The 57,125-nt window shown below is 60.5% G+C and carries 54 protein-coding genes (2 of these 54 cut by a window edge); 10 read left to right on the forward strand and 44 right to left on the reverse strand.

The window, feature by feature from the left end; all coding sequences use genetic code 11:
* The 5 genes from ACESSC_RS04035 to agaF all read right to left on the reverse strand — a co-directional run.
* Positions 1-322, reverse strand: partial view of a PTS system mannose/fructose/sorbose family transporter subunit IID gene (locus ACESSC_RS04035; RefSeq protein WP_055251210.1) — the beginning only. It extends 761 nt beyond the left edge of the window; the window shows 322 of its 1,083 coding nt (coding positions 1-322); the start codon lies at positions 320-322; its stop codon lies off the left edge, out of view.
* Entirely contained in the window at positions 312-1,112 is an 801-nt protein-coding gene (locus ACESSC_RS04040; protein WP_022094610.1) for a PTS mannose/fructose/sorbose/N-acetylgalactosamine transporter subunit IIC, read from the reverse strand. The genes ACESSC_RS04035 and ACESSC_RS04040 overlap by 11 nt, the downstream gene beginning before the upstream one ends.
* Before the next feature lie 90 nt (positions 1,113-1,202).
* Positions 1,203-1,685, reverse strand: coding sequence for a PTS N-acetylgalactosamine transporter subunit IIB (gene agaV, locus ACESSC_RS04045; protein ID WP_117716286.1), 483 nt, complete (start codon positions 1,683-1,685; stop codon positions 1,203-1,205).
* A gap of 36 nt (positions 1,686-1,721) precedes the next feature.
* A complete protein-coding gene (yajC, locus tag ACESSC_RS04050; RefSeq protein ID WP_022094612.1) occupies positions 1,722-2,003 on the reverse strand; it encodes a preprotein translocase subunit YajC in 282 nt (93 codons plus the stop codon).
* Positions 2,003-2,446 (reverse strand): PTS galactosamine/N-acetylgalactosamine transporter subunit IIA, encoded by a 444-nt coding sequence (gene agaF / locus ACESSC_RS04055; protein ID WP_373161325.1) that lies wholly within the window; start codon positions 2,444-2,446, stop codon positions 2,003-2,005. The genes yajC and agaF overlap by 1 nt, the downstream gene beginning before the upstream one ends.
* Before the next feature lie 1,015 nt (positions 2,447-3,461).
* Between agaF and ACESSC_RS04060 the strand changes: the two genes are divergently transcribed.
* Both ACESSC_RS04060 and ACESSC_RS04065 read left to right on the forward strand, forming a co-directional pair.
* The gene (locus ACESSC_RS04060) at positions 3,462-3,788 is read left to right on the forward strand and encodes a hypothetical protein (protein WP_373161327.1); all 327 of its coding nucleotides are present in this window, start codon (positions 3,462-3,464) and stop codon (positions 3,786-3,788) included.
* Between the two features lie 9 nt (positions 3,789-3,797).
* A complete protein-coding gene (locus tag ACESSC_RS04065; protein ID WP_118334250.1) occupies positions 3,798-4,034 on the forward strand; it encodes a helix-turn-helix domain-containing protein in 237 nt (78 codons plus the stop codon).
* Positions 4,035-4,144: 110 nt separating this feature from the next.
* On the opposite strand, the gene ACESSC_RS04070 is transcribed toward ACESSC_RS04065, so the two are convergent.
* The 13 genes from ACESSC_RS04070 to tmk all read right to left on the reverse strand — a co-directional run bounded on the left by ACESSC_RS04070 (position 4,145) and on the right by tmk (position 17,999).
* Entirely contained in the window at positions 4,145-5,230 is a 1,086-nt protein-coding gene (locus tag ACESSC_RS04070) for a hypothetical protein (protein ID WP_373161328.1), read from the reverse strand.
* 126 nt (positions 5,231-5,356) lie between these two features.
* Positions 5,357-6,442 (reverse strand): isocitrate/isopropylmalate dehydrogenase family protein, encoded by a 1,086-nt coding sequence (locus tag ACESSC_RS04075; RefSeq protein WP_373161330.1) that lies wholly within the window; start codon positions 6,440-6,442, stop codon positions 5,357-5,359.
* A 6-nt stretch (positions 6,443-6,448) separates the two neighbouring features.
* A complete protein-coding gene (locus ACESSC_RS04080; RefSeq protein ID WP_117564743.1) occupies positions 6,449-7,147 on the reverse strand; it encodes a HEAT repeat domain-containing protein in 699 nt (232 codons plus the stop codon).
* Between the two features lie 15 nt (positions 7,148-7,162).
* Positions 7,163-7,591, reverse strand: a complete 429-nt coding sequence (locus ACESSC_RS04085) for a hypothetical protein (protein WP_373161331.1) — start codon at positions 7,589-7,591, stop codon at positions 7,163-7,165.
* Positions 7,592-7,596: 5 nt separating this feature from the next.
* Positions 7,597-8,676: an NAD(P)-dependent oxidoreductase gene (locus tag ACESSC_RS04090; protein WP_373161333.1), complete on the reverse strand. Its 1,080-nt coding sequence runs from the start codon at positions 8,674-8,676 to the stop codon at positions 7,597-7,599.
* Between the two features lie 97 nt (positions 8,677-8,773).
* A complete protein-coding gene (locus ACESSC_RS04095; RefSeq protein ID WP_161159265.1) occupies positions 8,774-9,727 on the reverse strand; it encodes a DegV family protein in 954 nt (317 codons plus the stop codon).
* Positions 9,728-9,806: 79 nt separating this feature from the next.
* Positions 9,807-10,391 (reverse strand): ribosome hibernation-promoting factor, HPF/YfiA family, encoded by a 585-nt coding sequence (gene hpf / locus ACESSC_RS04100; protein ID WP_373161335.1) that lies wholly within the window; start codon positions 10,389-10,391, stop codon positions 9,807-9,809.
* Between the two features lie 317 nt (positions 10,392-10,708).
* The gene (locus ACESSC_RS04105; protein ID WP_373161498.1) at positions 10,709-11,734 is read right to left on the reverse strand and encodes a substrate-binding periplasmic protein; all 1,026 of its coding nucleotides are present in this window, start codon (positions 11,732-11,734) and stop codon (positions 10,709-10,711) included.
* A 732-nt stretch (positions 11,735-12,466) separates the two neighbouring features.
* Entirely contained in the window at positions 12,467-13,576 is a 1,110-nt protein-coding gene (locus ACESSC_RS04110) for a hypothetical protein (RefSeq protein WP_373161336.1), read from the reverse strand.
* 10 nt (positions 13,577-13,586) lie between these two features.
* Positions 13,587-14,393: a ComF family protein gene (locus tag ACESSC_RS04115; protein WP_373161338.1), complete on the reverse strand. Its 807-nt coding sequence runs from the start codon at positions 14,391-14,393 to the stop codon at positions 13,587-13,589.
* A 102-nt stretch (positions 14,394-14,495) separates the two neighbouring features.
* A complete protein-coding gene (locus tag ACESSC_RS04120; RefSeq protein ID WP_117840123.1) occupies positions 14,496-16,196 on the reverse strand; it encodes a PSP1 domain-containing protein in 1,701 nt (566 codons plus the stop codon).
* Entirely contained in the window at positions 16,187-17,314 is a 1,128-nt protein-coding gene (locus tag ACESSC_RS04125; RefSeq protein WP_117629903.1) for a DNA polymerase III subunit, read from the reverse strand. Before ACESSC_RS04125 ends, ACESSC_RS04120 begins: the two co-directional genes overlap by 10 nt.
* A gap of 1 nt (position 17,315) precedes the next feature.
* Positions 17,316-17,999 (reverse strand): dTMP kinase, encoded by a 684-nt coding sequence (gene tmk / locus ACESSC_RS04130; RefSeq protein WP_349107371.1) that lies wholly within the window; start codon positions 17,997-17,999, stop codon positions 17,316-17,318.
* 296 nt (positions 18,000-18,295) lie between these two features.
* Between tmk and ACESSC_RS04135 the strand changes: the two genes are divergently transcribed.
* Positions 18,296-19,276: a zinc-ribbon domain-containing protein gene (locus tag ACESSC_RS04135; RefSeq protein ID WP_373161339.1), complete on the forward strand. Its 981-nt coding sequence runs from the start codon at positions 18,296-18,298 to the stop codon at positions 19,274-19,276.
* 142 nt (positions 19,277-19,418) lie between these two features.
* On the opposite strand, the gene ACESSC_RS04140 is transcribed toward ACESSC_RS04135, so the two are convergent.
* From ACESSC_RS04140 to ACESSC_RS04170, 7 genes are all read right to left on the reverse strand, one after another.
* Positions 19,419-22,010: a DNA topoisomerase I gene (locus ACESSC_RS04140; protein WP_373161340.1), complete on the reverse strand. Its 2,592-nt coding sequence runs from the start codon at positions 22,008-22,010 to the stop codon at positions 19,419-19,421.
* 54 nt (positions 22,011-22,064) lie between these two features.
* The gene (hypB, locus tag ACESSC_RS04145; RefSeq protein ID WP_373161342.1) at positions 22,065-22,748 is read right to left on the reverse strand and encodes a hydrogenase nickel incorporation protein HypB; all 684 of its coding nucleotides are present in this window, start codon (positions 22,746-22,748) and stop codon (positions 22,065-22,067) included.
* Positions 22,749-22,803: 55 nt separating this feature from the next.
* Positions 22,804-23,160, reverse strand: a complete 357-nt coding sequence (gene hypA, locus ACESSC_RS04150; protein WP_117565013.1) for a hydrogenase maturation nickel metallochaperone HypA — start codon at positions 23,158-23,160, stop codon at positions 22,804-22,806.
* 6 nt (positions 23,161-23,166) lie between these two features.
* A complete protein-coding gene (gene tatC, locus ACESSC_RS04155; protein ID WP_055285525.1) occupies positions 23,167-23,958 on the reverse strand; it encodes a twin-arginine translocase subunit TatC in 792 nt (263 codons plus the stop codon).
* Positions 23,958-24,551 (reverse strand): twin-arginine translocase TatA/TatE family subunit, encoded by a 594-nt coding sequence (locus ACESSC_RS04160; protein ID WP_373161343.1) that lies wholly within the window; start codon positions 24,549-24,551, stop codon positions 23,958-23,960. The genes tatC and ACESSC_RS04160 overlap by 1 nt, the downstream gene beginning before the upstream one ends.
* Positions 24,552-24,703: 152 nt before the next feature.
* Positions 24,704-25,018: an STAS domain-containing protein gene (locus ACESSC_RS04165; RefSeq protein ID WP_035137695.1), complete on the reverse strand. Its 315-nt coding sequence runs from the start codon at positions 25,016-25,018 to the stop codon at positions 24,704-24,706.
* A 66-nt stretch (positions 25,019-25,084) separates the two neighbouring features.
* Complete coding sequence (locus ACESSC_RS04170; protein ID WP_373161345.1) at positions 25,085-26,389, reverse strand: aspartate aminotransferase type Ic; 1,305 nt, start codon at positions 26,387-26,389, stop codon at positions 25,085-25,087.
* A gap of 149 nt (positions 26,390-26,538) precedes the next feature.
* On the opposite strand from ACESSC_RS04170, the gene ACESSC_RS04175 reads away from it, so the two are divergent.
* A complete protein-coding gene (locus ACESSC_RS04175) occupies positions 26,539-26,793 on the forward strand; it encodes a hypothetical protein (protein WP_373161346.1) in 255 nt (84 codons plus the stop codon).
* Between the two features lie 144 nt (positions 26,794-26,937).
* On the opposite strand, the gene nhaA is transcribed toward ACESSC_RS04175, so the two are convergent.
* From nhaA to ACESSC_RS04210, 7 genes are all read right to left on the reverse strand, one after another.
* A complete protein-coding gene (gene nhaA / locus ACESSC_RS04180) occupies positions 26,938-28,296 on the reverse strand; it encodes a Na+/H+ antiporter NhaA (protein WP_373161347.1) in 1,359 nt (452 codons plus the stop codon).
* A gap of 267 nt (positions 28,297-28,563) precedes the next feature.
* Positions 28,564-29,487 carry a manganese-dependent inorganic pyrophosphatase gene (locus tag ACESSC_RS04185; RefSeq protein WP_006235927.1) on the reverse strand — a complete coding sequence of 308 codons (924 nt, stop codon included), beginning with the start codon at positions 29,485-29,487 and terminating at the stop codon, positions 28,564-28,566.
* A 166-nt stretch (positions 29,488-29,653) separates the two neighbouring features.
* Complete coding sequence (locus tag ACESSC_RS04190; RefSeq protein ID WP_233539868.1) at positions 29,654-30,607, reverse strand: ROK family protein; 954 nt, start codon at positions 30,605-30,607, stop codon at positions 29,654-29,656.
* A gap of 239 nt (positions 30,608-30,846) precedes the next feature.
* Positions 30,847-31,179: a PTS sugar transporter subunit IIA gene (locus tag ACESSC_RS04195; RefSeq protein WP_199570242.1), complete on the reverse strand. Its 333-nt coding sequence runs from the start codon at positions 31,177-31,179 to the stop codon at positions 30,847-30,849.
* Between the two features lie 9 nt (positions 31,180-31,188).
* Entirely contained in the window at positions 31,189-31,491 is a 303-nt protein-coding gene (locus tag ACESSC_RS04200) for a PTS sugar transporter subunit IIB (RefSeq protein WP_117735519.1), read from the reverse strand.
* 155 nt (positions 31,492-31,646) lie between these two features.
* The gene (locus ACESSC_RS04205; RefSeq protein ID WP_117799799.1) at positions 31,647-32,999 is read right to left on the reverse strand and encodes a PTS sugar transporter subunit IIC; all 1,353 of its coding nucleotides are present in this window, start codon (positions 32,997-32,999) and stop codon (positions 31,647-31,649) included.
* A 120-nt stretch (positions 33,000-33,119) separates the two neighbouring features.
* Positions 33,120-34,520: a glycoside hydrolase family 1 protein gene (locus tag ACESSC_RS04210; protein WP_373161351.1), complete on the reverse strand. Its 1,401-nt coding sequence runs from the start codon at positions 34,518-34,520 to the stop codon at positions 33,120-33,122.
* Positions 34,521-34,822: 302 nt separating this feature from the next.
* On the opposite strand from ACESSC_RS04210, the gene ACESSC_RS04215 reads away from it, so the two are divergent.
* Entirely contained in the window at positions 34,823-35,542 is a 720-nt protein-coding gene (locus ACESSC_RS04215; RefSeq protein WP_373161352.1) for a GntR family transcriptional regulator, read from the forward strand.
* 73 nt (positions 35,543-35,615) lie between these two features.
* Positions 35,616-36,548, forward strand: a complete 933-nt coding sequence (locus ACESSC_RS04220) for a type I phosphomannose isomerase catalytic subunit (protein ID WP_373161353.1) — start codon at positions 35,616-35,618, stop codon at positions 36,546-36,548.
* A 238-nt stretch (positions 36,549-36,786) separates the two neighbouring features.
* Here ACESSC_RS04220 and ACESSC_RS04225 read toward each other — a convergent pair whose 3' ends face one another.
* The 4 genes from ACESSC_RS04225 to ACESSC_RS04240 form a co-directional block, all read right to left on the reverse strand.
* Positions 36,787-37,554 (reverse strand): hypothetical protein, encoded by a 768-nt coding sequence (locus ACESSC_RS04225; RefSeq protein ID WP_117799803.1) that lies wholly within the window; start codon positions 37,552-37,554, stop codon positions 36,787-36,789.
* On the reverse strand, positions 37,542-38,480 hold the full coding sequence (locus tag ACESSC_RS04230) for a hypothetical protein (protein WP_117799804.1): 939 nt from the start codon (positions 38,478-38,480) through the stop codon (positions 37,542-37,544). The genes ACESSC_RS04225 and ACESSC_RS04230 overlap by 13 nt, the downstream gene beginning before the upstream one ends.
* A 551-nt stretch (positions 38,481-39,031) precedes the next feature.
* Positions 39,032-41,932, reverse strand: a complete 2,901-nt coding sequence (locus tag ACESSC_RS04235; protein ID WP_373161355.1) for an ATP-dependent helicase — start codon at positions 41,930-41,932, stop codon at positions 39,032-39,034.
* A gap of 227 nt (positions 41,933-42,159) precedes the next feature.
* A complete protein-coding gene (locus ACESSC_RS04240) occupies positions 42,160-43,140 on the reverse strand; it encodes an undecaprenyl-diphosphate phosphatase (RefSeq protein WP_117766421.1) in 981 nt (326 codons plus the stop codon).
* Positions 43,141-43,389: 249 nt separating this feature from the next.
* Between ACESSC_RS04240 and ACESSC_RS04245 the strand changes: the two genes are divergently transcribed.
* Positions 43,390-43,827 carry a universal stress protein gene (locus ACESSC_RS04245; protein ID WP_117583590.1) on the forward strand — a complete coding sequence of 146 codons (438 nt, stop codon included), beginning with the start codon at positions 43,390-43,392 and terminating at the stop codon, positions 43,825-43,827.
* Between the two features lie 312 nt (positions 43,828-44,139).
* Here the strand turns inward: ACESSC_RS04245 and ACESSC_RS04250 are convergent, their stop codons facing one another.
* The 4 genes from ACESSC_RS04250 to ACESSC_RS04265 all read right to left on the reverse strand — a co-directional run bounded on the left by ACESSC_RS04250 (position 44,140) and on the right by ACESSC_RS04265 (position 48,221).
* Entirely contained in the window at positions 44,140-45,183 is a 1,044-nt protein-coding gene (locus ACESSC_RS04250) for a sensor histidine kinase (RefSeq protein WP_373161357.1), read from the reverse strand.
* Positions 45,184-45,192: 9 nt separating this feature from the next.
* Complete coding sequence (locus tag ACESSC_RS04255) at positions 45,193-45,864, reverse strand: response regulator transcription factor (RefSeq protein ID WP_373161358.1); 672 nt, start codon at positions 45,862-45,864, stop codon at positions 45,193-45,195.
* 170 nt (positions 45,865-46,034) lie between these two features.
* Positions 46,035-47,165 (reverse strand): aminotransferase, encoded by a 1,131-nt coding sequence (locus ACESSC_RS04260; RefSeq protein ID WP_373161359.1) that lies wholly within the window; start codon positions 47,163-47,165, stop codon positions 46,035-46,037.
* A 24-nt stretch (positions 47,166-47,189) separates the two neighbouring features.
* A complete protein-coding gene (locus tag ACESSC_RS04265; RefSeq protein ID WP_373161361.1) occupies positions 47,190-48,221 on the reverse strand; it encodes an ornithine cyclodeaminase family protein in 1,032 nt (343 codons plus the stop codon).
* Positions 48,222-48,438: 217 nt separating this feature from the next.
* Between ACESSC_RS04265 and ACESSC_RS04270 the strand changes: the two genes are divergently transcribed.
* Positions 48,439-49,620: a PucR family transcriptional regulator gene (locus ACESSC_RS04270; protein WP_373161362.1), complete on the forward strand. Its 1,182-nt coding sequence runs from the start codon at positions 48,439-48,441 to the stop codon at positions 49,618-49,620.
* Positions 49,621-49,638: 18 nt separating this feature from the next.
* Here the strand turns inward: ACESSC_RS04270 and ACESSC_RS04275 are convergent, their stop codons facing one another.
* Together ACESSC_RS04275 and purH are read right to left on the reverse strand one after the other, a co-directional pair.
* Entirely contained in the window at positions 49,639-50,349 is a 711-nt protein-coding gene (locus ACESSC_RS04275) for a hypothetical protein (protein ID WP_373161365.1), read from the reverse strand.
* A 247-nt stretch (positions 50,350-50,596) separates the two neighbouring features.
* A complete protein-coding gene (purH, locus tag ACESSC_RS04280) occupies positions 50,597-52,204 on the reverse strand; it encodes a bifunctional phosphoribosylaminoimidazolecarboxamide formyltransferase/IMP cyclohydrolase (protein ID WP_373161368.1) in 1,608 nt (535 codons plus the stop codon).
* 277 nt (positions 52,205-52,481) lie between these two features.
* Between purH and ACESSC_RS04285 the strand changes: the two genes are divergently transcribed.
* Positions 52,482-53,123 carry a GNAT family N-acetyltransferase gene (locus ACESSC_RS04285; RefSeq protein WP_316370015.1) on the forward strand — a complete coding sequence of 214 codons (642 nt, stop codon included), beginning with the start codon at positions 52,482-52,484 and terminating at the stop codon, positions 53,121-53,123.
* Positions 53,124-53,534: 411 nt separating this feature from the next.
* Here the strand turns inward: ACESSC_RS04285 and ACESSC_RS04290 are convergent, their stop codons facing one another.
* Positions 53,535-55,481: a DUF2207 domain-containing protein gene (locus ACESSC_RS04290; protein ID WP_195404405.1), complete on the reverse strand. Its 1,947-nt coding sequence runs from the start codon at positions 55,479-55,481 to the stop codon at positions 53,535-53,537.
* Positions 55,482-55,990: 509 nt separating this feature from the next.
* Here ACESSC_RS04290 and gluQRS point away from each other — a divergent pair.
* A complete protein-coding gene (gluQRS, locus tag ACESSC_RS04295; protein WP_316370017.1) occupies positions 55,991-57,010 on the forward strand; it encodes a tRNA glutamyl-Q(34) synthetase GluQRS in 1,020 nt (339 codons plus the stop codon).
* A gap of 15 nt (positions 57,011-57,025) precedes the next feature.
* On the opposite strand, the gene ACESSC_RS04300 is transcribed toward gluQRS, so the two are convergent.
* On the reverse strand, positions 57,026-57,125 hold the 3' end of the coding sequence (locus ACESSC_RS04300; protein WP_373161371.1) for a metallophosphoesterase. The gene runs 626 nt beyond the window's last position; the window shows 100 of its 726 coding nt (coding positions 627-726); the start codon falls outside the window, past its right edge; its stop codon occupies positions 57,026-57,028.

Below are 57,125 nucleotides of genomic sequence, written 5' to 3' on the forward strand. Positions count from 1 at the left end.
CGCGGATCGTGGGGATGTCAACCTTGTTCTGCTCGAGCGAAAGCACGATGCCCATAACAAAGGTGACAAGGAACGGGTGGGTGTTGAAGAACTCCAGGTTGTGGCTCATGGAAGCCGCGAGGTCGTTCTTGTTGGTGTGGATCTTCTCCAGACCGGGGATGATGGAGTAAAGCCAGCCAGCGGCCTGCATGCGCTCGTAGTTGAACGATGCCTGCAGGAAGCAGGAGCGCCAAGCCATCTTGTTGAGGGTCTTCTGGTCGAGCTGCGGAGCAGGAGTGAGATCCTCGTAGTGCTCCGGGATCACATACTCATTAGATGCCATCTTCGAAGTCACCTCCGTCAGAAACAGCTGCACCCTTCAGCTCGGTCTGCTGCTGGAAGTCCCAGAAAGCGATGCCGAAGCCGATGAGAGCGAGGATGAGCAGAGCAGGGGTTGCCAGCGAATCGTTGGCAACGGTGATGAGCGCGAGGCCAAAGCCCATGAGGAAGAAGCCCCACATATCGCGGTTCATCATAACCTTGAGCAGGACGGCGAAGCCGACGAAGCGCATCATGCCGCCTGCAGCGGAGAGACCGGTCTGCAGCCAAGTCGGGATGGCAGAAGCGATGGTCTGACCGATGGTAGCGCCAGCGATGAAGAACAGGGTGACGACGACAGCGAAGATCAGGCCGAGCAGAGCCATGGCGAAGTAGTTCAGGCGCTCGATGCCCTTGGTGTCCGCGTTGTGAGCCATGTTATCGGCCGTGGACATAAGCGGGGACATAAGCGTGAAGACCAGGGTAACGCCAAGCTGGCCAAGCAGAGCGAACGGAATGGCGAGGCCGACTGCCGCGTTGGGCTCGAGGCCCGTGGCGATAGCGAGAATGGCTGCCATGATGCCGCCGATGACGGCGTTAGGCGGCTGAGCGCCTCCGATCGGCATGTTGCCGATCGTCATGAGCTGATAGGTACCACCCACGAGAAGACCGGTGTTGAGGTCGCCAAGGATAAGACCGATGACGGCGCCGGTGACGATGGGCTGATAGAGAGACTCGAGGAAGTCAAACTGGTCGATTGCCGCGATGAACGTGACGACGAAGACCAGAGCGATCTGGATGATCGAGTATTCCATCTTGCTCCTCCTTTCAAAATGTATGTACGCACTTTGGATTTCACGTACAGAACGTCAGGGTTTCACTCCTGACAACGTGGATCACGAGGATTACGAGAAGAGCTTGCTCGTGTCCTCAACAGGCGTGCTCGGAACGCGCCTGATCTCCAACTCCACCCCCAATTCCTGCAGCTCTTTAAACGCAGCGACATCCTCGTCGTTAACTGCGACGGAGGTGGCGACTTGGCGCTTTCCTTCCGACATGTGCATGTTGCCGATGTTTACCTTCTTTATAGGCACACCGCCCTTGACGAGCGTAAGCACGTCTTCCGGTGTTTCGGCCACGATGAAGATCTTCTGGCGCGGGCTCGCCTTGCCAATGACGTCGATGGTCTTCTGCAGAGAGAAGAAACGCGTAGCGACGCCGGCGGGAGCGGCCATCTTCATGAGGTTCTGGCGCATGGTGTTGGTCGCCACGTCGTCGTTGGCGACGAGGATGAGGTTGGAGCCCAGGGTGGAGTTCCACTGGGTGGCAACCTGACCATGAACCAGTCGGTTATCGATGCGGGTAAGAAGAATGTTGGGTTCTGCCATGTTGATCAGCTTCCTTTCGTTATTTGCTGACGACAGTTACTTGATCTCCTGAATCGCGTAACGCGAAACATCTACGACGGCTCCGGATCGGACTTTGATCTGGACCTTCTCGCCTTCGATGCCTTTGACGGTTCCGTAGATACCGCCGGCGAAAAGAACCTCCTGACCCGGCTTGAGCTCGGTGTGCAGCTCCTTGAAGTACTTTTGCTTCTTCTTCATGTTGATTTGCGACCAGATGGTGTAAATCAAGCCCATGATGACAAGCAGGCCTAAAAGGGCGACCGAGGAGCTCAGGACGTTGGCTCCGAAATCGGCCATTAGATGCCGTCCTCGTCGCCGAAGATATCCTCTTCGTCGGAGCCGGCAACGGATGCGACCGTCTGGGCGGTGATGCCCGTCTGGCCAACGGTCACGGCCTGCTCGCCAAGCTCGGCGAGCGTGGCGTTGCCGCGGAGGAACAGAAGCTCAATAACCATGGGAAGGTTGGTGCCGGTCAGAACCTCGACGTTGTCGACATCCTGGGCAATCATCATCGCCTGGTTGAACGGGGTGCCACCAAGCAGGTCGGTAAAGACGAGCACGCCATCGCACTCCTCGCACATGGCGGTAATAGCGGCGCGGAGATCCTCACCGTAGGAAGCAGCCTGGTCGCCCTCAAAAGGAACGACGGTAAAAGCGGGCTGGTCGCCAGCAACCATAGCGATAGCGCTTGCGAGGCCGGGTGCGAACTGTCCATGACCGGTAAGAATAAAGCCAACCATTCAAATTTCCCTTCCGAAGGTGTGTACGATCTGAGTCCGATGATTTTCAGAAGCCAGCGGGCGCTCGCCCTTAAAGCTTCTTAGAAAGCGTACTTTGAAGACCAGTGGTTTCTAAACTGGTAGTAACCACGTGACGTGTTGTTGTCACTATATCACCCCAGAAGAGGTCGCTTTCCTTGATTCATACGGTAAAACGTTTTTGCACCGCTCACGGTGATAAATCGACCGTTTACCGGTCGTTAACACTTCTACCTGCGGTTTTGAAACCGTTTCGAAATGCTTTGGCAAAAGATCGGATCTTTTCCTGTGTCTAAACAACGCAGGGCGGCTAAAAATAGCGTGAAGAAAAATTGCAGGTCATTGTGAAGATATGTGAATTGGTCTTTTTGACTTAATACCAGTTAGAACCAGTTTTGAGATTATCGGTGAACGGTAGTTTTCGACCGTTCACCGATTACTTGCAATCGTTTGCAGTTGTTTTCCCAGATGAATTAGGGAAGCGCGATGGAGCGCTTGCGCGATCACGGGAAGTTTTGGGCATTTGTCCTCATCCCCCGAACGCCAAACTCCGGCATCCAAAATGAGCTAATAGCTCACGCTAATCGTTTTCAATCATTACTTACTCAGTATACGTAATTATTTATCGTTTATCGTTAATTTTGATATGATACAAGTATCATCCAAAACGCCGATTGGAGGGGTTATGGTCCACCGAAACGCATCTATATCGAATGAAACCATCAGCCGCGAACAGACGATAGCCAAACTGAGGAAGCTCGCTCGCATCTGCAAATGGGCCACAATCTGCATTACCACAGCGCTCGCTCTGGGACTCCTCGCAGTCATTGCGATTGACCTTCTACTTATATTGCCCGGCCTCTCCCAAGGGTCGTGCCTCCAATCCGTAGAACTTCAAGCCGGCGAAGGGCCGTGCCTGGCTATTGTCGGTACCGATGCGCAGGCCCCACTTATGCTCGTCGCACACGATGGCCACACTGCCATAGGGAGCCTCTTGATGACATGCCTCGCGCTTACCATCGCGATAAGCGTGCGCAGGCTTTTCTTCAACATTGAAAAGGAAGGCAGGCCCTTTGACCTTGAATGTAACCAGACACTTCGTCGAGTAGGACATTTATTCCTTATCGGCGGCGTTGCCGTGAGGCTTCTTGGTGCCGTAATCACGGGAATGATACTCTTAGGATTTGGCGGCAGCTTTACGGATGCGTTCGCCGGCCAGTTATTCGAGCCCTCCATGCTCTTTGCAGGCCTGATTATTAGCCTGATTGCCAGCGTCTTCCAGTACGGGTGTATCCTGCAAAAACAAGATGACGAGTTGCTCTAGGGGGAATCCATGATTATTCTGCGGCTTGACCGCATGCTCGCCGAACGCAAGATCTCATCCAAAGAGCTTGCGGAACGCGTGGGCATCTCCCAGGTCAATATGTCACGCATTAAGACAGGCAAGGTTTCTGCCATACGTTTTTCAACTCTTGACGCGATATGCCGGGCACTCGACTGCCAACCGGGCGATGTTCTGGAATACATACCTGACGATGAAGCCGATAGCCTCTTTGGGCTTAAAGATTGATGGAAATTATTAAGCCTTCAGTAACTCCGACGCAAAAAGCCCGCTAGAACGGACGTTCTAGCGGGCTCAATCAGATATTTCGACTTCGCGCTCGAAAGCTCAGGCAATCTTTACGCAAACAGGCCGTAGATGCTGATGTTGGCCTTGGCGTAGAGGCCGTTAGCATACTCGGTCCACTTGGAGCTGGCGCTCGAAGCCTGCGAGGAGTACTGCTGATAGGCGGTGTAATAGGCGGTCATGGCCTGCTTATAGGTAGCGCTATCGGCAGTAAAGGCATCGTCGGCAAAGGCCTTAGCGTAGGTGCCATCGGCGTCCTTCCAGGTGCCCTTCTCGCTATCCCACTCGTCGCCGGCAAGGTTGATGATGTAGTCGGCGTAGTCCTTACTCGCGGTCTCCTCGTTGCCGTCAGAAGGCTCGGTCGGGGCGGTCGGCATGCTTGCGGAGCTATCGCCCACCTTCTTCTTGTAGAGCTTCTGCAGCGTCGCGGACTGGCGGACGATCTGCTTGGCCTGGTCCTTGGACACGCCATACTGCGTGGCCATGGTTTTGTAGTCGGAGGTGCCGATAGAGTCCTCGGCGTACTGCTTCATCTCCTTGGAAGAGACGATAATGCCCTCGTCCTCGGCAGCATCGAGCAGGATCTTGTTGCGCACGTAGGACAGGATGACATCGGCAGAAGGAGCGGTGTAGTTGCCATCACTATCCTTGACGGTATCAAGGCTGTACTGGCTCTCGATGGCCTCGCGCGCAGTGATGTCGCTCTTCTTGCCGTTATAGCTATAGCTTGCCACGGTCGAATCGAGTTGATCCTCGGTCAGGGTCGACGAACCGACGCCCTTGCCGCCAAAGCCGCCATTGCCAATAAAGAAGCCGACCACGGCAGCGATCACGACTGCGACCACAAAGGCGGCAATCATCGTCTTCTTGTGCTTGAATGCATGATCGTCCGCGTCGGAGTCGTCGTCCTCGTCCTGCTCCTCGGGCATGAGGTTCTCGTCGGCGGCGTCCGCGGCGATCTTTGCCTCCAGGCGAGCATCCTCCTCCTCGGCCGTCGTGCCAGCAGCAATGTGCTCGGCAGACGTACCGGCGACCAGGTCGATCTTCTCGTCCTCATCACCGTCGGGGCCTTCGCCGCGCTCGATGATCTGGATACCGTCGATCTCGTCCTTCTCGTCCTTCTTTTGAATCAGACCCATATCAGTTACTCCTTGTTAGGAAACATAGTCCTCAATAGAATACGCCCGACGAGACGCCGGGCGTATTGATTCTTAGGTTATACGCAAACACTTAAGTACTATTTAGGCGTTTGCAGCGTGCGTACCTTAGGCCAGGTGCGCGATAACGGCATCGGCAAAGGCCTGCGTGCCCACGGCCCCCTCGACGGAGCCGGTCTGAGCACGACGCACGTCACCGGTAACCTGCTCGCCCTCGTCAAGCGTGGCGGAGACGGCAGCACGAATGCGGTTGGCGGCGTCGTTCTCGCCCAGGTGATCGAGCATCATCGCAGCAGAGAGAATCTCGGCCGTGGGGTTGGCGATATCCTGACCGGCGATATCGGGCGCGGAGCCGTGCGTTGCCTCGAAGATGGCGCAGTCGGCACCGATGTTGGAGCCGGGTGCCATGCCCAGACCGCCCACCAGGCCGGCGCACAGGTCGCTCACGATGTCGCCGTACAGGTTGGGCAGCACCAGGACATCGAAATCATTGGGGTTTTGGACCAGGCCCATGCAGGTGGCGTCGACGATCTTGTCGTTGAACTCGATATCGGGATAGCTGGCGGCCACCTTGCGCGCCACGCGCAGGAACAGGCCGTCGGTCGCCTTCATAATGTTGGCCTTGTGCACGGCCGTCACCTTTTTGCGGCCGCAGCGGCGGGCGTACTCAAAGGCATACTCCACAATGCGACGGCTCTTGGCGATGGAGATCGGCTTGATCGAGATGGCGGAATCGGCGGCGAAGGTCTTTTGGCCCGAACGCTCGACGAGCTGTGAGAGCTCCTCGACCTCGGCAGCGCCCTCATCGAACTCGATGCCGGCGTAGAGGTCCTCGGTGTTCTCGCGCACGATGACCAGGTCGACGTCGCGGAAGCGCGAGCCGTCGCCCGGCTGCGACAGGCAGGGGCGCACGCAGGCGTACAGGTCGAAGTGCTTGCGCAGGGCGACGTTAACGCTGCGGAAGCCCGTGCCGACCGGCGTGGTGATGGGGCCCTTGATGGCAACCTTGGTCTCGGCGACCGCATCGAGCACATGTTGGGGCAGCGGCGTGCCAAACTCGTCCATGACGCCGGCACCGGCCTCCTGGACGTTCCAGTTGATCTGGACACCGGTGGCCTCGACCACGCGGCGCATGGCCTGCGTAATCTCGGGACCGATACCGTCACCGGGAATCAGGACTACATCGTGCGCCATAATCTGTTACTCCTCGTCTTCGGCGTCGTCAGATTTTTTTACGCTAGCACGCTTCTTCTTTTTGGAGAGATCCAGGCCAAAACGTTTAACAAGCATTTCGCAAATCTCGCTCGAACGGGCCTTGAGATAGCTGCCCTTACCGTTCTCGGCATCGAACTTAAGGCGCAGCGCAAGCTTCTCGGCAACCTCGGCGTCGATCTCGCCCTGGCAAAACTCGTACAGGCAACCGAGCATGTCGCGATACTCAAGGTCGCCGTGGTAGCACTGGATGGCCTCGTCCAGGATGGGCCAAGCTTCGCGCGAACGCTCGACGCTCGTGGCACCCCACACGCACAGCAGACGGAAGGCGGCATAGCGCAGCGTGGAGGAGATCTCGTCGAACAGTGCGGTCTCGGCGCCCTCAAAGGCATCGCCCAGCTGCTCGGGGCAGGTGGTGGCGAGCGCCGTCAGGGCATCGAGGGCCTCCCAGCGGGTCTGCGCCTCGGGGCGGTCGAGCGCCTCGATCAGCGCGGGCACGCAGGGCACGACGCGCTGCGGATCGCGCTCGGCAAGCAGGTGCAGCACGCGGGCGGCAAACTGGCGGATGCGGCGCGTGGGGCAGCCGAGCTCCTGGACCAGGCGGTCGACGGCGTTCTCGTTCTCCTCTGCCAGCTGGAGCTGTGCCAGCTCCTCGTCGGTGAGCTGTTCGTCTTTATTTTCTGCCATAGTTACCTCTTCTTACTATTTCTTAGCGTGCTTGCCAGCACCCTTGCTGTCATCGGTGACCGAGATGAGCTGTCGGTCGGCCGCGCCATTGCGACGCGCACGACGGCGCTCCTCGGCGTCGCCTGCATCGGCGGCGGCGCGATGGGCCTTGTTGACGTTAAAGACCTCGTCGTGCTTGCGCCACAAACCGACGGACTCGCCAAAGCTCATTTTTAGGCCGGCGATAAAGCCGCCGAGCCAGCCGATCGGCGCAAACTGCACCAGCGGGAACATCGAGAACACCCAGGTCAGCAGGACGACTGCCGCCGCTCCTGCAAAGTTGGCAATCCAGTAGTCGCGCTTGGTGATGACGCGCTTTTCGCAGGCCCACTGGCCGCACAAAAAGCCGATATAGATCGCAAAGATAAAGAGCACCAACGCGAGCACCACGAACGTCCAGCTCATGGGCGCTACTCCCCGTGGTGGTGGCCGCAGCAGCACTCGTGGCCGTCATCATGGCCGTGGCCGCCGCAGCACTCGTGATCGTCGTCGTGGTGATGACCGCAACCGCACTCGTGGTCGTCGCCGTGCTCGCCGCAACCGCAGCCTTCCTCGTGAGCACCGTGCTCCTCGGGGCGATACTGCGACCAGTCCAGACCGGCGGCGATAGCGTCGGCCTCCTCCTTGTAGAGGACCGAGATGGCCTGAGTGCCCAGCTTGGCGCCACCGATGGCGTCGAGCATGTCGTAGAGCGTAAAGGCCACGTCGGCGCCGGGCAGCGCAAGCTCGCGGTCGTCGGCATAGGCGAGCGCCAGGCGCAGGTCCTTAATGAAGTGCTCGACCATAAAGCCGGGCTTGTAGTCGCCGTCGAGCGCCTTGGGCGCCAGACTCTCCATGGCGCCGGACTTGCCGGTGCCGCCCAGGATCATCTGACGGGTCTTTTGCAGATCAAGGCCGCTCAGCTCGGCAAACGCCAGCGCATCGGCCATGCCGACCATGCAGGCGCCCAGCGACACCTGGTTGGCGAGCTTGGCAGCCTGGCCCTTGCCGGCGCCATCGAAGCAGCAGATGTTGGCCGCAAAGGTGGAAAGGATGTCGCGGACCGGAGCGATGTCGTTTTCGGTGGCGCCCACGATAGCCGTGAGCGTGCCGGCGATGGCACCGGACTCGCCGCCGGTGACGGGGCAGTCAAACGCCATGCGGCCCGTGACCTGGGCGGCCTCGGCAATGTCGCGCGCGAGCTCGGGCGAGCTCGTGGTGAGGTCGATCAGCACCGCGCCGGGCTTAGTGCAGGCCAACAGGCCGTCGCCCGCCAGGTAGAGCTCCTCGACCTCGGAGGGATAACCCACCATGGTAAAGACGACGTCGGCGTTCGCCACGGCATCTGCCGGCGTATCGGCCCAAACGGCACCGCGCTCGATAAGCGCGGCGGCCTTGGACTTAGTGCGGTTGTTGACCGTGACGGGATAGCCGGCATCCAGGATGTGGCCGGCAATGGGGGCACCCATGATTCCGGTGCCGATAAATGCGACGGAGAGCTTGTTTGCCATGAAACCTTTCCTTTTGGGTTGGGTGTTATTACCAGGTTGAATACTCGGTGCCAGCGTTGGGCTGTGAGTCGAGGGCGATTACGGCCGCGTTACTTGCCTACTGACCGCGCACGCGGCGGGCGATGCGGTCGGAAAGCGACGCCTTGTCGGCGCGGTTCTTGCCCCAAAACGCGCAAGCCACCATGCCGGGGCCCACGTGCGAGCCAATGGTGGGGCCCACAGAGCTGCGGATGATGGTCACGTCGGCGCAGCCTTCCTCCTTGCGGATGGCGGCCTCGAGCCAGTCGCCGTCCTTTTCGGCATCGGCCGTCATAATGGCGATGGGCATGGTGCGATCGGGCACATAGTTCTCGCGGAACGACTTGAGAATGGACTTGAGCGCCTTCTTGCGACCGCGGTTGACGCCGATCAGCGACAGCGAGCCGGCCAGGTCGTAGGACAGCTCGGGTTTGACGTCGAGCTTTGCCGTGAGCTGTGCCGCCGCAGGCGGAATGCGGCCGCCGGCAGCCAGCGCGTCAAAGCTCTCGAGCGTAAAGTAACCGTGGACATAGGTCTTGGCCTCGTTTGCCCAATCGACCAGCTGCTTGGCGGTCAGTCCCGCCGAACGCTGGCGCACGGCCTCGAGCGCCAAGAGCGCGCCGGTCGCGCAGGGCAGAGCGTTGTCGACCACGTAGAGCTCAAAGTTGGGATACTCGGCGCGCACGGCATCTGCCGCCTGGCACGCGGAGTTGTAGCTCGACGACAGCGCCGAGGTAAAGCACAGGTAGACCGTGGGCGTGCCCTCTTTGGCGCACTCGGTAAAGAACTCGATATAGCGACCGAGCGACACGGCCGAGGTGGAAACGCGGGCGCCGGCGCGCATGCGGTCGTAGAACTCCTTAGGGCTCATGCTCGACCAGATGTCATCCGTACGTTCCTCGCCATCGATAATGAAGGGAAAACCCAGGATATCGACATCGAGGTTCGCGGCGACCTCGGGGCTAAAGTCGCAGCAGGTATCGACGACGATGCGGCAACGGTTCGAATGACCGGCGGATGCGGCCTTGTCCATCAAAGCGACTCCTTACGTAAAAAGGCGGCCACCCGCATGGGATGGCCGCCAACCGTTAACTCATGCAAGTTAACGTATTTTACTCGTCAAGTGTTTCGATGCGGGGCTTGATGATGCCATATCCACCATTCTTACGGTGATACACCACATTGATGAGGCCAGTCGTCGCGTTCTCGAACACGTAGAAGTCGTGGCCCAGCAGATCGGTCTGCACCAGCGCCTGCTCCTCAGTCATCGGGGCGACATCGATGACCTTCTCGCGGACGAGCAGGTCGTCGTCCTCCTCGGGCAGCAGCAGGTCGGCCAGATCCTCGACACGCTCGACCGGTGCAACATCCGCTGCGCTGGCACCACCCTGGCGGTTGTCCACGACCTTGGTCTTGAACTTGCGCAGCTGGCGGGTGACCTTATCGGCGGAGAGGTCGATGGCGGCGTACATATCTGCACCGTGCTCGGCAACGCGAATCACCGAACCGCGGGCGCGAACCGTAACCTCGACGATTGCCGGGTTGGGGTTCGAGGGGTTCTTCTCATAGCGAAGTACAACGTCGACCGTCATGGGCTCGATATCGAAAACCTTGAGCGCCTCGCCGATCTTCTCATCCACATGCGCACGCAGAGCATCGGTTACCGTCGTCTTGCGTCCAGAAACCTTGATATCCATACGTGGCTCCAATCTGCCTCGGGGACTTACTGTACTGGCTATGTACCCATTGCCGTGCATTTAATCACGCGGATTCCCAAAGACCCGAATAACGATTGCTTGATACCGCATACCGAAGTCTCGCACTTTTCTGTGGCAAAGTGCGCTATAGGAGGGAGCCGGCGACTTTGTATTTGGTCCCGAAAATTGGCTTTGACCTGCTGGTTTTATAGAGATGAAAAAGCCGGGCTCCCCTATTGGGGAAGCCCGGCAGTGCGTGTTGAAACCGTGAAGAGGCGTCCTTTCCAACGTATAGGAGACACCACCCCTAGCAATAACTAGCTATTAAGTTTGTTAATGTCGTCGTCGGTGATGGTGTCTTCCTGGCTGGACGATTTGTCTTCGGAGGATGCGGTCTCATTGTTGGAATCGGAGGACTCGCTGCCGGAGGATGTGGTCTCGCTGGACTCAGAGTCGCCCGGCTGCACGTTAGCGCCCGAAACCGTCTTAGTGGTGAGGTCGTAGGGCATCGTGCCGTACCAGACGCAGTGGACCGCCTCGAGCGTGCCGTCGGCCGTAATACCGTCGAGGGCATCGCTCACGGCACGACACAGTTCGTCATTGGACGAAAGGCCTGCAACACCAAGCGTCGAGGGCGCCTCGAGCGCACCGACATAGGAGATCTCGCTCATCAGTCGCGCAAGGTAACCGCCAGCCGTGGAGTCGCAGATCACATAGTCGACCTCGCCGGACTCGAGCGCCTCAAAGCACTCGTTGATGTTGGAGTAAGTCTTTTGGTTGGCGGTGATGCTCTGCTTAGCAAGCGCCTCCTGCGAGGCCGAGGACATCTGGATACCCAGAGTAGACGTGTTAAGGGTATCAGTGGAAACGCTCAGCGACCCACCATCGCTGGTTTTACCGAACACGGAAGCGGCATCGTACAGGCAGGTGCCGAGCGAGCTAACGTCCCCATCCGTGGAGTTGATCTCGCCGATAAAGATATCAGCCTTTTTGTCACCGAGCGCGGAACCTGCCGAGGACGCATCGACAAAGGCGACCTTAAGGCCCATGCGGCTTGCGAGGGCGCGGGCAGCGTCGACTGCATACCCCGTGAGCTCGCCGTCAGCGCCCTGCATGGCCTGCGGCGCATCGGAGGTATCGAGGGCAACCGTCAGGGTACCGGGAGTGACCAGGGCATTATCCGACACCGTGGGCGTGACGGTCTCGTACTCGATCTGGTCGATCGTGGGAGTCGTGAACGTAGACAGCGGGTTGAACGCGCATCCGCTCAGGCCCAAAACGGCGATGACCGCTGCGGTCCCAGCACCTAACCGAGCCGCGTGCATCAAGCTGCCCCTCACCATGTCCACTACCCTGCCTTCTGTGTCGTATACGATCCGTGCGTTGCGCGGAATATCAGATTGTTCCCACCAGCTGACCTGGTATTTGACCCCACACTTGCGCACCGGGGTGTTTGCTCGGGAGGCCGCAGCCACCTTCACGACTGGCCCGCTCGCCCGCGAGGCGGTATTGCCCCAAAGAAAGTAGAACGGACGGTGCGGCTTACATCTAGGACGCGCCATGATCGCGCCGCGCGCACGCGGTCGCTTACGTGGATCCCTTTGACCGCGTCTGTCTTGGACTAGGACGGGCATTTCGTCCGTCCGCAACCACAGCCTGGTAGGAACGTAGCGCATTATAGCTAAGTTCAAGCTAAAGTTTAAGGTTAGGGGCGTCATTCGCATCGCGAGTACAGATTTCGCAGGTCGAAGTGGGCTATTCGTGCCCCTGTAAAGCCCGGAGCTCCCCTATGGGGAGCTCCGGGGCACCCCTCCTAGGGTGCCGTGGCCAAAAAATGGCAAATATGAGTACTGTCACCAATTTAGTAACAGGCAATTTTGGCCTCTCGGACAGATTTTGCGCTCAGTGTCGCCAACCTGATGCTTAGTTATTCTACATTTGTTTATTATCTTCTTACTTTATGACGCCTCCGAGTCCTAAATTCCTTGATTTTGCTGTTACTGATTTAGTGACAGTACTCATATTTGCCATATTTTGGCCAGGGCATATGATTAACCCCCTATTTTCGACGTGAATTAGACCGGCTTAAGCCCAAAACACGCCCGCAGCGTGTTAAGCAACGCCTCTTGCTTCTTCCTGCGGGCATCGACACGATTCCGGTACCGCTTTCGCATACGCTGGTGGATGCGCCATGCGAGCGCTTCCATCGCTTCCATGTCGCAGAGCATTTCGTTGTTGACCGTCGCGACCTCAATTCCCATAGTAATCAAGCCCGTGTTACGTTTTTCATCATGGATACGTCCCCTCCGGGAGGAATGGCCCAGCTCACCGTTGTATTCCAGGTCAAACCGGGCTGCCTCTTGATACGCATCGCAAACTGCATGAGGCATCCCCGAGATTGCCTGCGCGCGGTCATCGAACTCGATCTTGTAGTCGGTCTTAAAGGGACCGCAGGCAAATCCGCCATAGGAAAACGGTAGTGAAAACAGAGCGAGCATGATGCACTCCATGGGCGAGCGCAGGTTTTCTGACAGGTAGGGACACAGGCGCAGCAGCTGTTTGGCCACATTCCCCTTGCATGCCGCAAGGTAATCTGCCAGGCGACCGGGCGTCAGCACCGGCTCGACTTCAAAGTAGCCCACGTCTGCCGGTTGATCCTTGTCCTTTGCAAGCCTATTCACAACAGGTGAGCTGTAGGGAGGCAGATACCGTCCGCGATCGCTCAGCGAAATCTTGGAACACAGTTCCTGGGCCAGGGCAAACGCTTGGATACAGCCGATCTCGCGGGCGACGGCAACACAAAGGGCCTCGGGAGACAGGCTGTACACCCCCGGTTCCACCTCTAGAATCGAGCCGGCAGGCAACCCGGAACACACGGACCAGCCCACGCCAGGCATGCGGCGGCGCTGCGTCGCAGATCCCACCAGCAAGCACAGGCTTTCTTGTACCTCGCCGCTTTTGGCTCCAATTCGCACCAGGTCGGAAAGATAGATATCCTCGGTCGAAGGCGATGACGCACACAGCACGCGGCGCTCCTCCTCGGGATTAAGGTCCTTCCAGCTGATATAGCCCATCTGCCGGCGCTCGGCGCGCATCATGCGCAGCGCTGAAGCGCCTGTTAGGATTACGGAAGCCGCTAGCTGTTCGCCTGTCGGCTCGTTGCGCCGCTCAATCTTCACTGCCACAAAACCACCCCTACCAAACACGTGCGATAGCAAGGCCATCGACTGCCGCAGCGCCGGCACGCTTGAGCTCCGCCGAGGCTGCTGCCATGGTCGCGCCCGTGGTGATAACGTCATCGATAAGCAGTAAGCGGCGGCCGTGCACGTCCTCAACCGTCTCGTACATGCCTTGGGCACGCTCGCGACGCTCCTCACGACCGAGTTCGCGCTGGTCGCCATGCCCGTACTTGACGAGGGCATCGAGCAGGGGAACACCCGACAGCTCGCAAAATGGGCGCGCAATGGCCTCCATATGATCAAAGCCACGCCGCCGAAACGCTGCCGCCGTCGCAGGCACAAACACCACCGCATCCGCACCGGACAGCACACCTCCCAAGCGATCGGGCGCTACGACCTGGGCATGCAGGGCGGTGTCGTAGAGCAGCTCCGCCAGATACGGCGCCAGGCGTCGCTCGCCCGCGTCCTTGTACGCTTTAATGATGCGCGGCAGCGGATGCGCATAGACGGAGCACGCCAGGCAGCGGTCGAGCGCCTCCGCCATTGCCGAGGACGTGCCCTCGACCGAACACTCAGTGCACAGCAAATCCCCAAACGGGGCGCCGCATCGGGTACAGCTATGACGTGGGTCGATGAGCGTGAGCGCAGCCAGGCAGTCTTGGCAAATAAGCGTACCGGCGCGCTCGCAGCCGGCACATCGTGTTGGCGACAACGCCTCAAGCGCCTCGTGCGCCGCCTGCTCGGCAAACGATAGCGATTCGTCCGCAAACGGTAGGATGCCGGCACCTTGCAGACGGCTCAATATGTTCAGATGGCTCTTCAAGACACAACCCTCCCTACGTTCGGTCGCAGGGAGGGTTGTTGATTCAGCGCTATGATACCCCGATGCGCTCGGGGCAAGGCGAGCAAAATCCGCTCGCGGGCGTTATTCGCCGGCGGGCGGTTGTGGTGCAGACGAAGACGGGGTCGAGCCCTCGCCACCATCCTGGCGCGGCTTGCGGGAACGGCGACGGCGACGGCGCTTTTGGCCCTGGTCGGCCGAGCCCTCGCCACCGCGATCCTCGCGCGGCTCGCGCTCGTCGCGAGCGGCGCCACGCGAAGCCTTAGCAGCCGCTCCCCCGCCATCTCCGGGACGACGGCGCGTGACCTTGACCTCGCCATCCGAGACCTGATCGGCCACGGAGGGCACTGAAGGCTTCTGCTGCGCGCCCGAGGAATGGCGACGGCGCGGACGCGGCGCGCGCTCATCCTCGCCACGTGACTTGCCGCCCTTGTCGGCAGACGCATCGGAGGCCGAGGCGCCCTTGGAAGCGGCACCAGCCTCGCGAGCAGCTGCGGCGCGGAAGGCGTCCTCGCGCTCCTCGCTCGACAGATGACGGCGGCGGCGACGTGTGGGGTTCATGCCACCGCCGCGATTCTGCTGCTGGGGTTGCTGAACCTCGCGCTCGCGAGAGGCGTTCTTGCCCGCGGCTGCAGCCTCGGCAGCATCGCCCGAGCCTGCGCGCTTGCGACGACGACGGCCACCGGCGGCCTCCTCGGCCTCAGGCGTTGCGGCATTGCCACGGCCCTTTCCGCGGCCACGACCCTCGCCCTGCCCCTGACCGGCGCGAGCATCGGATTCAGCATCGCGACGACGGCGCTTGGGCATCGAAGTGCCGGCCAGACGGTCGGCACTCGACAGGCCATCGCCCACGTCGACGCCGTTCTCGCGGTCGAGCTCCATAAGCGCCAGACGCATCTCGGGCGACTCGATGCGCTCGAGCACGTCGCGCGTCACGCAGTCGGGGCGGCAGTTGCAGCCCTGCTCGGCGGCCTTCTTTTTGCAGCCCTCCGAGCAGGTCATATCGGCCAGGTTGACCTTAAAGACCTTACCGTTCTCCAGGCGCAGCACCAGCTGCTCACGCGGCGTGTCATATTCCTGAATACGCGCCTTGCCGAGCGGCGTATCGATGAGCGTCTTCTTTTTGGGCGCGCGGCTCTTAAAGTCCTTGTAGGCCTCAAACTCGTAGCGCAGGCAGCACATCAGGCGGCCACACACGCCGCTGATCTTGGAGGAATTGAGCGGCAGGTCCTGCTCTTTTGCCATGCGGATCGAGACGGGCTCAAACTGTCCGCCAAAGCGCGTGCAGCAGAGCTCCTGTCCGCACTGGGCATAGCCGCCCACCAGGCGGGTCTCGTCGCGCACGCCGATCTGGCGCATGTCGACGCGAATATGCAGCGTCGAGGACAGGTCCTTGACGAGCTGGCGAAAATCGACGCGCTCCTCGGCCGCAAAGTAGAACACGGCCTTCTCTCCGCCAAACAGGTACTCGACGCCCACCGGCTTCATCTCGAGGTCGAGCTCTTTGACCAGACGGCGGAAATCGACCATCGCCTCGTCGCCCTGGATGGCCAAATCGTCGGCAAGCTGCAGGTCGATGTCGCTCGCCACGCGCAGCACGGGCTTGAGCGGCTGACCGATCTCGTCTTGCGGCACCTCGAAGGGATCGGCCGTGACCAAGCCGATCTCGGTTCCGCGCTCGGTGGAGCAAATGGCATAATCGGCCTCGAGGATATCCAGGTCCTGCGGGTCAAACCACAGGTCGCGCGAGGCGTAGGTAAACTTAACGGGTACGACTAACGGCATTTCAGTGCCTTCCTGATATCGAACAGCATGACCTCGATGGCCAGCTGGGGAGTAACGTTTCTGGCGATGTTGTGCTCGGCGGTTGCGACCGCCTCGAGCGCCTGGGTGGCACCCGCAACATTCGTCGCGGCGGCAAGCCGACCGATCGTGTCGCGCACATCCTCGTTCACCACGTCGGCCGCCTCGTCCTGAAGTGTCAGCAGCACGTCGCGCATGAGCGTCCGCGCGCTCGCCAGCGCTTCCATGATACCCGAACGCTCGCGCGCGTTGAGTTCGCGCTTGTTGCGGTCCTCAAGCTGCTTCAATGCTCCACGCGACAGGTAGTCGGCATTTTGCTCGAGTACCTTTTCCTGCGTGGACTTGACCTCGGCGAGCGGCGCCTTGACGGCGACGATGAGCGACTTGGCGCGACTGAGCACGTCGGCCTCGTCGGCGGCAATGAGTGAGTCGATGGCACGGACCATCTGACGGCGGGCGTCCTGGCGCTCGGCGCTCTTAAGAAACTCGATGCCGCGTGTGGGGCTTCCCGCCACGGCGACCGCCATGCGACAACGCGCAGGGTCCTGACCGGTGGCGCGGCTCACGGCCTGCGCGGCGACGGCGGGCGACACCAGCCGAAACGGCACGCACTGGCAGCGGCTCACGATGGTGGGCAGCATCACGTCTGCCGAGGTGCCCAGCAAGATGAACATAACGCCCTCGGGCGGCTCCTCGAGTGTCTTGAGCAGTGCGTTGGCGGTGTTGGCGCGCAGTTGCTCGGCACGGTCGATGATGTAGACCTTGGCCTTGGCGCGAATGGGTGCCAGCGGCACGTCATCGAGCAGCTCGCGGGTCTGGGCAATAAGGTAGCCCGTGGCGCTCTCGGGCGTGTAATAGTGCACGTCGGGATGCGTATGCCGAGAGACGCGCACGCAACTGTCGCATGCGCCGCAGCCGTCCTGCTCGCACAGGAAGGCTTGGGCGAGCGCCCACGCGGCATCGAGCTTGCCCGCGCCGGGGGCGCCCAAAAACAGGTAGGCGTGCGATGCACGGCCGCTGGCGACGGCATTGGTCAAAAAGTCGCGCACGCGCTCTTGGGTGTCGAGCTTGGCCAGCAGGCTTGCCTGAGCGGGGGCCATGTTACTCGGCCTCCTTGGCAAGCGCGGCGGCGACAGCATCCTGGGGGATATCGAGACCGTACGCGCGAACCTGCTCGACCGTCTTCTCGAAAACTTCCTCGACGGTCGTAGTGGCGTCGATGAGCTTTACGCGGTTTGGCTCCTCGGCAGCAATGGCGCAAAACCCCTTGTAGACACGCTCCTGGAATGCCATGCCCTTAGCCTCCATGCGATCTGCCGCGCCACGGGCGGCCATACGCAGCGCCGCCTGCTCGGGCGTGATGTGGTAGACGAGCGTGAGCGCCGGGTGCGTTCCCGCGACGGCCAGATTGTTGGCATCGCGCACCATCTGGCGATCGAGACCGTCGGCAAACGCCTGGTAGCAGGTCGTGGAATCGTAGAAGCGATCGCACAGGACCACCTTGCCGGCCGCGAGGGCGGGCGCTATGACCTCGTGCACCAACTGGGCACGAGCGGCCTCATACAGCAGCAGCTCGCAGGTGTCGCCCATCGCCGTATTGGCAGGGTCGAGCAGCAGGGCGCGAATCTTTTCGCTGATGGCGGTGCCGCCCGGCTCGCGCAGGCTCACAACCTGGTAGCCGGCAAGGTCGAGCGCGCGGGCAAGCAGACGCGCCTGCGTGGACTTGCCGGCACCGTCGACGCCCTCGAGCGTGATAAAGCTATGTTGAGCAGGCTCAAAAGCCATGGGCGCAGCCCCTTCCTACAAGGCGCGTAAATGCAGATATATCAACCAAGTCATGATACCCCAGTGCTCGGCACGTCCCAAATCCCACCTAGTCATTGGGGACGTTCTTGAATGACCAGTCGTTTAAGAACGTCCCCAATGACTAAAGGCGCCTTTCCAAAGTTGCGGTGAAATAGGGACTGATTGAAGCTCTGAGACCTCCAAACAGTCCCTATTTCACCGCAACGTATGATGGGGAATTTTGGATGCTGGGTATAATCGTCGTATTGCATTGAAATGTGGCGAAAGGAGTGGCAATGTCTCGGTATTGTGCCTCGTGCGGCAAGCTTCTTGCAGATGATGCCAAGTTCTGCACCTCGTGCGGTGCACCCGTTGAGCAAACAGCCGCGAGCGATAGCCAGCCCGCTTTTGAGCAGACCGGCTCCCTTGATACGCCGCAAGCCAAGGCGGACGACCCCCTCGCCTATAGCCCCGACCCCGCCGCAAGGACCGAGGCCGTCGAGACCACGCAGCGCATACCCGTCGCGAGCGGCTCGCCCCAACAGCAGCCGGCTCCCGCATGCGCGCCCGCTTCGCCACAGACCCCCGCTCCCAAAAAGAGCGGCACCGGGCCGCTTATCGCCGTTATCGTTGTGCTGGTGGCGATCATCATCGCCCTGGTCATCTTCTTTGCAATCAGACCGTTCGACAACGCCGCCACGCAGACGACTGCCGAGGTAGCCAAGCTGCACCATGACGTCGACGACGATGACCTAAAGCCTCTCGGCGATCCCAACAGCCTGTACGACGATGATGACGATGACGAGGATGGCGGCGAAGCAACGCTCTCCGAGCAGAACCTCTACCGTCGCTTGAGCGAATACTACGACCTGCTCGAAGATCTCGACAGCCAGGTCCGTGGCTGCGCGCAGAACTTCAACGGCAACTATCTGGAAGAGGATCGAACCACCCGTCAAAATCTCGCCGACGTCGCCGAGCGCACGGAGAACACCATCGAGCAGTATTACGACATCGTCGAGGACCTGGACGTCCCGACGAGCTCCAAGAACTACAGCTCCTGGAAGGACATCATCGCCCTGTACGACGACCTGGATCACCGCATTGACGCAATCTGTGATGCCTGGGAGATCAGCCTGAAATACGCCAAGCCTGCGGACCACAAGAATGAGATCGTGGCGCCGCTGTCGCGCGACAACGTGGCGGGCACCAATGACAATAAGTACCGCCTAGACTTTGAGGAGCGCTATCCCGGCGCTAAGCCTGTCGAGGTGAACTAGCGCTTTGTCGTTCCCGAGCCGGCAGTTAGGGACGTTCCTAAACTGCCGGCAGAAAAGGAACGTCCCTAACTGCCGGTCAAAAAAACGAGCGAGGATCGCGGGGTCCTCGCTCGTTTTTTTGGGCAATGTTTCGACTGCGCCGTTACTTGTCGGCGGCCTTCTTGGCCGTCGTCTTCTTGGTGGTCGACTTCTTGGCAGTCGACTTTTTCGCCGTCGAAGTCTTCTTCGCAGCGGTCGTCTTCTTTGCCGTGCTCGCCTTGGTTGTGGTCTTGCGGCCGCGGGCGGGCTTCTTCTCCTTGGTCGGGCAGTCCATGTTGACGCAGATACGCCACGGACCGCGCGCCGTGTTGACCACCACGATGGGGGCGCCGCACTCGGGACAGGTCTCGCCCGTCGCCTCGAGCTTGCCACGCGCCGGCAGCGGATAGCTCACGCCGCAGTCATCGTAGTTGGTGCAGCGGATAAAGCGCTTGCCGCTCTTCTCGCTCTTGTGCGCGATCAGGTCGCCATGGCGTCCGGCCTCGGCACACACCTTGCACTCGCCCACCTTAAGGTCGGGCTCGTAGTTGGTGGGGCACGTCGGGTTCACGCAGATCTCGAAAGCCTTCTGGCGGAACGGCTGACACTTAATGCGCGGCGCACCGCATTCGGGGCACACGGCGGCCTCGCCCTCGAGCGGGCTCACCTTGACGCCGCTCGGCACCGGATAGGTCACGTCGCAGTCGGGCCAGCCCATGCAGCCGATAAAGCTGCCGCGGGTCTTGGCGCTCGTCTTCATAACCAGGTCCTTGCCGCACTTGGGGCAGGCGCCCACGCGCGCATCGGCCGTGACGGCGTCGCTGATGGCGTCGCCCAGCTCCTGCGTGTGCTTGAGCAGCTCGTCGAGCACGCCGGCCAGCAGCGCGCGCGAGTGCGTCACGACATGCTCTTCGGTGTCCTCGCCGCGCTCCACACGGGTCATGTCGCCGTCGAGCTCGCTGGTCATATCGGGGCTCGTGATGCGCGGGGCAAACTGCGTCAGCGCGTCGATGATGGCGATGCCCAGCTGGCTCGGCTCCACGGGATCGTTTTTGAGGTAGCGCACGGCGTACAGGCGCTCGATGATGCTCGCGCGCGTGGACTTGGTGCCCAGGCCGCGCTTTTCCATCTCCTGCACGAGCTTGCCCTGGCTGTAGCGCGCGGGCGGCTCGGTCTGCTTGGCCTCGAGCTTAATGTCGAACACGTCGACCGTGTCGCCCTGCTCCAGCGGAGGCATCTGCTCGTCGCGCTTGAGTCCGTACGGGTACGCCTCGCGGAAACCCGGGGTCACGAGCACATCGCCCGAAGCCACGAACGGCTCACCGTTCACATCGAGCTCGAGCTTGGTGTTCTCGATAGTCGCGGGACCCATGAGCGTCGCCAGGAAGCGACGGGCGATGAGGTCGTAGAGCTTGCGCTGGCCGCCATCGAGCGTGGACGGATCGCCTTCGCCCGTGGGGTAGATGGGCGGGTGGTCGGTGGTCTCGACTTTGCCGCGCGTGGGCTTCATGGGGCCGGCGAGTACCTTTTTGCACACGGGCGCCAGCGCCGGGTTGATCTTTGCCAGGTCGCTCACCACGGCGCCCAGATCGAGCGTCGCAGGGTACACGGTATTGTCGACACGCGGGTAGCTGATGAGACCGGCCATGTAGAGGGACTCGGCGATGCGCATCGTACGCGCAGGCGAGATGCCCTCGGCCGCGGCGGCAGCCTGCAGCGAGGTCGTCGCGAACGGCGTGGGCGGCTGTTGCTTACGCGAACGCTTGGTCACCGCGGCGACGGTTGCCGTCTTGGCGCCGTCGACGCGACCATACGCCGTCTCGGCAGCATCCTTGTCGGTAAAACGTGCCGTCTTGTGGGCAATCTTAAAGCGATCGTCCTCGGCAGCGCCCTGCGCGGCACCCATGCCGCGAATCTGCCAATAGTCCTCGGGCACAAACGCCATGCGCTCGCGCTCGCGCTCGACCACCAGGGCAAGCGTCGGCGTCTGCACGCGGCCGGCGGAGCGCACGTTGCCAAAGCCGCCAAACTTGGCGAGCGTCAGGTAGCGCGTGAGCACCGCGCCCCAGATAAGGTCGATGTGCTGACGGCTCTCGCCAGCGTCGGCCAGATTCTGGTCGAGCGAGACAAGATTGTCGAAGGCCTGCGTAATCTCGGCCTTGGTAAATGAAGAATACTGGGCGCGAGCGACCGGCAAGTCCGGCGCGACCTCGCGCACCTTGTTGAGAGCGTCCGAACCGATCAGCTCACCCTCGCGATCGAAGTCCGTGGCGATGATGACGCTGTCGGACTTTTTAGCGAGGTTCTTGAGCGAACGAATGAGTTCTTTCTCGGCCGGCAGCTTAATGACGGGCGCCCAGGTGAGATAGGGCAGGCTCTCGAGCTTCCAGCCCTTGATGGAGATACCGTCGGCAAGAAACGGCTTGCGCTTGGTGTCGTAGGGCGGACGAGCCAGGCCATCGGGCATGTCGGCCGGCAGCACCTCACCGTCCTCCGTAACCGAATACCAGCCCAGCTTTTTATCGAACAGCACGCTGTCGCAAAAATCGGGCGCAAGGATGTGACCGGCAAGGCCGATCGTCACGCACTCCTCGCCCTTCCACTCAAAACGGTAGATGGCGGTGTTGTACACCTTGTCCTTTTTGGGCTTGCCCGTGGACAGACGCTCGGCAATCTGACGCGCGGCGTCGTTTTTCTCGGCGATGATGAGCTTCAAAAGAGGCTCCTATCTCGTATCTCTGCGGCTACGCCCGCCCGTATGGCGGCCGACTTACGCCCTTGCTTGCTCAATCTGCCCGATGAGCCAATCGCACCAGGCATCCATGCCCTCGCCCTTGCGCGCGCTCACGGCAAACCGCGGCGCCTGCGGATTGAGGTCATCGAGTGTCTTAGTATACCTATCCATGTCAAAATCGAAAGCCGGGGCCACGTCGACCTTGTTGAGCAGCTGCGCGCCGGCGTGCTGGAAGATGCCCGGATACTTGATGGGCTTGTCGTCGCCCTCGGGCACCGAGAGAATCATGATGGACAGGTTCTCGCCCAGGTCAAAGTCGACCGGGCAGACCAGGTTACCCACGTTTTCGATAAAGATGACGTCGATGTTCTCCAGACCCACAGCCTGGTCGAAGGCATCGACAGCCTCCATGATCATGTTGCCCTCGAGGTGGCACAGACCGCCCGTGTTGATCTGGATGGCGGGCATGCCGGCTTCCTTCATGGTGATGGCGTCGACATCCGAGGCGATATCGCCCTCGATGACGGCACAGCGTAGGCCGGCCTTGTCACGCAGGCGCTCGTTGGTGCCCAGAATCGTGGTGGTCTTACCCGAGCCGGGGCTCGACAGCACATTGATCACGAAGGTGCCTGCCTCATTAAATCGCTGACGCAGCTGGTCTGCCAGGCGCTCGTTGCGCGACAGGATCGGCGACGCGATATCAATCGTTTTCTCGGCCATACTTAGCGCTCCTTACTTTGGCCCCTTTATACCCCATCATTAGATGGCTAGCGGGCTAATCGTCGGGGGTTTCGATTTCGATACTTGCGATATCGAGCTCGCGGCCGTGCAGCAGGCGCACGTTGGCGCCGCCACACTGGGGGCAGCGACAATGGAAACGGTCGTGCTCAAAGACCTCGCCGCAGTCCAGGCACTCGCTTTGTGGATGGACCTCCTCCACGGCAAGCTCGCAGCCGCGCGTGAGCGGGTCCTCATCGCGAAACGTCTCCCACGCAAAGTCGAGTGCCTCGCGCACGACCTCGGTCATATCCCCGATACGAAGCGTTACCAAAACGGCGCGCGAGGCCCCCGCCCCACGCGCCGCGCGAATCACTGTATCGAGTATGCCGTTGACAATGCCAACCTCGTGCATACCGATTTACTCCTCGTCGTCCTCGTCGTCCGAGAACAGGTCCAGACGGCTCACGAACAGGCCCTCCTTGCCCTCGCGCGCGGTGATGACCACGCGAGCGATGGCGAGCGAAATCTCGTAGAGCGAGAGCAGGGCGCCATACATGAGACCCAGCGTAACGGGCGAGCCGTCGGGCGTAATCACAGCCGAACCCACGAGCAGGCCTACGTACACGTAGCGCCAGGCGCTGCGGAAGGCCGCATAGGACACGATGTGGAAAACGGACAGGTAGAAGATGATGAGCGGCAGCTCAAACGCCACACCAAAGCCGATCATAAAGAGCAGCTCCATGTTGACGTAGTTCTCCAGGTCGGGCAGCGCCGTAGCGACGGCCGAGGTCTCGCCGATGAGCCACTCAAAGCCCGCCGGGATGATGATGAAATAGCAGAAGATGGCACCCAGGAAGAACAGCACTGTCGAGGCGAGCACCGTGGGCACGACCCACTTGCGCTCGTTGGGGCGCAGCGCCGGCAGGAAAAATGCCAGGATCTGCCAGATGATCATGGGCGTGCACATGACCACGGCCATCTTGATGGCCAGCGAGAAGCGCAGGCCAAAGCCGCCGAGTGTGGTGGTGATGTAGAACTTACCGTCCGGCACAAACGAGCGGATGGGGTCTTCCAGGATATCGAGCACCACGGGCGTGGCAAAGTACAGCACGATGGCGGCGGCAAACACCGACACGACCACGATGGTCAGGCGGCGACGGAGCTCTCCCAAGTGATCGAAGAGCGGCATACGAGCAGGTCCGATAGGCATTACTCATCGCCTCCCTTCGGGGCGTCGGCGGCAGCAGTCTCGGCAGCGTCCTCGGCCTCGAGCTCGCGAGCGAGCTGGTCGACGACGGCCTTGCGCTTGCGGGGACGACGGGCGTAGAGGTCAGCCGTCGTGGGCTCTGCCGGCTCGGGCTCGGGCTCTGCAGCAGGCTCGGGCTCGACGGCAGGCTCGGCGGCAGCGGCAGGCTCGGCCTCGGCACCCTCGGCCTCGGACTCCTCAGCAGCACCCTCGCCCTCGGCGGCAGCCTCGCTCGCGGCCTTCTCGGCAGCAAGGCGGGCACGACGCTCGGCAAAGGTCTCCTTCTTGGCGGGCGCTACCGTCTCGGCGGCATCCTCGTCCGCATCGGAATCGTCATCGACGGCAGCCTTCTTGGGCTTGACCGGAGCCGAAGCGGCCTCGCTTACCGGATCGATGATCTCGGACTGGACAACCGCCGTCATCTTTTCCTGCGTCTCGCGGAACTGACGGATGGCACGGCCGATCGTACGGCCCATCTGCGGGAGCTTATCCGGGCCAAACAGCAAAAAGCCGAAGACCACGATGATTGCCAGCTCACCTTCTCCAATACCAAACACACATACCTCCAAGGCTCGATGTGATTCGAGCCCGCACCGCGCCATTCGGCCGGAACTCGTCTATTCATTCGGTCAAGTATAGCGCCCGGACGCCAAAACGTCCGAGCGCATCACAAACATATGCCAAACGGCACGCCCTTTTGGGGCAAAGATTATGCAGCGGTGATCGAAATCTCCTGGTCGACACCCAACAGCTGAACCACGCGCATCACCGGGGGCTGCACATTGGTGCAGCTAAAGCGCTTGCCGTGGTCAACCGCATGGTGCGCGGCGCCCACGAGCACGCCAATGCCCGTCGAATCGATGTAGCTCACCTGGGCAAAATCGAGCTCAACGGCCTCGGTGGGCTGCTCGAGTGCCAGGTCGATGGCATTGCGCAGGCTATCGGCGTTAGAGATATCGATCTCACCGGTCACCTTAATGGTGTAGAGCTCTGGCGTGGGGTTTGTGGAAATACCCAAATCCATGTATACGCTCCTTTACGTATCGAAAGTGCGGATAGTACTAGGCGCGGACTTGCGGGGCCCTACGCGTTAGGCGCGCTCGGCACGCGCAAGCTCGGCAGCGACAAGCTTAACGGCCAGCACCAGCACATCGAGCGCGGCCTCCAGGTCCTCGACCGTGGGATAGCTCGGCGCGATGCGGATGTTGGTGTCGCGCGGGTCCTTGCCATAAGGCCAGGTGGCACCGGCCGGCGTGAGCTTGACGCCCAAGTCGGCGCAGAGCGCGGCGACCTTTTGGGCCGAGCCCTCGGGACCATCGAAGCTCACAAAGTAGCCGCCGCGGGGATGCGTCCAGGTGGCGCAACCCGTGTCGCCCAGGCCCTCGGTGAGCTTGCGCTCAACGGCCTCAAAGCGCGGGCGCAGGAACTCGGCATGCTTTTTCATGTGCTTCTTGACCGCCTCGATGGTGGGAAGGAAGCGCACGTGACGCAGCTGGTTGAGCTTGTCGGCGCTAATCAGACCGGCCTTGAGGCGCTTGGAGAACTCAGCGATGACCGCGGGGCTCGCGCCGATAAAACCGATGCCGGCGCCCGGGAAGGTGATCTTGGACGTCGAGGCAAAGGCCACCACGCGGTCCTCGGTGCCTGCCGCACGCGCGAGGTCGAAGATATTGGCGAGCTCGTCGGTCTCGTCGTACAGGTCGTGCACGCAGTAGGCGTTGTCCCAGAAGATGCGGAAATCGGGCGCGGCCGTGGGCATCTCAACCAGGCGACGCACGGTGTCCTCGCTAAAAGTGATGCCCGTGGGGTTGGAATACTTGGGCACGCACCAGATGCCCTTGATGGAGTCGTCGGCGGCAACCAGGCGCTCGACCTCGTCCATGTCGGGGCCGTTGTCGGTCATCGCGACGGGGACGTTCTCGATACCCAGGTCGGCGGTGATGCCAAAGTGGCGGTCGTAGCCGGGAACAGGGCACAGGAACTTGACCTTCTTGCCGTCGTGCGCGGCCTCGTAGGCATCCCAGGGCTCGCTGCCGCACGAGCCGCAACGCCAGAACATGCCGGCGATGTCATGCTCAATCAAAAGGCTCGACGAGCCCAGCACGAGCGTCTGCTCGGCGGGGCAGCCTAGGAATTCCCCTGCCAGCTTGCGTGCCGAGGGAATGCCCTCAAAGCAGCCGTAGTTGGAGCAGTCGACGTTGCCGTCGTGCAGATCGGCGTCGGCATTGAGAATATCGAGCATGGGGCGCGAGATGTCCACCTGGGAAGGCGACGGCTTGCCGCGAGCCATATCGAGCGCCAGGCCCTTGGCCTTGACCTCGGCGACCTCGGCCTTGAGCGCCTCGATGGCGGCATCGAGTTCGGTGGTTTCCATCTTCTGGTAGATCGTCTGCATGGGTGCGACCTTTCGCGAAGCGGGACGTTGCAGTTCGTCTAAGTATAGACCGCCACCGCCGCAACGTTATGAAGCCGTGATAGATTAAGTTCATCGCAATAAATTACGAATCGCCGCGCATGCCGGCGTGGGGCGCCCAAGGAGGCACTATGGAGTACGGATCGTTTCAGGCCGAGGAATTCGGCGAGCTGCAGCGCCTGGTCGACGGACTGTTTTACGACCGTCACGCCATCGATCGCCTGGATCTGATCGTACAGGCCGAAATCTTGGACCTGGCGCCCGACCTCATGGAAATCGTGAACCTTTTGCCGCCCGGCTACTACGACCGTCAATCGCTGTGCGACCAGCTCAACTCCGCCCTTGCCGCCCACGGCTGGGGCGCCGTCTACGGCACCGTGGAATAAACCCACTCATTGGGGACGTACTTAAATGAATAGAACCACTCATTTAAGTACGTCCCCAATGACTATCCAGGGGACGTTCTTAAACGACTAAAACGCCGCTTGTGGTGGTGTTCACAGGCGGCGTTTTCAATCTTGTATGTCCTTTTACTCGTCCTTGGTCGCGGGGTGCTTGCAGACCACGCTCATGTAGATCATGCCCAGCACCGCGGCGGTAACGGATCCGGCAAGAATGGCGGCCTTGGCAGCCAAGACCTCAAACTGGGCCGTGGGAAAGGCGAGGCCGCTGATGAGGATCGACATGGTAAAGCCGATACCGCCCAGAATGCCCACACCGGCGATCATGTGCCAGTTGACATTGTGCGGCAACTCGGAAATCTTGAGTTTAACCAGGGCAAACGTCATGCCAAAGATACCGATCGGCTTGCCCAGCAGCATGCCAAAGTACACGCCGAGCGTCACCGGGTCGGTGAGCAGCGTGCTCATGTCCACGCCCACCAGGCGAACCTGCGCGTTGACAAAGGCAAAGATCGGCAGGATCACAAAGTTGACCGGCGTGGAGATCAGACGCTCCATGCGGATAAGCGGCGGGGTCACGCGGTGCATGACACGCTCGACCTTGGTGGTCGAGACGGTAAAGTCATGCTGGCCCAGGATGTGTGCCTCGTCATCGTAGCGGTCGTCGAGCAACGGCAGGCACTCGCCCAGCCAATCGGTGAGGCTATCGAGCTTGACACCGCACTTGGCCGGGATGGTAAAGGCCAAGATGACGCCAGCAAGCGTAGCGTGCACGCCGCTCTTGAACATGCAGAACCACAACAGCAGACCCAGTACCGAATACGGGGCAAGGCGGTAGTGCTGCGTCTTGTTGAGCCACACGAGCGCGCAGGTCACAAGCGCGGCGGCGCCCAACCAAAACGGATTGGGGCTCTGACCGTAGAAGATGGCGATGGCGGCGATGGAGATGAGGTCGTCGGCGATGGCGAGCGTCGAGAAGAACACGCGCACGCCGTTGGGCACGCGATTGCCCAAAAGCGACAGCACGCCCAGCGCAAAGGCAATATCGGTTGCCATGGGGATGGCCCAACCGTTGCGGGCGCCGGCATGGTTAAAGATCAGGTAGATGCAGGCGGGAACGACAACGCCGCCCACGGCCGCCAGCATGGGAAGCATGGCCTGACGCGGATTCTTGAGCTCACCGACCGTCATCTCGTACTTAAGCTCGATACCCACCAACAAAAAGAAAATCGCCATGAGGAAGTCGTTGACGAAAAGCTCAACGGTGAGACCGGCCGTAAGGTTGCCCAGACCCACATACAGCGGGGTCTCCAAAAAGTGATGGATGGCCTCGTAGGCATCGGTATTGGCGCAAATGACGGCGGCGATGGCGGCGAAGACCATGACGGCGGCGGAAATCGTACCGTTCTCGGCGATGCGCTCCCAGATGTCGTGACGTTCAAAGCGCTTGCGCTCACGAACGTTGAACAGCTGCTCAGTTGCTGCCATGGGCGGCTCCTTTCACGGGAAAGCTCCCGTCTTAAAAAAGCACGGCCCGCCCAAGTGGCGGCGCCGCGCTCTAACGTATTACGCTTGCATCTAGCCTACCCTGCACGACAAGCACGCAGGCGTGGCCGAAAAGCGGAACCACAGGTTGAACATTATTTGCTCAACGGCACGGGCACGCCTGTCCAAGAGACGACGCGGCGCCGTGCACAAAAAACGACCGGAGCGCGGGACGTCCGCGATCCGGTCGTGGCGTTTGGTCAACTAAACCTAGCAGGCGGCCATGATGGGGGCAGCGACCTGCTTCTTACGGGAGAGGACACCCGGCATCCAGACGCCGTCGTGCTCGTCGGCAATGCCCAGGCCCTTCTGAGCGGCCTCGGTCTCGCCCTCGAGCAGGACCTGCGAGCCCTCCTCCATGATGTCGGTGATGCACAGGACAATGCCATCGGCACCCTTCTCGGCGGCGTAGGCACGCATGGCCTCGCGAATCTCGTCGATCATGCCGAGAGCACGACTCTTGTCGACGGTCTCGTACTGGCCGATGAGCAGCTTCTTGCCGGCGGGCTCGAACATCTTGATGTCGTTGCCGACCATCTCGGCTGCGGTGAAGGAGCCGGACGGACGGGTGAGGAAGACCTCCATGCCAAACTTGACCGGGTCGACACCCACCTGCTCGCCGAGCTTGGCGGCGACAGCGCGGTCGACATCGGTGGTGGTGGGACTCTTGAGCATGAGCGTATCGGTCATCATGGCCGAGAGCAGCAGCTTGGCCTGGACGTCGGAAAGCTCAACGCCGAGCACTCCGGCGAGCTTGGTGACGATGGTGCAGCTGGAGCCCCAGGGCAGGCAGATGTAGTGCAGCGGGCCGGCGGTCTCGAAGTCGCCGATGCGGTGATGATCGACAACGCCAAAGACCGTGGCGTCCTTAAGGCCGGCGACAGACTGGGCGGACTCGTTGTGGTCGGTGAGAACGACGAGCTGACCGGCCTCGACGGACTCAATCACGCGGGGCTCGGCGATGCCGGCGTCGGCAAGCAGCTTGGCGGACTCTGCCGGAAGCTGACCAAGGGCGCAGGCCTCGTAGGTGTTACCGGCATACTCAACCTGGTTGAGCAGCTGGGACAGGACGACGGCGCTCATGATGGCGTCGTTATCGGGGTTCTGGTGACCAAAGACAAGAACGTTTGCCATGGATATCCTCCACTTGATATGTGTACTTGGACGTAGCTATGGTAGCACGCCGATGCCGAGCCTTCGCAGACGGAAGGAGCACGGCATATTTTGGGGCAGGCATGGAGGCCAAGGCTGTCCCTTTTGCACCATGTTGGTGCAAAGTAACCTGGCCCCCTTGCACCAGCTATTTGCCGGCGGCGCGCAGGGCTACGTAGGCGGCACCGATGATGCCGGCGTCGTTGCCGAGCGAAGCGACCTTAATGGGCGTCTCGCGCGAGGCGGAAAGCGCGTACTGCTTAAAGTGCTCGCGAACCTTGTCGAGGTAGACATCGGCCGAAGCGGAAGCACCGCCGCCGATCAGGAACATCTCGGGATCGACCACGTTGGCAATAAGCGCCAGGGCGCGGCCGAGATAGTCGGCCATGGTATCGGCAGCTGCCAGCGCGAGCTTGTCACCCTCGCGGCAGGCCTGGAACACGTCCTTGGAATCAGAAGGCCCGGTGAGCTCGATGGGCTCGACGCCTGCCTTCTTGCACTCGGCAAGGTAGTTGCTCACCACGCCGGTGGCGCTGGAATACTGCTCCAGGTGGCCATGGCCGCCGCAGCCGCAGGTGCGCTCCTCTTCGGGGTTCAGGCACATGTGGCCAATCTCGCCGCCGGCGCCCACAACGCCCGACACCACGTCGCCGTTGACGATAACGCCGCCGCCCACGCCGGTACCGATGGTGACCATCACCACGTTCTGCACGCCCTTGGCAGAACCGAGCCAGGCCTCGCCCATGGCAGCGGCGTTGGCATCGTTCTCGTACTTAACGACCGCGTCGGGGCAGTGCTCCTGGATGGCGATCCTAAGCTCGGGCAGGTTGATGGCAATGTTGGCCTTGACCTTGGCATCGCCCGAAGCCGGAATGGGGCACGGAACGGCCAGGCCAATGCCCGCCACAAAGGCACGCGGGATCTGCGCCTTGGCGACCACCTGGTCGATAGCCTCGGTCACCGCGGCAAAGCCCGCAGCATCAACGATGGGAGGCGTGGGCACGCTGGCCTTGGCAAGCAGGTTGCCGTCCTCGTCGAACAGGCCCTCCTTAACCGAAGTGCCGCCGACGTCGATGCCGATATAGTACTGCTTAGGTTCCATGGGAGCCCACCTTTCTCGTTTAAACATTGCCTGTATGGTACCGCTCCCAAGACAAAAACCTGCCAAAAAGGGACAGGTTTGTTTTGGCAGGTTTTATCTGGGAAAACGCAAACGACCGCTCAAAAGGTCGCGCAGGGCCTTCGCCAAATATAAGGGCGCCGGGAGGCGGAGACTCCCGGCGCCCGTCAAAGGGACTGTGTTGTCTGTTGGACCGCGGTCCATCGCGGCGATAACGCCGACTAGGCCTTAAGCGCCTGCAGCAGCTTGTGGACCTCGATGAGCTCCGTGGCCATGACGCGCATGGTCTCGGTGCCGGCCATCTGGTCCTCGGCATGCAGCAGAATCAGCGGGGCCTCGCCGTTACGCTCGCCGTTGGCCTCCTTTTTAAGGAGCCCCATATGGACATCGTGGCCACCGTTGTAAGCCTCGTCGCCCTGCTTAATAAGCTCCTCGGCGGCGTCAAAATCGCCCTCCTTGGCCTTTTGCACGGCATTGATGTACATGCTCTTGGCGGTTCCGACGAAACTGATGATCTCGAAGCAGGTCATCTGCAGCTCGTTCATATCCTCCATGCGCTGCACCTAGCCCATCACGCTGACGCAGTGGTCGATGATGCCAGCAGCGTTCATGCGGCCGTAGTCGACCATGTTGATGACCTCAACCGGGAAGCGGCCAGCGGCCTCCTTCTCAAAATCGCCCTTGGTGTAGCCAATCTGCGGGCCGAGCAGCAAGATATCGCACTCGTCCAGGTGATCGTGAGCCTCGTTCATAGGACGGGCCTCGACCTCGATGTCCAGACCACGGCTTGCGACCTCGGACTGCATCTTCTGGACCAGCAGGCTCGTGGACATGCCGGCATTGCAGCAAAGCATGATCTTCTTCATGGTTTCCTCCTTATAACTGCGCGGCGCGCAGACGACAACTGGTTTTATTCCTTGCGGCTACTGTACCCACCCCCTGCGTCTTCACACAAGAGGAGAGCCGCGGGCATCGGCACCGCGTACCGGTGCCCGCAACGGTGGAAGGGAAAACGAACCGTTTAGGCGTTCTGCTCGGCAAGGGCCTCCTGCTTGGCGATGGCCTTCTCGGAGATCCTCATAAAAGGCAGGTAGACAGCCATGCCGATGACAAGCTCGAGGGCCTGCCACACGCCGGCGCGCCAGTCAAAGCCCGTGGCAAGCAGGGCGTTAATGACGGGAGGCATGGTCCAAGGCACCTGGGCGATGCAGGGGCTGATGATGCCCGCGCAGGTCAGGCCATAGGTGATGCCGATGAACAGGTCGGGAAGAAGCACGAACGGAATCATGAGCGGCAGGTTGTACACGACGGGGTAACCGTAGATGACCGGCTCGTTGATGTTAAACAAGCCAGGAACGATAGCCATCTTGGCAACGGTCTTGGAAGCCTTGTTCTTAGAGAACAGGAAGGTATCGAGCAGGAGCATGAGGGTGCAGCCCGAGCCGCCGATAAGGGCGAAGCTGTTGACGATCTGCATGTTCATGTAGTGATCGGGCTGGATGGTGCCGCCGGCGGCAAAGGTAGCCATGTTGTCGACGATGAGCATGGTCAGGATCGGCTCGACGGTAGCGCCAGAGATGGTGGACTGGTGAATGCCGACGCAGAACAGCAGGTTCGCAAGAGTGTAGATGAGGATAACAGCCCACGGACCGGCGTTCATGATGCTCTTGAGCGGGTTGGAAATGCACGTGGAGATGATGGTGCACAGATCGGTGCCGGCAAACACGGCGAGCAGAGCCGCGGCAATGGCGAAGATCGAGAGGTTGAGCAGCATCGGGATCATGACGTTAAAGGAGTTGGAGACCGCGGGAGGCACACCCTCGCCCAGCTTGACCTTAAGCTTCTCGACGCCGGAAATCTTAATGAAGAGCGTGACGGAGAGCAGGGCGATGATGATAGCCGCGAACAGGCCGTTGGTGCCGGTGTTGGCAGTCGAAAGGGCGCCCGTGACCTCGGCAGAGGTGATCTTGTCGGTGAGCAGCGGGCTCGTGGCGGCAAGCGTGGCGGTGATCTGCTGCGGCATCATGATGACGAAAGCAGAGATGGCGACGACCACGCAGGCAAGCGGGTTATCGAAGCGCTCGTTCTTAGCGAGGCTGTAGCCAATCAATCCGGCCAAGATAATGGCAGAGACGTTGAGGGTGCCCAGCGTAATTGCCGAACCCCAGGTCTGAAGGTTGGCAAGGCCCGCTGCATCGAGCGGGAACAGGGGGAACACGACGTTGTTAATAAGAACCGCGATACCCGCAAGGATATAGAGCGGCGTGATGGTCGCGAAGGCATCGCGCAGGGAACGCAGGTGAACCTGGTTTCCCACCTTCGCAGAGACCTCGGCAAACTTGTCGAGGAAGCTCTTTCCGTTGTCACTGGCCATGATTGCTCCTAACTTTCAAATCCGGCCTTTTCCTATGCGCACGGTGGTCTGTCGCCCTCTGCCACCAGATGTGCCATGTTTTGCGCGCGGCGGCGCGCGGTCTGGGCGTTCGCCCGGTCGCTAATCAACCACGTGGGTCGTGGCGACCTGTTTGAGCCAGGCCGCCGACTTCTTAAGGCGGCGCTTGTAGCCGTCCATGAGGTCGACCTCGACAAAGCCGTAACGGTTCTTAAAGGCATTGGCCCAAGACCAGTTATCGATGACGGCCCAGTAATGGTATCCGCGGCATTTGGCGCCCTCGGCGATTGCCTTGGCGACCCACTCCAGGTGCTGGCGCACAAAGTCGACGCGGTAGTCATCCTGGATGGTTCCTTCGGCGTCACGGTTCTTGTATTCGTCCATGATGCCGATACCGTTCTCGGATACAAACCACTCAAGATCGGGGTAGTTCTTAGCGCAGTCCATGCCAAAGTCGTAGAGGCCCTGCGGGTAGATTTCCCAGCCGCGGCTCTCGTTCATAACGGCGTCGGGCCATACGTACTCGTCGGCAAAGTGCGGCAGGCCGTACTGGTCGACCTTGCTCGCCGGCGCCTGAACACGCGTGGGGTGGTAGTAGTTGCAGCCGAGCCAGTCGACAACACCCTGCTTGAGAATCTCTTGGTCGCCGGCACGGAACGGGAGCTTAACGCCGCCCTCGGCCAGGCTGTCGAGCACGTCGGCGGGAAGCTCGCCCTTGGTAATAAGGTCGAGCCACCAGCGATTGTTGATGCCGCTGGTCATACGCACGGCCTCGATGTCTGCCTCGCTGGGGTTCTGCTTGGTGTAGACCGGGGTAAAGCAGTTAATCATGCCGATCTTGGCATCGGCGCGAATAGCGCCCTCGTCATAGGCCTTACGATAGTTGGCCACGGCCAGCGCATGTGCCAGCGAGATGTGATACTGCACGGCGCGAGCGCGGTTGAAGTCGTGGAGTTGCGGGAACCACACGCCCTCCTGATAACGCTGCTCGGGCTCGACGATGGGCTCGTTAAAGGTGAACCAGTACTTAATCTCCTGGCCAAACTCGCGGAAGGCGACGTCGGCGTAATGCGCGTAAGCCTCGACGACCTCACGGCTCTCCCAGCCGCCACGGTTAAAGAGGTAGGTGGGCATGTCAAAGTGGTACAAGTTGACAAACGGCTCCAGGCCGGCCTCGCGAGAGGCACGGAACAGCTCGTGATACCACGCGGCGCCCTCCTCATTGAGGTTGCCGTTAGCATCGAGCAGGCGACTCCACTGGATGGAGGTGCGGTAGGTATCCAGGCCCAAGTCCTTCAAAATGCGAAGGTCCTCCTGGTATTTAGCCATAAAGTCATTGCCAGCATAAGAGCCAACGCGGTTATAGAACGAACCCAGATCCTGGATGGACCAGGTGTCCCACAGATTCTCGAGCTTGCCGCCCTGGTTCCACTGACCCTCAGTCTGCGGGCCGGACATAGCGGCGCCAAAGAAGAAGTCACGGGGCAGCTGATACTGAGCCATCAAAGTCCTCGCTTTCGTGTCTAGAGCTTTCGGTTGGAGACGGGTTTGCTTTGGCAAGTTATCCGGCGCGGGCGCGCACCGGTTATCCGGGTATCCAGCCCGCCAAAACAAAACCGTCCCCAAACGGTCGGCCCTGCCGGCGGCAGGGTTCCGTTCGTTGCATACGACTATAGCGCTCTAATTTCTAAAGTAAAGCGTCTTTTTGTTTTTTCTTTCTCGGACTTCTTATATAAAAGTAATATGGGCGCCTCGTTGGGGGTTATACTTACTTGCGTATTCTTATATGTCGGAAAGGAGGTTCCATGATTCCCAAATACGAGGCGATAGCTGCAGATATCCGTCGAAGCATCGAGGATGGCGCTCTTAAACCGGGCGACAAGCTACCCACCGTCGTTGAGTTCTGTGAGCTCTATAGCGTTTCCAAAATCACCGTCAAACGAGCTATCGAGCAGATCACCGAGGAGGGTCTTGTTACCAGCCGGCGCGGATCGGGCACCTACGTTAAAGACACGGCGGGGCTTCCCGACAAGGCGTTTTTCCAGGGCAAGAACGACCGCGCCCAGGGCTTTTCGTATGAGCACCGCGGGGAGAAGGTAACCTCGGTGGTCTACGATTTCTCGATTGTCAATCCGCCGGCAGAGGTTGCGACTCGGCTGGGAATTGCCGAGGATGACTTTGCCTATCACATCGTGCGCGTGCGCCAGGTCGACGAGAAGCCCATCGTTATCGAGTACACCTACATGCCCCTCGAGCTGATTCCGGGCCTTAAAAAGAAAGACCTGTATGGATCGGTCTACAGCTTCATCCGCGAGCAATGCGGGCTGAAGATTTCGAGCTTCCACCGCACCATTCGCGCCGTAGCGGCAACCGAGGAAGAGGCTGAGCGCCTGGACACCAAACCCGGCTCTCCCCTGCTCGAGCTCAACCAGATTGGCTTTTTGGATAGCGGCACCGCCTTTGAGCATTCGATCTCGCGCAACGTTGGTGACCGCTTTGAGCTGCACAACGTAACGTTGGCATAGTTTTGTAGTCATGCGGGCGCTCGTTATGGCTCGTTTAGAGTGGGCAACCGCACAACACCATGGGGGTATGAACATGTCCGATTTGATTAAACTGACGCCGATCTTCCACGAGAAGATCTGGGGCGGCCGCCAGCTCGAAACCGTATTTGGTTACGACATTCCCGAGGGTCCCATCGGTGAGTGCTGGGCCATCTCGGCCCATCCCAACGGCGACTGCCAGATTGCGGAGGGCCCGTATGCCGGCCACACGCTGTCGTGGCTGTGGGCCGAGCACCGTGAGCTCTTTGGCAACTGCGAGGGCAAGGAGTTCCCGCTGCTTATTAAGATTCTGGACGCCAAGGACGACCTTTCGATCCAGATTCACCCCAACGACGAGTACGCTGCCGAGCACGAGAACGGCAGCCTGGGCAAGACCGAGTGCTGGTATGTGCTGGACTGCGAGCCCGGTGCCACGATCATCGTCGGCCAGCGCGCCAAGGACCGCGCCGAGGCAGCGCAGATGATCGAAGATGGCCGCTGGGACGACATGCTCAACGTGCTGCCGATTCACAAGGGCGACTTTTTCCAGATTGACTCCGGTACCGTGCACGCTATTAAGACCGGTACGCTCATTTTGGAGACGCAGCAGTCGAGCGATGTGACCTATCGCCTGTACGACTACGACCGCCCCGGCACCGACGGCAAGCTGCGCCCGCTGCATATTGAGCAGAGCCTCGACTGCATCGATTTTGATGTTCAGGCGCCGACCGACGGCACCGTGACCGCGCCCGAGGTCGACGGCGTGACCGAGCTCGAGTCCAACCCCTGCTACACCGTCGATCGCGTGCGCGTCGACGGCAGCAAGACCCTCGAGCAGCGCTGGCCCTTCATGTGCCTGTCGGTCATCGACGGCGAAGGCACCGTCTGCGGCGACCCCGTCCACAAGGGAAGCCACCTCCTGGCCCCCAGCACCGTCACCTCCATCGACCTCGAAGGCAAGATGGAACTGATTATTAGCCACCTGTAGGTCACTGGTACCCGAGTGCTCGCCGGGATGGACGCGGGGATTGGTCGCCTGCTCGGGCAGTCCCGCTCGCACGGGGAGCACATTAAGTGCTCTCCGGCTCGTGCGGAACTCGCGATCGGCCAAACCCCGCGCCCGTCCCGGCGAGCCTCTGGCTAGTTACGACAATCAAAAAGCAACAAGGGGCTCCCCCGCCCATCAAACGGGAGAGCCCCTTGCCATGTATAACGAATCACGACGCCTACAAATAGACCCTCTCCAGAAACGATAACGTGTCCTGAAGTCGTGTCCTTTCCTTACGGTTGGTCTGCCGATCTACATAAGAAGAAAAGTCCGCAAAAAAATCCTCTGCGTCAATCCTCATTTGCTCTGTTAGCTCCAAACGAGCCGAAGGCGGCAACAAACCAGCAAGCCGAGCAACATCCGAACGATGCTTTCGTCGATCAATGCTATTGCAACGACGTCCTTCCTCATAACTTCTGTTGATATCAATGTGCGCACGCATCTTAAGGGGAATGATATGGAGTGCATCGAGCAACGTGACGCCCCCTACGTTCGTTGCGTTATCACGAATAAACTCATAGTAGCCATCATCGAGAATAATGGCAGAGAGACTCGATATCGCTCCGTCAAAGGATAGAGGAGCCACTTCGCTCGTTTCATCTTCAAGCGTAAAGTCTGGATGCCGGGCAAACAACTCGATTTGGCCGGGATAATCTAAGGCCTGCCTTGATCCTTCGGGTAAACGGAATCGATAGTAAGTACACTTTCCATCGCCGACTTTTCCAATCTCGTATCCAGCGATTTTGATAAATATCCAAAATGCAGTGGCAAATTCGATGCTATTTCCATCAACAATTACAACAACATCCAAATCTTCGGTAGCCCTAAATGAATCACCTTCGCTGTCAAATAGAACGCTGCAGGCTCCTCCGCCAATAAGGACATAGCCGCCCTCGCAATTGCTCATGGCAGCGGCAAACCGCTCTATTCCCCTTACTTTTGGCATATCGTCCTCCTGAGCTGTTCGACCGCATCGAGCAGACGGTCGTCTTTGTAGTCTGCTTTCGCGCAGGCAACATATAAGGAAAACGGGTCAACGCATTGCAGGCCCGCGGTGTCAAAGCTAACATCGGACGGCTCGTCCACGGGATACGACCAAACCTCAATCTCGATAGCAGCCGATTCGTACCACTGGGCCTCCAGCCATCTGTCACCCATACGCTCTTTTAAGGCCTCTAGCTGATACTTTTCGAGAGCAATGGTTGGGGCAGAGCCATCATGAGCAAGGTCGGACATATAGCTAAGGGCAGACACGCCGGAAAGCAGCGCATCAACGGCCCGCAAATCTACCCTGTCGACTGCCTCCTTAAGCCGGATGCGTTCTATAACTGGCGAGCGAAGGTAGTCCTCAAACCCGTCTAGCAACGTCTCGGTCGACAACCCGGTGTCGTGCAATATACGCTTTTTGCCATCCCGCACAATCAATCCAGGAGCTATAGCGGCAATTTCTGAAAGATAGTTGCTTACGCTCGCCGCGCTTTTACCACACAGGCGCGCCAGGTCGCCGGCAGAACAGTCAACCCATCGCCCTGCAATGTAATTTAATACGACTCGCTGGGATTGGGGTGAAAGCGGGGCTGCAGAGGGAGCGTTCAGTATCTCATCAGAAATGAAGGCACCCATAAACGGCAGAAACGTATTCTGCCCATCTCGAATATATGCAATTCCCTCCGAAGCCAGCGCATGCATAAAGCCCAAATCCATGGCATCCCAGCAAATTGCCACCGGACGAGCATCGACCTTGCGCACGGCATCAACAATGTTTCGTGCCGAAATAACACTGGGCAGCTCTTTTGGCTCGGCAACAATAAAGCCACCTTGCTCAGACGTGCCAAGCTGCGCCAAATGAAGCGAAAACCGCTCGAGATACATACGGGGAATCTGCACCTCTACCGGCCTTGGATCGATAGCGAGCTCTAAGGAGAAGATGCGTTTCGGGGGACAGGATATTAACACTCCCTATCACCATTTTCATTTCACCAACGTTTTAGTTACTATCTAAAATTATACTGAACAGTATAAAACGTTCAATCACCAAAACCACAAGGTAACAACCCAAACGCAACAAGGGGCACTCCCGCTCATCAACGGGGGAGCCCCTTGCCATGTCTAATTATTCAGCCCACCCGGCTCTCCAGACCAAAAAGCGACCGAGCAGAGCGCCGATCGCAAGCTGCGCTACCTGAGGACCTGGGCGGGCGTATAGGGCAACGTCGGTCGCGAGTTCCGCACGCAAAGGAGAGCACTTAATGTGCTCTCCACCTTGCGCAGGACTGCCCGAGCAGGCGATGTTGCCCTATACGCCCGCCTAGTCGGATGTACGGGTTTTCCAGGTGCGGCAGATCGGCCTGAAAGAGGAGGGCATAGACCTTGAGGTCATGCCCGACGATTGAAGGCCGAGGTGCCGTGCCTGGGAAAGCCGCCTAGGTCAGTTTCACTATAGGCGCAAAGCCCTTCATAAGCTTTTTGGTCTGGCCGGTCTTTTCGAATTGGACCTCGATCATGTCTCCCGCGACCGAGATCACGGTACCCGTGCCAAAGGTCTTGTGGCTCACGATATCGCCCGCGGCAAAGTCCTGCGATGCACTGGCGCGATCGACCTTGCGCTCCACTGTCGGCGACACCTTGGACGACGGCTTTTTGGCTCGCGGTGCACCCGAGCCAAAGGTCGAGGCAACACGGCCGGCATCGGGCGAGACCCCGCGATGGCGCTCGGTCCCGTAGCTGCTGCCGCCAAAGAAATCGTCGAAGCTCGATCCGCCGCGCGATCCGGAGCCGCCGGTCGAGCGCGTATGCGAACCGAACACCTTGCCGCCATACATATCCGAGCCCATGCCCGAGCCAAAGGTGCCGTGACGGTCGCCGCGCTTCTCCCAGCCCGTGCCCTCAAAACCGGCAGAACCGATACCGCTAAACTCGATATCCTCAAACGGAATCTCGTTGAGGAAGCGCGAGCGCGGGTTGGCAGAAGTCGAGCCGTAGGTACGACGCGTGGCCGCGTAGGTCAAGAACAGGCGTTTGCGGGCACGCGTAATGGCGACGTAGGCCAGGCGACGCTCTTCCTCGAGCTTACCCGGATCATCGCTGCCGCCAAAGTCGTGCACGTGCGGGAAGATGCCCTCCTCCATGCCGGCCACGAACACCGCCGGGAACTCCAGGCCCTTGGCGGAGTGGATGGTCATCATGGTAATGGCATGCGTCTCGCCGGCCAGGGAATCCAAGTCGGAGCGCAGGGCCAGCCACTCCATGAGTGCCGGCAGCGCCTTACAGGTGAGCGGACCGTAGGTGCGCTCGATCTCGTCGGCATGCACGGCACCCGCCGGTAGCTCTGTTGGCACGGTATACGCGTTGCCCGCGATGGCGGCGGCCAAGGCATCCTGCGGCGAGAGCGCCGGGGCGGCTAGGCTATCGAGCGGATTGGAGCCCGCGGCGTCACGAGCGCCGACAAGTGCCTCAAACGAGGATGCCGGAGCGGACGGCCCCGGCTCGGACGCGAGCGCACTCACCACGACGGGCTCGGACTCGGCGCCGGACGGCACGTCGGCAACACCGGCCGCGCGCAGCTCTTCCAAGCTCTCGAGCGTACCCTCGATATCCTCGTGTGTCTCCTCAAATTCGGCGGCGACGCCCAGGAATTCCTGGATGTTCTCGGCGCGGCTCTCGGACTCCATGGTGCCCTCGGCGCGAAAAGCCTGCAGCAGGCCCGTCTTATCGACAATCATCTCGACGACGTCCTTGAGCTCGCCGTCCATGCGGCGGCCCTCGCGCACCAGCGCCACAAAACTCGAAAGGCCGTTGCGCACCTTGGCGCTAAACATGCCCGTCTCGGCTGTTGCAATCTCGCAGGCCTGGAAGAACGAGCAGCGGTTGTCGCGCGCCAGCTGCTCGATCTTTTGAATCGAGGTGGAGCCGATGCCGCGGCGCGGCGTGTTGATGACGCGCTTGACGCTCATCTCGTCGGCCGGGTTCACAATCATCTTGAGGTAGGCCATGACGTCGCGGATCTCGGCACGGTCGAAGAATCGCGTGCCGCCCACGATTTTGTAGGGCACACCCGCGCGTAGGAACATATCTTCGAGAATACGCGACTGGGCGTTGGTGCGATAGAACACGGCGATATCGTCGTAGCTCGTGCCCTTGGCATGCAGCTTCTCGATCTCGCCGGCAATCCAGCGACCCTCGTCGCGCTCATCGCTCGCCTGGAAGGCCTGAATCTTCTCGCCATCGCCCTCGGCCGTAAACAGGCGCTTGTCCTTGCGCTGCGAGTTGTGGCGCACCACGGCGTTGGCGGCGCTCAGGATATGACCCGTAGAACGATAGTTCTGCTCCAGCTTGACGGTCTTGCAGTTTTTAAAGTCCTGCTCAAAGTCCAGGATGTTGGTGATGTCGGCGCCACGCCAGCTATAAATGGACTGGTCGTCGTCGCCCACGACCATAAGGTTTTGGTACTTGGCGGCCAGCAGGTTGGCGATCTCGTACTGGACGTGGTTGGTGTCCTGATACTCGTCGACGCTAATGTAGCGGAAGCGCTCTTGATACTTGTCGAGCACCTCGGGGCGGGTGCGCAGCAGCTCGAGCGTGCGCACGAGCAGGTCGTCGAAGTCCATCGCGTTGGCGGCGCGCAGGCGGCGCTCCAGCTCCAGGTAGACCTGCGCGGCCTTTTTGTCATTGGGGCTATCGGCGCTCTTGAGCATGTCCTCGGGGCCGATCATGGCGTTTTTGGCCGAGCTGATCTTGCTGCGGATCATGTTGATGGGGAACTGCTTTTGCTCGATGCCGAGCGCCTGCATAATGTCACGCACCATGCGCTTTGAGTCATCGTCATCGTAGATGGTGAACTGGCCGGTGTAGCCCAGCAGATCGGCGTCCTCGCGCAGCATGCGCACGCACATGGCATGGAAGGTGCACACCCACATGCCACGGGTGCCGCTGGGGATGAGTGCCGTCAGACGCTCGCGCATCTCTGCCGCAGCCTTGTTGGTAAACGTAATGGCAAGAACCTGCCAAGGCTTAACACCCAAGTCGCCGAGCATATGTGCGATGCGGAAGGTCAAGACGCGGGTCTTGCCCGAGCCGGCGCCGGCGAGCACCAGCAACGGGCCCTCGGTGGTCAGGACCGCCTCGCGCTGGGCGGGATTAAGGCTGTCGATGTCGACGAGCGGCTTGGCGGGTTTGGGTGCCGGCGCAGGAGCGTCGTAGATGTCGAGCGGAACGAGCTCGGGCTCCGGCGCAGCGGGGGCGGTGTATGCATCGAGTGGCACGGGTTCCGGCGCGGGCGGCACGGGTACCGCAGCATTCTTTTCCCAGGGCAGGGGCTGGGTCATGGGCGACTCCTCATCTGACGGACGGCGCGCCTGCGGGCAGCGCCATAGTTTGAGCCGTACCAGTATACCGAGCCGCGCGGACACCGACGCAAATCACACCACGACTCCGTGCGCCACCATCGGACCCACCCCATCGCCCAAAAAAGAGGGCAGCATAGACCTTTTGGTCATGCCGCCCTCGTTGAATGACAAGTTGTCGCTCTGGCCGCCGCGCAGCGTCAACCAAGTTACAGGCCGAGCATAGGCTCCAGAACGAAGAAGTACGCGAGCACCACGATGCCCAGGATGATGCGGTAGACGCCGAAGCACTTGAAGTCGTGACGGCGAACGAAGCCCATAAGCCACTTGATGGCAATGAGCGACACCACAAAGGCGACGACGCAGCCCACGCCCAAGATGGCGATCTCGTTGGTGCCGAACGTGCCGCCCTTGATGAAGTACTTGACCAGCTTGAGCGCACTCGCGCCAAACATGACAGGGATGGCCAGGAAGAACGTGAACTTAGACGCCACCGAGCGCGTGCAGCCCAAAAGCAGGCCGCCGATGATGGTAGAACCGGAGCGAGACGTACCAGGCACCAGCGAAAGCACCTGGAAGCAGCCGATACCCAGCGCAGTCTTCCAGCTTAGATCCTCGAGCGTGGCGATGGAACCAAAGTCCAGATTCTCGTCATCGTCCTCATCCTCAGCGGTAGCCGTGGCGGGCGCCGCAAAGTGCGCACCGGCGGGACGTCCACCCGACACCACAGCACGCGAACCAAACGAACCGGCAACGGCCATTTCCTCGCGCTTGCTCGCGCGCCAGTTCTCGATCACGATAAACAGCACGCCGTACACAATGAGCGCCAGCGCCACGACGGGAGCATTGTAGAAATGCTCCTCCATCCAGTCGTTGAGCGGCAGGCCGATCGCCGCCGCAGGAATGCAACCGAGCACAATCTTGCCCCACAGCACCCAGGTGTCGTGACGGCCCTCCTTGCCCTTGCTGGGCGAGAACGGATTGAGCTCATGGAAGAACAGCACACAGACGGCCAAAATGGCGCCAAGCTGAATCACGACCAGGAACATGTTCCAGAACGTCTCGCTCACGTTCATCTTGACGAACTCGTCCACCAAGATCATGTGACCGGTCGACGAAACGGGCAGCCATTCGGTGATGCCCTCGACCAGGCCCATGAAGGCAGATTTTAAAAGCTCGATGATATCCAAAGGGACCCCCTCGTTAGACACCCGCCGGTAGATGTTCTGCGGACGATGCGGGCGATGTCCCATTATCAACCGTTGGCGGTGCGACCGCGCCTACCCTTACCAAAAAACTCGCCCGTTCACAGAATTGCGAGCAGTTAAACCGAAATCCTTGGGTATAACTGCAACAAGATAAAGTGTCCGGCGGTCAACGCACCCGCGCCCGCCCGACGCACGAGCCCCGCGCCCGTGCGATAGACCAAGGAGGAAACCATGAACGAGGGTTACACCAAGGTATTTGTTTCACTCGACGGTACTGAGCAGCAGGATTTTGTGCTCGCACGCGCCATCAAGGTCGCCGCGAACAACGGCGCCAAGCTGATTATCGGCCACGTTATCGATTCCACGGCGCTCGAGAGCGCCGGCTCCTATCCGGTCGATTTGGTCAACGGTCTGGAGGAGGCCTTTAAGAACTCCATCGAAAAGCAGCTCGAAGAGGCCAAGGCCAATCCCGATATTCCCGAGGTCGAGGTCATGATACGTGCCGGTCGTATTCGCGAGACGCTCAAAGACGAGATGCTCGACGTGGTCAAGCCCGACCTGGTGCTCTGCGGCGCTCGCGGCCTGTCCTCGATCAAGTATGCGCTTCTGGGTTCGATTTCGACGTTCCTGCTGCGCAATACCGACTGCGACATTTTGGTCGTAAAGTAGCGTTGCTCCCACCGGCCGCGGGGCCTGCGGGGTTTCCACGGGCACGTCCTCGCCGCGTTGCGGCTGCGGGATGTGCCCTTAGGAAACCCCTCCCGGCCTCGCGGCCTTCGCAGCCTTACTTCAGCGAGTTGGCTGATAAAAGATGGCGTGCCGCCCCGTTTGGGGCGGCACGTTTTGTTTGGGCTGCACGTTTTTGTTTTGGGAGATCCATTTGAGCCTCATAGTTATGTTCACGTTCGGGAACATAACGCCAGTTGCCTTAGCTAAGTTCACGTTCGGGAACATAGCCGTCCGCAGCGCAAGACGGCCCGGCTACTCAAAGTATTGGAACTTGTTCGTCGAGAAGGCGAACGTTACGACAAAGCCTTCGCCGGAGTCGGATGCCGCCGTGACGTCGATGCCCATCTTGGAGCATAGGCGCGCCACCAGGTAGAGGCCGATGCCCGTTGCGCGCTTGGTGGTGCGGCCGTTGTCGCCGGTAAAGCCCTTCTCGAACACGCGCGGCAGGTCTGCCGCACACACGCCGCAGCCGTTGTCCGCAACGGTGAGCTCGATGCGCTCGCTCGCCAGGCCCTCGTCCAGTAACGCGCCCGAAAACACGATCTTCGCGCCGTCCTCGCGCGCATATTTAATGCTGTTCTGAATGAGCTGGCCCAGGATAAACTCGAGCCATTTTTCGTCGGTAAAGACCTCGAAGTCGAGGTTCTCGCACACCGGAGCCACGTGCGCCGCAATGAGCTCGCGCGCGTTGGCCTTAATCGCACCCGTCACCAAGGTCTTAAGGTCCCAGCGGCGAATCAGGTAGTCGCGCTCCACGACTTCCGAGCGCGCGTAGTACAGTGCCTGGTCGATATAGCGCTCAACGCGAGCCAGCTCGCGACCCAGGTCATCCACACGCGACAGGTCGTCTTCGCTGCCGTCCAGGTTTTCCAAAATCAGATGGGCTGCCGCCAGAGGCAGCTTGGCCTCGTGGACCCAGCTCTCGATATAGTCGCGATAGTCATCGGTCTGGCGCCTGCCTTCGGCAACCTCGTCGCAAGCGGCTTTGCCCACCCGGCGCAAGACCTCGTACTCGAGCTCGCCCTCGGCATAGGTCGGACATTGCACCATCTCCTGCACCCATGCGGGACTCTCGAGCTCCCCTACCGCACGCTCCAGCTGGCGCAGAAAACGACGACGGCGCGCGTACTCGATCACGATGCCGAGCATACCAAAGATAAAGGACACGCCGACCGCCACGACCACGATAGAAACGGGTGCGCCGGCGACCGTCAGTACAAAGCAGCTCAGCAGCACGCCGCACGTCCACACGGCGACGGGAAGCAGCGCATCTTTGAAGAATTTGGCAAACGACATAGCCGGCCCCTAGACCGAATAGCCCTGGCCGCGGTGCGTCGTCAAATACCCCTTGATACCGATTTTTTCGAGCGTGGTGCGCAGGCGGTTGATGTTGACGGTAAGCGTGTTGTCGTCCACGAAGGCGTCGGAGTCCCACAGGTCCTGCATGATGGCCGAGCGCGAGACAATCTTGCCCGCGCGACCCAAGAGCAGCGAGAGGATACGCAGCTCGTTTTTGGTGAGCTCGGTACTGGTGCCGGTTTGCATGTTGATGACCATGGAGCGAGCGAGATCGAGCTCCAGTCCCTTGTGGACAAGTGTGCTGCGCTCGCCCGCCGCCGCGGTGCGACGTAGCAAGGCATTGATGCGCGCCACGAGCACGCGCGCGCTATAGGGCTTGGGAACAAAGTCGTCCGCGCCGAGCGTCATGGCCATGACCTCGTCGATCTCGGTCGTGCGCGAGGTGAGGACGATGATGGGGACCTCGGATTCGCGGCGAACCTCGTGGCAGATATGCTGGCCGTCCTTGACGGGAAGCGTGAGGTCGAGCAGCACCAGGTCGGGCGCGGCGGCGAGAATATCGCGCGAGACATGCTCGAACGATTCGCAGGCCTCGATTTCAAACCCGGCGCGGGCAAGGATGTCGACAAGCTCACGACGAATGGGCTCGTCGTCCTCAACGACATAAATCAGCGCCATGTGTCCTCCCGTTTCTCGTAACTTGCACTTTCCACACCATTATGCCCACGGCGTCGCAGCGATGCGACCCCGTGGGCACCTAATATGACAAAAGTGTTCGGTAGCCTTAAGAGAAAATAGGGGCCGACCGGTCCTAAACCGATCGGCCCCATCGCTTCGACCTCGAGCCTCTACTCGAGCGTACGCATGTACGCGGAGATAGCATCCAGGCCCTTCTGCAGGTCGTCGGTATTATCGGAGTATGCATAGCCAATGCGCATGCTCTTGGGCTCCTCGAAGCAATCGCCCGGGGTGACGAGTGCGCCGGACTTCTTAATCATGTCGGTGCAGAACGTCCTGGAGTCAATGTCGTAGTCGTAATACACGAGCGCGGTGCTACCCGCCTCGGGCTTGACGAACGACAGGTGCGGCTCGCTCTCGACCCACTTCTCCAGAACAGCAAGGTTCTGACGGACGATGCGACGGCTGCGCTCAAGGATCACGGAAGCGTTGCCCAGAATCAGCTCCGCCACCGACTCGCTGAATATGCCGGCGGAAATCAGGTTGTAGTCGCGATGCGAGAGCAGCGCGCGACGGAGCTCCGGGCTCTTGGTGACCGCCCAGCCCAGACGCAGGCCGGCGAACGACCAGACCTTGGACATGGATGCGGTGGCGACGGCCTTGTCGTACAGGTCGACCACGGACTCGGCGTACTCATCCGTCTGAGTAAGCAGACGATAGACCTCGTCGCAGAGCAGCCACGCGTCGTGTTTGCGTGCGACCTCGACAATCGCCTTGAGCGTATCGGCGTCGAGCAGGGCGCCCGTGGGGTTGTCCGGGTTATTGATGCAGATGAGCTTGGTATCGTCGGTCACCAAGGCATCGAGTGCGTCGACGTCGACGTGGTAACCGTTCTTGCGATCGAGCTGAAGGATATCGACCTTCGCACCGCACATCTCGGGAATCGAATAAAGCTGCTGGTAGGTGGGCTTGACGGAGACTACATGATCGCCCGGTTCGACGAGCGTGGAAATAACCAGGGAGTTGGCGCCGGTCGCGCCGTGCGTGGGCACGATATGCCCGGGCTCGACCGTCTTATAGAGACGCGCGACCCCCTCGAGGAAGCCGGACTGTCCCTCGATGTCTCCGTAGGTGAATCGGCGCGAGCACAGGCTATCGAGCCACGCCTTCTTGTCGGTGTTCGTAAGCTCGAACAGCTGGTCGAGCGTGAGGGAGTAGACGCACGTCTCCGCAACGTTGTGGGTGCACTTGGTCTCCCACTCGTTCATCCACTGCTCGACGGCGAAATCCTTGATCTGCATTGTCGTTTCCTTTCCTTGACTTTCTTACAGTTCCACCACGGTGCCCAGCCCCGCCTCGACGGCGCGGTCGTAGGCAATTTTCGATGCCGAAAGGTCTTGAACGGCGATGCCCGACGTATCGAACACCGTCACCTGCTCGTCATCCGAACGCCCCGTAGCCGTGCCGGCGATGACTTCGCCGAGCTCCGCTTTGATGTCCTCGGGTGTGATGGCACCCTCGGCAACCGGAATCTCCAGCTCGCCGGACGCGACCGATTGCTCGCGGTCGTCGACGTAAACAGCGGCACGGGCGACAAGCGCCGAGGCGAGCTCCTGCTTGCCGGGCATGTCGGCACCGACGCAGGAGATATGCGCACCGGGGCGCACCCATGCATCGGGGATGATGGGCTTGGTCGCAGGCGTGATCGTCACGATGATGTCGACCTCTGCCGCGGCGCCTTGGCCGTCGGCCGTCGCCTCGATGGAATAGGTGGATGCCTCGCGAGCATGCTCGCAAGCGCCCAAGATATGGGCGACCTCGTCTCGCATGCGCTCGACGCGAGCCTCGGGCGCGGCATCGGAAACCGGCTCCCACACCTTGACCTCGCTCACTTTGGGACAGGCGGCGAGCACGCCCGCCACCATATAGGTGCTCATGTGGCCGGCACCCGCAACAAGCAGTTTGGACGCATCCGCCCGAGCCAGCCACTTGGCGCCGAGCGCAGCGGCAGCACCGGTGCGAAGTCCAGTGACGGCGGAGGCATTGAGCAGCGCCAACGGCTCGCCCGTCGCGTTGTCGCACAGCAGCGTAGTGCCAAAGATCTCGGGGAGCCCCTTTTTGGGATTCTGAGAGAACCAGGCAGTGAGCTTCAGGCCGAAGAGGCCGCTTCCCGCCAACTCGCCCGAGCGGATATCCATATCGGCCACGCCGGGTTTGAACTGCTCATATACCATCGGCCACGCAACACCCTTGCCCGTTGCCTTCTGGCGATATGCCTCCTCCACGGCAGCGATTGCATCCTCGATCGTCAGCACCTTGGAAACTTCCTCGGCCGAAAGCACCACCATCTGCCCCATCATCGCTCCTTTCAGCGAAAGCTTTACGTTGCTTCACTGTACGGTTTAGTAACGATGCCGCCAAGGATCATTTTTTGTTGGAATCTACAACAATTCTTAATCTGATTTTTTGCTCTATCAGCAGATATTTGAACTATTTCTCGCATCGACGGCATACGGATGTGCGATTATCCTTTTTATGCCGGTATTTATTGTAGTGATTTACAGGGTGATGTTGATGCTATACACCGTCTCGGACTTCTCACGGGAATATGAGGGGTCGGTCCGTCTAATCGCCGGCAGCGATGGCATCTCGCGTGCCGTCTCCGGCGTCGGGATCCTCGATTATGAACTCATGCCCGGCCTCAAGAACAAGTACCAGCGCGTCAACTTCAGCTCAGACGAGATCGTCCTCAGCACCTTCCTCTATGCGAAGGACGACCCGTACCTCATCACTGAAGCCGTGAAATACCTCGTCGCCAAGGGAACGAGCGGTCTCATCATCAAAAACGTCCTGCACATCCCGATTCCCGACCAAGCCATCCGCTACGCCAACGCGCGGCACTACCCGGTCTTTCTCACGACCGACGACTCACTGTTCTTTGACAGCGTCATCTACGAGGTCAAACGGCATATCGAGCAGCTCGCGTCCATCGACTTCGCACAGCGCGAGATCGATGCCCTGAGGACAGACGTATCGCCCGAGTCCATCTGCCGACGCATCCGAGGCCTCAACCCGTCATTTCTGGACGAAGCGGTCGCCCTGTTCGCATCGTTTGCAGAGTCCCTCGACCCGCGCACGTTTTTGCAAATCGAACGTCTCTGTGCAAAATCGACCCTCGCCGGATGCCACAACATGCTGGCACCCTATGACGGAGGATTGCTATTCGTAGCGACAAGCGACTCGGAGCAGACGCTCGATGTGGAGCGAATCGTGCAGGCGCTCACGGAGCTCATCGAGGCTAGCGGCATCGATGGCGGAGCGGAAGGGCTCGGCATCAGCGATATTCTGTTTGGAGACGAGGCGGTGGCGCAGGCGATCTCGCAGGCGATTTACGCACAGCGCCTATCTTGTCAACGAGCCGAGGGTCCCGTCCGCTATACGCAGCTCGGCATCCTGAGAACCGTGATGCCTTTTGCGGAAACCCCGGAGATGCGATCGTTCTCGGAGGCGATTCTCTCGCCGATACGCGAGCACGACAGTGAGCATGGCAGCGAGCTGGAATCCACGCTCGCCGCATTCATCGAGAACGACCGACGTATCGAGCGAACCGCCAAGCAGACTGGCCAGCACCCGAACACGATTCGATATCGCCTCGATAAGGTGACGGCTCTCACCGGACTGAGCTACAAATGCGCCCCGGAGATGGAGCAGCTGTCGCTCGCCTACGCCATCGAACGCGCTCGCTCGCTTCAGTAAGCCCACCCCACCTTGAGGTTAGGAACGGCGGGCGCGAAGCTTTTCGTAGCCGTCGACAAAGAAGGCGACCGTGGCGGCGTCGGCCTCGGCGGCGTCCGTCTCGGTTGCGGGGACCACGCCGTGCTCGTCGCTCACCAGGAACAGCGCGCCCTTAAGCTGCGCGGGAATATCTACGCGCGTGACCGGGATGCCCTTGGTCTGGGCCAGCTGCTCGATGAGCGTCGCCGTGCCGCACAGGCACTCGTCCGCCGGCGCCACAAAGGCGAGTTCGCCGTTGTTGACGGCGGCGAGCAGCTCGGGCGCCACGCCGGTCTCGTCGGCTTCGGAGCGGGCCTCGGCGGAGCGGGCACGCAGCGCCTTGGCCGACGTATCGGCGAGCGGCTCGTACTCCCCCACTGTCATGGCGGCGTTGCCGTTGATGTCGATCACCAGCATGAGCACACCGTCGTGTGCGGTGTAATCGCCCTCGGCTAGTGACCACTCAACGTGCTGCTTGGCCCAGCTGAGCATGTTATGGGTAAGCGGCTCGCCCTGCACCAGACGCTCGGACAGTGCACGGATGTGGCGGTTGAGCATGGGCACCTTTTTGTTGGACATGCGCCAACGGCAGACAAGCGCGGGCTTGTCGAGCGTAAACTTCTCGACCGCCTCCTGATTGGCGCAAAAGTCCTCGTACGCACGCTGATCCTCGGCATTGCCAAACAGCTCGACATCATCAATCTGGGGCATGGTTGTACCTTTCGTGTTAGTCATTCCGTCCTCTTATACCAAAAAGACGGCCCTCCAAACGGAGCAGCCGTCTTTTGCAGAGATTATTTTGACGATATGGTCAGGCGACCGAACAGTTTAATGGGATAGAGAAACATCCCATTAAGGGTTTTCCAAGTGCCCGAGATTGCCCCGAAAGAGGAGCGCCGCGTACTAAATGTACGCAAGCGACGGTTTGAGGGGCAAGGTCGGGTGCTTGGGAAAGCCTCTAGTGCCTAAAATGCCTAGCTCCGGTGAAGACCATCGCAATACCATGCTCGTTGCAGGCCTGGATGCTCTCGTCGTCGCGCTTGGAGCCGCCGGGCTGGATGATGCAGGTCACGCCGTGCGCGGCAAGCACGTCGACGTTGTCGCGGAACGGGAAGAACGCGTCGCTTGCGCAAGCAAAGCCGCCCTTCTCCACGCCCTCGCGCTCGCAGAAGTCCTCGGCACGCCCGCAGGCCAGCAACGCGGAGTCAACGCGGTTGGGCTGACCCGGGCCCATGCCAATGCCGGCCTTGCCCTTGGAGACCAGGATGGCATTGGACTTAACGCCCTTGCAGACCTTCCAGGCAAACTCGAGCTCGGCCATCTCGGCGTCGGTGGGCTTGCGGTCGGTGGGGAACGTAAAGGTCGCGGGGTCCTCGGTCACGTGGTCGACCTCCTGCACCAGCATGCCGCCGTCGATGGAGCGCAGCTCCACCTGGGCGCCGTGGTCCACGCCGCCGGTAGCCAGCACGCGCAGATTGGGGCGCTTGGCCATGCGCTCGAGCGCCTCGGCGGTGTAGCTCGGGGCGATGATGACCTCGACGAACTGCTTGTTCTGATCGGCAAAGTGCTCAACCAGCTCAAAGGGAACCTCGCGGTTGCAGGCGATGATGCCGCCGAAGGCGCTCTTGGGATCGCAGGCAAAAGCGCGGTCGTAGGCGGCCGTGATGTCCTCGGCAACGGCGGAACCGCAGGGGTTCTGATGCTTGAGGATCACGCAGGCCGGCTCGTCGAACTCGCGGACCAGGTTCCAGGCGGCATCGGCGTCCAAGTAATTGTTGTAGCTGAGCGGCTTGCCCTGGATCTGCTCGGAGCCCACAAGCGGGAACTGCGAGCTCGCGGTGTTCTCGCAGCCCTCGGCAAAGCGATAGACCGTGGCCTTCTGTTGCGGGTTCTCGCCATAGCGCAGGTCGTCGACCTTCTCCAGCGAGATCTCGAGCTTGGCAGAGGTGTCCGCCACGTCGCTTGCCTGAGCGGCAAGCCAACGGGAGATAGCCGTGTCGTAGGCGGCGGTAGTCTGGTAGACCTTCACCTGCAGGCGGCGACGGGTGGCAAGCGTGGTGCAGCCGCCAGTCTCGTGCATCTCGGCTAGGACGGCGTCGTAGTCAGCCGGGTCAGAGATGACGGTAACGCTCGCAGCGTTCTTGGCGGCAGAGCGCAGCATGGAGGGACCGCCAATGTCGATGTGCTCGATGGCGTCCGCAAAGGTGACCTCGGGGTTGGCGACGGTCTTCTCGAACTCGTACAGGTTGACGACGACCAGGTCAATCAGCTTAATGCCGTGCTGAGCGGCCTCCTGCATGTGCTGCTCGGAATCGCGGCGGGCCAGCAGCGCGCCGTGAACCTTGGGGTGCAGGGTCTTAACGCGGCCGTCCATCATCTCGGGATAGCCCGTGAACTCCTCGATGGGGGTTACGGGAACGCCCGCGTCCTCGATGGCACGAGCCGTGCCGCCCGTAGAGATGATCTCGACGCCAAAGTCATCGACCAGCGTCCGTGCGAAATCGACGACGCCCGTCTTATCGGTAACCGAGATCAACGCGCGTGCGATCTTCACATCAGATCCCATGCAGTCCTCCTGTCTGGTACGCCGCCGTGCTCTGTGAGTCGGTGATACGTCGATCTGCAGCGCTCGCGCAGCGGCATTGAAAATACTGATTTAATGTAGCGCATCGAGCGCATCGATGCACCCCGCAACGCACGGCTGTGCAGAAAAAGTTTGCGAGCGAAGGGGATGGACACGGCATCGGGCACGGTGAGTTCATGGAACACAGGGGCACCATAATTAGATGCCAATGGCGTGGTAGAACTGTGCTCGATATGTATCCGCAATAGAAAGAGGCACCATGGTCTCGCGGGTTCTCTACCGACCGTTTGATACCGAAGATTTCGACGCCATCGCACTGATTCTGCAGCAGCTTTGGCATAACAATTCGGATAACGATGAGTACAACCGCCTCGAGGCCGCGTGCGACCTCGCCTATTGCCTTTCGTCATCGACGTTTTCGCAGGTTGCCGTCATCGACGGTCAGGCGCGTGGCATTGCGCTCGCGCGTGCGGGACAGAGCTCCGGCGCCACCGTCAAGGAACATTGGATGGATACCGAGCGTACACTGCTGTCGCAGATGCGTGAGCTAGAACCCGAGTCGTGCGCCGAGTATCTCTCGTTTGTGCGCGCCACCATTCGAACCAACAACCGCCTGCTCGAGAAAAGCCCACTGCCGCATGACAATGAGGTCACGCTGCTCGCCGTCGACCCTGACGTCCACGGCCTGGGCGTGGGATCGGTGCTGCTCGACGCCGCAATCTCACATCTGTCCTCGTGCGGGGCGACCAGCGCACACCTGTATACCGATTCCAACTGCTCGTGGAAGTTCTACGAGCTGCACGGCTTTAAGCGCACGGCCACGCACCGCGCCAACCGCGAAGAGCGCCGTCACGACATGCCGCGTGAAAGCTTTCTCTACGAACTCGACCTAACAGCCTAGCCCAGGCAGCCACACCTAGTCATTTAAGTCTGTCCCCAATGAGTAGCCTTGGTGATCTGCAAATAGCTGTGGTCAAAAAACATCAAATATGAGTACTGTTACCTTTTTAGTAGCAGCGATTTGGGGCATTTTTGATGCTTGTAGGCATGACGACCAGCTGCACGAGCTGACGTAACTCCCCAAATGTTTAATAAAATGGGCTCCTAATGAGAAGTACTCTCATTAGGAGCCCATTATTATGTGCAAACATATGTGACCAACGCAGCAACAGTACTCATATTTGGCATTTTTTGTCCACTGCCCCTTGCGCGAAGGTCCTCAGCGGAAAGTTTGACCCGTTTCGATGCACAAAAAAGGGATGAATCTTCCCTGGCAACCGCCCAGAAAGATCCACCCCAAAGCAAGCGCTCACTAGAACGTTCCGCCGCCGCCTCCGCCGGCGCCGCCACCACCGCCGCCAGAGAAGCCGCCGCCGCTGCCGCCGCTCGAGCTATCGGAGCTCGAAGCCAGCTCGCGGATGGTCTCGTGGTACACATCGTTGAACGAATCGAGCGGGGACTCGTTGCCGTAGTGATGGTAATACCACCAGTAGCAGGGGTAGTTGTCGTAGAAATCGTCGCTGTTGCGCAGGTCCGCAGGCACGGCCTCGGCCAGCTGTCGCAGCACTTCTTTCGAAACGCCCAGGGCAACGCCCATCACCAGCAGCTTGTTCCACAGCACCAGATCGCCCGGGACGGCTTCCTTTAGGCGTGTGAAATCCTCGAGCCAATGCTTGAGCGCCTTGCAGCGAGCCGCCACCTCGGCGCCCTCCGGCGTGTAACGGCGGAAGGTGCAGCTCAGGACAAAGCCCACGATCGTAACGGGGATCGAGATCATAGCGGCACCGACGTTGGCGTCCGCAAAGTCGGTATAGAACAGAGAGCCCAGAATGCCAAAGACAATGATGATGCCGAGAACCAGGCCGGCCACCATCGCGATAGTGCCATCCGATGCAATAAGCTCGCGCGCCTCCAGCTTGCCCTTAACTGTGCTCTGATAGTCCTCGAGCTTGTCGCCAACAGATGTGGTGCGCTCGCTAGCGTACTCCTCCAGCTCGCTAAACGTGCGCGAACGGACTCCGTCCTTATCGGGCTTAACGCCGGCGAAGAAGACCTTGAGCACATCGCGATCGATGCCGTCCTTCTTGGCAGCCTTCCAGGCCTCGTCGGTCACTGTGATGCGATACGTCTGCTCCTCTTTTTCGCGACGGAGCAGACCCTTCTTCTTGGTCTCGGTCGCTTCTTCCAGCTTGATCACGCGGTCGTCGGTGAGCTTCATAAGCGTGGCGATATATGCCTGATCGGGCACGTCGTTCCAGCTCATAAGAGCTGCAAGCACCGCGGGATGGTCGGCCGAGGGCACATCGCGGAAGTACTCGTCCTGGAAGAGCGGCTTGGGCTTGGGCCTGCGCAGCTTAAGCATCACGATCACACCGGTATAGGCAACCGCCACGACAACACACACCACGGCAATCGCGCCGGCAACCGCACGCGCGTGCTCACGGCGAGCGTTGGCCTCGTCGGCCCATTCCTTCTCTTCGCTCAGAATCGTCGACATGCGCTTTTCGCCCGAGACGGCAAGCTGCGGCACCCAGTCGCTGGGGAAGGCGATGCGTGCCTCGGCGAATTCGCCCTCATGCACGCAGGGAATGGTATAGGTGACCATGGGCTCGTCCGCATCGAGCGACACGTCGCCCGTCAGTGGGCCGTGGCCCCATGCGCGGAAGTTATCGCCCTTGACGGCAGCCGTCCCGGCAGCGGCATTTGCAAAGTAGACTTCCATCTCGACGTCATCGGAATCCGCCGACCAGCCGTCGCCGACGAATTTCCAGTAGAGCTCGGCGGTATCGGCCCAGTTCATAACCGCACCGGTCATGGAATAACTCACGTAGTAGATTGCGCTGTCGCCGCTCTCGTGAGGGCTGAACACCTTAATCTTTACGCCGTCGTCGGACTGTTCCACCGTGTAAACGCCGTCGTCGCCTTTATTTGCGCTGTCGACCTTGTTAAACGCAGTGTCGTCTTCCTCGACGCTCAGCACATTGACGACCACCGAGCCGCCTTGCTGGTTAGAGCCTGTATTGATATCCCAATACACGCCGTTAATGTCATCGTCGAAATCGAACTGGCGTCCCTCGACAACGGTCAGCGAGCCATCGGCCTCGACCGTGGCACCGATGTAGGTTTGGCTCATGGAGTAGCCGTCGGCGTGCGCGGCGGCAGGCAGCAGCAACAACGCAAGCGCGACGAGTGCGCAGACGGAAGCGAACCGCGCAAACAGGCGGCGCTGCCGACAGGGCTGGGCAACGGGGGCGTTCATAGGCACATCCTTTGTCTGTGGTACCAACAGCGTTATTGTCCCACGTTTACGGGCGCACATGACGAGCATCTAGGCCAGCGGAGTATTAAACAGGACAAAAGTTACGCCCGCGGCCGGCACCTGGGGACGTTCCTTATCTGCCGGCAATCTGGGACACTCCTTGGCATAGCCCGCTCCGGCAATAGATACCACTTCATAGCTCCATCACAGGTGTAGCGGCTTTGTGTGGGCGCGGCGTGAGCCGATTAAGCCGGCGAGCGAGGGGCATAAAGCAGTTGAGCGAAAATGGTTTGCCCCTTTGCCGTTCGCTCGAGGATCATGTCCCCCTTTTCCGCGGAAACCCCGGCAGTTGCGAAGAGCTGCCGGGGTTTCTGTCGTTTGAGGGCTAGATTGATTGACGACGATTAAGGTGCCGAGCCGGTGGTCCGGCACGCGCAACGCGCGGCCGCGGCAACTTGCGAGCATCGACGACGCCTCCCCTCACCTCACCCCGCGCTATACTCGTCCGCATGGATATCAACGCATGCAACATAGCAACGCCCGCCGTGGCCACGTCGACGGCGACCAACAGCAAGCTCGTCCCCGCCCCCGCGCCTGTCGTGGGCCGTTTTGCCCCGTCACCCTCGGGCCGCATGCACCTGGGCAACGTGTTCAGCTGCCTGTGCGCGTGGCTTTCGGCCCGCAGCCAGGGCGGCAGCATCGTGTTACGCATTGAGGACCTGGACGATCGCTGCAAGCGCCCCGAACTTGCCGCTCAATTGATTGACGACCTGGCCTGGCTGGGGCTGGAGTGGGACGAAGGCCCCTACTATCAGCACGACCGCCTAGACCTGTACGAGAGCGCCTTGCGCCGGCTGAAAGACGCCGGCCTCACCTATCCCTGCTTTTGCACACGCGCCGAGCTCCACGCCGCGAGTGCACCGCACGCGAGCGACGGCACGCCCATCTACCGTGGCGCCTGCCGAAGTCTTTCGGCCGAGGAGGTGGCCCGCCGCAGCGCCCTGCGCGCCCCGGCCACACGTCTGCGCGTGCCCACCGTCGACGACCTCGCAGACGACGTGATCGAATTTGTGGATCGCACGTACGGCGCCCAATGCGAGGCGCTCGCCACCGAGTGCGGCGACTTTTTGGTCCGCCGCAGCGACGGCGTATTTGCCTATCAGCTAGCCGTGGTGGTCGACGACGCCGCCATGGGCGTCACCGAGGTCGTGCGCGGATGCGACCTGCTGGGGTCCACGCCGCGCCAGATCTATCTGCAGCACCTGTTGGGACTGCCCACGCCGCACTACGCACATATTCCGCTGCTCATGGCACCGGACGGCCGCCGCCTTTCCAAACGAGACCGCGATCTGGACCTGGGCGAACTCCGCGCCCGCTTTGGCACGCCCGAAGCGCTGCTGGGCTGGCTCGCCGGGCAAACGGGCATCGCGCCGGACACCACGCCGCGCTCTGCCGAGCGGCTGGTCGAGCACTTTAGCTGGGACGTCATCCGCGCGCACCGAGAGAACATCACTGTAACGGCCGAGTAGCCAAATACACCCCCCCTACGCAACATCCCAAGGCTGGAGTTCGTCGCCCAGGCGAACGATGCAGTCGTAGAGCACGGTATGGCGCTCGGCCGGGTTGGCATCACGATGAAAATGC

The sequence above is a fragment of the Collinsella aerofaciens genome (assembly GCF_964243765.1).
In the GTDB taxonomy this organism is placed as follows: Bacteria; Actinomycetota; Coriobacteriia; order Coriobacteriales; family Coriobacteriaceae; genus Collinsella; species Collinsella aerofaciens_BU.

Coding starts and splice junctions, on each gene's coding strand:
- ACESSC_RS04205 (WP_117799799.1), bottom strand. CDS start 32,999: ATGGCCAGTGACAACGGAAAGAGCTTCCTCGACAAGTTTGCCGAGGTC.
- ACESSC_RS04260 (WP_373161359.1), bottom strand. CDS start 47,165: ATGCAGATCAAGGATTTCGCCGTCGAGCAGTGGATGAACGAGTGGGAG.
- ACESSC_RS04285 (WP_316370015.1), top strand. CDS start 52,482: ATGGTCTCGCGGGTTCTCTACCGACCGTTTGATACCGAAGATTTCGAC.
- yajC (WP_022094612.1), bottom strand. CDS start 2,003: ATGGCCGATTTCGGAGCCAACGTCCTGAGCTCCTCGGTCGCCCTTTTA.
- ACESSC_RS04195 (WP_199570242.1), bottom strand. CDS start 31,179: ATGGAGGATATGAACGAGCTGCAGATGACCTGCTTCGAGATCATCAGT.
- ACESSC_RS04040 (WP_022094610.1), bottom strand. CDS start 1,112: ATGGAATACTCGATCATCCAGATCGCTCTGGTCTTCGTCGTCACGTTC.
- ACESSC_RS04270 (WP_373161362.1), top strand. CDS start 48,439: ATGCTATACACCGTCTCGGACTTCTCACGGGAATATGAGGGGTCGGTC.
- ACESSC_RS04065 (WP_118334250.1), top strand. CDS start 3,798: ATGATTATTCTGCGGCTTGACCGCATGCTCGCCGAACGCAAGATCTCA.
- ACESSC_RS04165 (WP_035137695.1), bottom strand. CDS start 25,018: ATGGATTTGGGTATTTCCACAAACCCCACGCCAGAGCTCTACACCATT.
- ACESSC_RS04250 (WP_373161357.1), bottom strand. CDS start 45,183: ATGTCGTTTGCCAAATTCTTCAAAGATGCGCTGCTTCCCGTCGCCGTG.
- ACESSC_RS04265 (WP_373161361.1), bottom strand. CDS start 48,221: ATGGGGCAGATGGTGGTGCTTTCGGCCGAGGAAGTTTCCAAGGTGCTG.
- ACESSC_RS04225 (WP_117799803.1), bottom strand. CDS start 37,554: ATGCCAAAAGTAAGGGGAATAGAGCGGTTTGCCGCTGCCATGAGCAAT.
- ACESSC_RS04170 (WP_373161345.1), bottom strand. CDS start 26,389: ATGCAGACGATCTACCAGAAGATGGAAACCACCGAACTCGATGCCGCC.
- hpf (WP_373161335.1), bottom strand. CDS start 10,391: ATGGATATCAAGGTTTCTGGACGCAAGACGACGGTAACCGATGCTCTG.
- gluQRS (WP_316370017.1), top strand. CDS start 55,991: ATGGATATCAACGCATGCAACATAGCAACGCCCGCCGTGGCCACGTCG.
- ACESSC_RS04190 (WP_233539868.1), bottom strand. CDS start 30,607: ATGGAACCTAAGCAGTACTATATCGGCATCGACGTCGGCGGCACTTCG.
- ACESSC_RS04175 (WP_373161346.1), top strand. CDS start 26,539: ATGGAGTACGGATCGTTTCAGGCCGAGGAATTCGGCGAGCTGCAGCGC.
- ACESSC_RS04185 (WP_006235927.1), bottom strand. CDS start 29,487: ATGGCAAACGTTCTTGTCTTTGGTCACCAGAACCCCGATAACGACGCC.
- ACESSC_RS04235 (WP_373161355.1), bottom strand. CDS start 41,932: ATGACCCAGCCCCTGCCCTGGGAAAAGAATGCTGCGGTACCCGTGCCG.
- ACESSC_RS04275 (WP_373161365.1), bottom strand. CDS start 50,349: ATGCCCCAGATTGATGATGTCGAGCTGTTTGGCAATGCCGAGGATCAG.
- tmk (WP_349107371.1), bottom strand. CDS start 17,999: ATGGCTTTTGAGCCTGCTCAACATAGCTTTATCACGCTCGAGGGCGTC.
- hypB (WP_373161342.1), bottom strand. CDS start 22,748: ATGGCCGAGAAAACGATTGATATCGCGTCGCCGATCCTGTCGCGCAAC.
- ACESSC_RS04070 (WP_373161328.1), bottom strand. CDS start 5,230: ATGGGTCTGATTCAAAAGAAGGACGAGAAGGACGAGATCGACGGTATC.
- ACESSC_RS04060 (WP_373161327.1), top strand. CDS start 3,462: ATGACATGCCTCGCGCTTACCATCGCGATAAGCGTGCGCAGGCTTTTC.
- agaF (WP_373161325.1), bottom strand. CDS start 2,446: ATGGTTGGCTTTATTCTTACCGGTCATGGACAGTTCGCACCCGGCCTC.
- ACESSC_RS04095 (WP_161159265.1), bottom strand. CDS start 9,727: ATGGACAAGGCCGCATCCGCCGGTCATTCGAACCGTTGCCGCATCGTC.
- ACESSC_RS04200 (WP_117735519.1), bottom strand. CDS start 31,491: ATGAAGAAGATCATGCTTTGCTGCAATGCCGGCATGTCCACGAGCCTG.
- ACESSC_RS04245 (WP_117583590.1), top strand. CDS start 43,390: ATGAACGAGGGTTACACCAAGGTATTTGTTTCACTCGACGGTACTGAG.
- purH (WP_373161368.1), bottom strand. CDS start 52,204: ATGGGATCTGATGTGAAGATCGCACGCGCGTTGATCTCGGTTACCGAT.
- ACESSC_RS04135 (WP_373161339.1), top strand. CDS start 18,296: ATGTCTCGGTATTGTGCCTCGTGCGGCAAGCTTCTTGCAGATGATGCC.
- ACESSC_RS04290 (WP_195404405.1), bottom strand. CDS start 55,481: ATGAACGCCCCCGTTGCCCAGCCCTGTCGGCAGCGCCGCCTGTTTGCG.
- ACESSC_RS04255 (WP_373161358.1), bottom strand. CDS start 45,864: ATGGCGCTGATTTATGTCGTTGAGGACGACGAGCCCATTCGTCGTGAG.
- ACESSC_RS04090 (WP_373161333.1), bottom strand. CDS start 8,676: ATGGCAAACAAGCTCTCCGTCGCATTTATCGGCACCGGAATCATGGGT.
- hypA (WP_117565013.1), bottom strand. CDS start 23,160: ATGCACGAGGTTGGCATTGTCAACGGCATACTCGATACAGTGATTCGC.
- agaV (WP_117716286.1), bottom strand. CDS start 1,685: ATGGCAGAACCCAACATTCTTCTTACCCGCATCGATAACCGACTGGTT.
- ACESSC_RS04215 (WP_373161352.1), top strand. CDS start 34,823: ATGATTCCCAAATACGAGGCGATAGCTGCAGATATCCGTCGAAGCATC.
- ACESSC_RS04105 (WP_373161498.1), bottom strand. CDS start 11,734: ATGGTGAGGGGCAGCTTGATGCACGCGGCTCGGTTAGGTGCTGGGACC.
- ACESSC_RS04210 (WP_373161351.1), bottom strand. CDS start 34,520: ATGGCTCAGTATCAGCTGCCCCGTGACTTCTTCTTTGGCGCCGCTATG.
- ACESSC_RS04080 (WP_117564743.1), bottom strand. CDS start 7,147: ATGGCAGAAAATAAAGACGAACAGCTCACCGACGAGGAGCTGGCACAG.
- tatC (WP_055285525.1), bottom strand. CDS start 23,958: ATGCCTATCGGACCTGCTCGTATGCCGCTCTTCGATCACTTGGGAGAG.
- nhaA (WP_373161347.1), bottom strand. CDS start 28,296: ATGGCAGCAACTGAGCAGCTGTTCAACGTTCGTGAGCGCAAGCGCTTT.
- ACESSC_RS04085 (WP_373161331.1), bottom strand. CDS start 7,591: ATGAGCTGGACGTTCGTGGTGCTCGCGTTGGTGCTCTTTATCTTTGCG.
- ACESSC_RS04230 (WP_117799804.1), bottom strand. CDS start 38,480: ATGTATCTCGAGCGGTTTTCGCTTCATTTGGCGCAGCTTGGCACGTCT.
- ACESSC_RS04220 (WP_373161353.1), top strand. CDS start 35,616: ATGTCCGATTTGATTAAACTGACGCCGATCTTCCACGAGAAGATCTGG.
- ACESSC_RS04075 (WP_373161330.1), bottom strand. CDS start 6,442: ATGGCGCACGATGTAGTCCTGATTCCCGGTGACGGTATCGGTCCCGAG.
- ACESSC_RS04120 (WP_117840123.1), bottom strand. CDS start 16,196: ATGCCGTTAGTCGTACCCGTTAAGTTTACCTACGCCTCGCGCGACCTG.
- ACESSC_RS04125 (WP_117629903.1), bottom strand. CDS start 17,314: ATGGCCCCCGCTCAGGCAAGCCTGCTGGCCAAGCTCGACACCCAAGAG.